This is a genomic window from Deinococcus budaensis (assembly GCF_014201885.1).
Classification (GTDB): Bacteria; Deinococcota; Deinococci; order Deinococcales; family Deinococcaceae; genus Deinococcus; species Deinococcus budaensis.
In genome coordinates this window covers 1-52,860 of sequence record NZ_JACHFN010000015.1, presented here as the reverse complement: position 1 = coordinate 52,860, position 52,860 = coordinate 1, and the positions used below count along the sequence as shown (strand labels likewise).

Sequence of the window (52,860 nt, the reverse complement as noted above, 5' to 3'; positions counted from 1 at the left end):
CCGGGGAGCTGTGCCCGGCCCGTCCGTTGCCGCGCGGGGTGCAGCCTCCGGTGCTCGCCTTCGGGGACGGCCACCACCGCTGCCCCGGCGCCTTTCTGGCCATCCGGGAAAGCGACGTGTTCCTGCGCCGCTTGCTGCTGTGGCGCGACCTGGAAGTCGTCTCGGAACCCCGCGTGAGCTACAACGAGGTCGTCAAGGGCTACGAGTTGCGCGGCTTCCGGGTGCGGCTGGGCGGGGGCGCAGCGCGGTAAAAGTCCCCATGAAAGGGGGGAAAGGCTGAGCACACGCCTTTCCCCCCTTTCGTGCCAGCCGGTCCTACATCTCCTGGTCGTCCCCGCCCGTTCCGAAGGTGGTCCCGGTATCGTCGAGGGCGCCGGAACCGGGAATATCGAGGGGGGCCGCCGGATTGCCCGTGAAGACGGACGTGTCGGTCATCCCGCTGCCGGACTCGTCGTACCAGCCCGAGCGGTCGGACATCCCGTTGCCCAGGTCGCCGGGCAGACCGCCCGGGTCGTCCGTCCCGCCCGCTGCGGGTGCGCTGTGCCTGTCGTCTGAGGTCATGCCTGCTCCTTTGCATCTCTGGTCATGGGTCTCTGGGCGGGAAGGCGTGGGGGAGGCCCGCAGCGCGCGGCGGCCCAGGCGGGGCCTCTCCCCGGCCCTCCGGCCGGGATCAGCGCTGCTCGCCGGAGCGGTCGGTGGTTTCCGCACCGCTTCCCAGCGACCCCATCGGGGTGCCGGCGGTGCTGCTGTAGCCGGTGCTGCCGGTACGGTCCACGCTGCTGGAACTGCCGCTGCCGCCGCCCATGCCGATGCCCCCGGCCTGGCTGCCCAGGCTCGACTGGCTGCTGCCCGCCTGACTCATGCCGGACTGGGTGCTGGCGCCCGATTGGCCCATGCCTGTCTGGCCCAGCTCGCCCCGCTGCACACGCAACTGGTTGTGCACGTCGCGCACGCCGCGCAGGTGCTCGACGGCTTCCTCGGCGCGGCGCTTTTGCTGGCGGTCGCCCACGGTGCCGGTCAGGGTGACCTCGCCGCCCTGCACCTGCACGTCGATGTCGCTGGCGTCCACGTGGTCGTCGTCTTCCAGGGCGTCGTTGACCATCTCGCGGATGCGGTCGTCGCTGCGCTGGTAGCCCTTGGGACCCCGGCCCCGGTGGCCGCCCATTCCCATCTGGCCCATGCCGGACTGGCCCATCCCGGACTGGCCGTACCCCTGACCATATCCCTGGCTCTGCCCGTACCCCGGGCCAGAGTCCACCATGCTGCCTCTGCCTGCCCCGTAGACCAGGGTGCCGCCGGACTGATCACTGTCCCTGTACTGGCCGCCCTGATATTGGCCGCCCCCGTATTGGCCCCCCTGCATGCCGCCCATCTGGCCACCCCCCATGCCGCCCGACATTCGTCCGCCCCCGTAGGAGGACTGGCCGGAGCCGTACCGGTCCTGGCCGTAGTCCTGGCCGGACCCCATGCCCTGCCCCATGCCGGAGCGGTCGCCGTAGCCCTGCTGTCCCATGCCCTGCTGACCCCTCCCCGAGCGGTCGGCGTAGAGGTAGCGCTCGCCGTAGCGGTCGCCCTCCCCCTGAAAAGTGTCCGAGATGCGGTCCATCATGCCCCGGCGGTCATCGCGGCCCTCGTTGTTGCGGTCGTCCCGGTCAAAGCGGCGGCCCATCATGCGGCGGTCGTCGTTGGTCAGGTCGCGGTCGTCGTAGCGGTCACGGTCATCACGGTAACGGGTCATGGAAACCTCCGGAACTCGGCGCGGCAGGGGGGCCGCCTGGACGGTCCAGACGTGCTCCACCTCCCGCACAATCAGCTCCCCTTCGTCATACCCGTCTAGACACCCGGGAGGATGACAGCCCCTTTAAGACCCCGGTCCATGACCCTTCATCAAGTCCCGGCGGCGGACCCGCGGAGGCGTTTTGTGCGCCGCGCCCCGCTGTGCCCAGGCGGGGAACAGCGAATGGGGGCCTGCGAACATGCCTGCCCAGGGCGGCGGGCGTATGCTGGAGGGCGTTATGACGCAGTCGCAGACCATCATGTCCGGCGCGAACGCGGCCTTCATCGAGGGGCTGTACGAGGCGTATCTCTCGGACCCGCAGAGTGTGGACCCCGAGTGGCGGCAGTATTTCGACGAGGTGCGTGCGGGCGCCCGCGAAACCGCGCACTCGGCGGTGCAGCAGGCCTTCTATGAACTCGGCACCCAGAAGCGGGGCGGGGTCACCCTGCCCGCGCCGCAGGGGGTCAGCGGAGCGCAGCAGGCGGCCGGCGCCCTGATCACCGCCTACCGGGTCTACGGCCACATCAGCGCCCGCACCAATCCCCTCAAGATGCGCGGCCTGCCGGTCGTGCCCGAGCTGACCCCCGGGTACTACGGCCTCTCGGAAGCCGACCTCAACGAACCCGTGCACGACGGCGTGTTCAGCGGCCCGCTGCGTGACGTGATCGGGCAACTTCAGGAGACGTACTGCGGGGCCATCGGCTTCGAGTTCAACTACCTCCCGGCCACCGAGCGCGCGTGGTTTCAGGAGCGCATCGAGGCCGGACGCGGGCGAGGACAGTACAGCCCGGAAGAACGCCGCCGCCTGATGACCAAGCTCAACGCCGCCGAGGGCCTGGAGCGCTACTTGCACGTCAAGTACGTGGGCCAGAAACGCTTCTCGCTGGAGGGCAGCGAGAGCTTTATCCCGCTGCTCGACCGCCTGATTCAGCAGGCCGGGAAGTACGGGGTCAAGGAAACCGTGATCGGCATGGCCCACCGCGGCCGCCTCAACGTGCTGGTCAACATCTTCGGCAAGAAGCCCTCGGACCTCTTCGCCGAATTCGAGGGCAAGAAAAAGATCAGCGACGATCCCGATGTGGCGGGCGACGTGAAGTACCACATGGGCTATTCCAGCGACGTGCGGACCCCCGGCGGGCCGATGCACCTCGCGCTGGCCTTCAACCCCTCGCACCTGGAGATCGTGTCGCCGGTCGTCCACGGCAGCGTGCGCGCCCGCCAGGACCGCCGGGGCGACCGCGAGCGCCAGCAGGTGCTGCCCGTGACCATCCACGGCGACGCCGCCGTGAGCGGGCAGGGCGTGGTCATGGAGACGCTCAACCTCTCGCGCCTGCGCGGCTTCACGACCGGCGGGGCCGTGCGCATCGTGATCAACAACCAGATCGGCTTCACGATCTCGGACCCGCGCGACACCCGCTCCAGCCGCTACTGCACCGATGTCGCCAAGATCGCCAACGCGCCCGTGCTGCACGTGAACGGCGACGACCCCGAGGCCGTGGCCTACTGCGGCGACCTCGCGCTGGAGTACCGCCAGACCTTCGGCAAGGACGTCTTTATCGACCTGATCTCCTTCCGGCGCCACGGTCACAACGAGGCCGACGACCCCACCATGACCCAGCCCATCATGTACCGCGAGATCAAGGCGCACCCCGGCACCCGCGCCCTGTACGCGCAGGCGCTGGAGGCGGCGGGCGTGCTCACGGCGGGCGAGGGCGACCAGCTTGTCGAGCGCTACCGTGACCAGCTCGACGCCGGGGACGCGGTGGTTGAGGAGATGGAGAACCTGGAGCAGAGCGCCCTGGCCGCCGACTGGAAAGGCTACCTGCAAACCCGCTGGACCGACGACACCGCGACCGCCGTGCCCCAGGAGCAGCTCACCGCACTGGGCCTGAAACTCAGCGAGATCCCGGAGGGCTTCCAGCCCCACCGGGGCGTGGGCCGGGTGCTGGAGGCGCGTAAAGCGATGGCGCGCGGCGAGCAGCCGCTCGACTGGGGCATGGGCGAGATGCTGGCCTACGCGACCCTGCTCGCGGGGGGCTACCACGTGAGGCTGGACGGCCAGGACTCGGGGCGCGGCACCTTCGTCCACCGCCACGCGGTGCTGCACGACCAGAATGCCCAGGACCCCATGAACGAGGAGTACCTCAGCCTCGCGCACCTCACGCCGGACCAGGGCCGGGTCGAGGTGATCGACTCGACGCTGTCCGAAGAAGCGGTGCTGGCCTTCGAGTACGGCTACTCCACCAGTGAACCCCGGGCGCTGGTCGCCTGGGAAGCGCAGTTCGGGGACTTCGCCAACGGGGCGCAGGCCGTGATCGACCAGTTCCTGTCGGCGGGCGAGAGCAAGTGGCAGCGCCTCAGCGGGCTGACCATGCTGCTGCCGCACGGCTACGAGGGCGCGGGTCCCGAGCACTCCAGCGCCCGGCTGGAGCGCTACTTGCAGCTGTGCGCCCAGAAGAACATGCAGGTCGTGGTGCCTTCCTCGGCCGCGCAGATCTTCCACCTGCTGCGCCGCCAGGTGCTGCGGCCCTACCGCAAGCCCCTCATCGTGATGACCCCCAAGAGCCTGCTGCGCAACAAGCTGGCGATGAGTCCGCTGTCCGAGCTGGCGCAGGGCCGCTTTCAGGAGGTCATCGGGGACGAGACGGTGCAACAAGCCCGCCGGGTCGTCGTCTCCTCCGGCAAGCTGCACTGGGAGCTGACCGAGGCGCGCGACGCGGACAAGGAAGGCTACGCGGGCACGGCGCTGGTGCGCCTGGAGCAGCTCTACCCCTTTCCGGCCGAGGCCCTGAAGGCCGAACTCGCCCGCCACCCCGGCGCCGAGGTCGTCTGGGCGCAGGAAGAACCCCAGAACCAGGGGGCCTGGCTGATGATCCGCGACGATCTGGAACGGGTGCTGGAGGGAGGCCAGCGCCTCACCCTCGCCAGCCGCCCGCGCGCCGCGAGCACCGCCGCCGGGTACGCCAGCGTCCACGCGCAGGAACAGGCGCGGGTGATCGCCGCCGCGCTGGGCGAGCCGGTCACGCGGGAGGACGTGGAGGCGCAGGTCGAGCTGACCGCGCAGGCCAGCGCGCAAAGCTAAAGACCGCGTCCGTCAATGCTCCATCCCCCTGGCGAACGGGCCGGGGGGAGTTTTCTTGCGTCACCGAGCCAGTCACGCCCCGAGGGGGGTATAAAGGAACACGTTATGGCCGAAATCAAGGTTCCTGTATTTTCCGAGTCGGTGAGCGAGGGCACGCTGCTGACCTGGCACAAGAAGCCCGGCGAGGCCGTCAAGCGCGGCGAGGTCCTGGCCGAGATCGAGACCGACAAGGTCGTGCTGGAAGTCACCGCCCAGCAAGACGGCGTGCTGACGAGCGTCGCCAAGGGGGAGGGCGACACCGTGCTCAGCGAGGAGGTGCTGGGGACCGTGGGCGAGGCGGGCAGCGCTGCGGCGGCTCCCGCCGCGTCGGCCTCCGCGCCCGATCAGGCCAGCGGGCCGGTCGCGGGGGAGAGCAGCGCGGGGGGCACCGCCACCCAGCCGGACAGCCAGGGTACCCCGGCCGCCGCCACGGCGGGCAACGAGGCCACCCGCCGCGACGACCTCTCCCCCGCCGTCCGCAAGATCGTGGCCGAGCGGGGCTTGGACCCCGCCCAGATTCCGGCGACCGGCCCGCGCGGCAACATCACCAAGGAGGACGCGGTGGTGGCGGCCCAGGGCGGCCTGACCTACCAGGGACCGCAGGAGGCCGCCGCGCCCCCCAGCCTGCGGGAAGCGGAGGGCAGCCAGCAGGCGCGGCAGACCCCGGCCCCCACGCCCACACCGCCCGCCGCTCCCGTTCCCCAGGGCGCCCGGCCCGAGCAGCGCGTGCCCATGACGCGCATCCGCCAGCGCATCGCCGAGCGCCTCAAGGACGTGCAAAATACCGCCGCGCTGCTGACGACCTTCAACGAGGTCAACATGCAGCCCGCGATGGATCTGCGCAAGAAGTACCAGGACCAGTTTGTCGCCAAGCACGGCACCAAGCTGGGCTTCATGAGCCTGTTTGTGCGCGCGGCCACCGAGGCGCTCAAGCAGTTCCCGGTCGTGAACGCCAGCGTGGACGGCAAGGACATCATCTACCACGGCTTTTACGACATCGGCATCGCGGTGGCGAGCGACCGCGGCCTGGTGGTGCCGATCCTGCGCGACACCGACCAGATGAGCCTGGCCGGAATCGAGAAGGAGATCGCGGGCTTTGCCCAGAAGGCCCGGGCGGGCAAGCTGACGATGGAGGACATGTCGGGCGGCACCTTTTCCATCACCAACGGCGGCACCTTCGGCTCCATGATGAGTACCCCGATCATCAATGCGCCCCAGAGCGCGATTTTGGGGATGCACAACATCATCGAGCGGCCGATTGCGCAGAATGGGCAGGTCGTGATCGCCCCGATGATGTACGTGGCCCTGAGCTACGACCACCGGATCATCGACGGCAAGGAAGCCGTGCAGTTCCTGGTCGCCATCAAGAACATCCTGGAAGACCCGGCGCGGATGCTGCTGGAGATCTGAAGCCCTGAACCTTTGAGCCGCCAGCGGTCAGCCCCCAGCGGGGTTGGCCGCTTTCGCGTGAGTGGGCTGGGCCAGTTGGCAGAGGCGCGGGCCGGGGAGGACTAGGTAGGGTCAGCCATGGCGAACGTGCTGCACCTGATGAACGCGGGCGGGCTGCTCCCCGACGCATTGGCCGACAAGGTGCGCGAGGTGGCCTGGGCCGCCCTCGCCCGGCACGCGGCGCGGCTGGAGGTGGACGGGGTGGACGTGGCCGTGCGGGTCGCGCCGTGGACCCTGCCCGAGACGGGCGTGCTGGGATACGCTCCCCTGCCGCACTTCGTGGACATCACGTTGACCCCGGACAATCCCCACTTTGCGGCAGGCTGGCGCACCGAGCTTCCCGCCACCCTGGCCCACGAACTGCACCACGCGCGGCGCTGGCGGGGGCCGGGTTATGGGCGGACGCTGCTGGAAGCCCTCGTCTCGGAGGGCCTGGCCCAGCATTACGAGGCCGAGGAACGGGGTGGGCCGCCGCCCTACGCGACCATTTCCGCCAATCTGGATGCCCTCTGGAAACGGGCGCAACCTCTACTGGATTCTCCCGACTACGGCCACCCCGCCTGGTTTTTCGGCTCGGAGGCCGAGGGCCTGCCCCGCTGGGCCGGGTACGCCCTCGGTTATGAACTGGTGCGCCGCTTTCTCGTCCGGCAGGGCGGGGACGCCGTGACCTGGGCCGACGCCCCCGCCGAAGGGTTCCGGGACGCCTGGAGCGGTTAAATCTCCTGGAGCGGCACCTGCGCCAACCACTCCGGCACCTCGCCGGGCGCGTAGGTGTCGAAAGTCAGGCGGGTCAGGCTGACCAGGGGATAACCCCCTAGCGGCCCCTCCTCGCTCCGGCGGTCCACGATGCAGGCGACGGCCACGCAGCGCCCGCCCAGGGCCTCGGCGGCCCGCACGGCCTTCAGGACGCTGCCCCCGGTGGTCAACACGTCCTCGACGGCGACGAAGGGTTCGTCCGGTTCGATGCGGAAAGCCTCGCGGACCTTCATCCCACCTTGCCCGTCCTTTTCCGCGAAGATCGCGCGGGTGCCCGGGAGGTGGCGGGCCACCTCGTAGGCGAGAACCACGCCGCCCATCGCGGGACCGACAACGAGGCGGGGGGACAGTCCGGCCTCCTCCACCCTGTGCGCGAGCGCCCGCCCGATTCTCTCGGTCAGGTGGGGGTGTTGCAGCACGGTGGTGGATTGCAGGAATTTCGGCGAGTGGCGGCCCGAGGCGAGCAGAAAATGCCCCTCGTGGTACGCGCCCGCTTCCCGGTACAGCGCCAGAACATCCATGCGGCGAGTATCGCATTGTGCCCTGCCCGGTCGGTGCATGATGAGGCGCAGACATGAACCACGCCTACGTGGACGCGAGCTGGCATGAAGAGGAGGGGCACGGCGTGGGCGGCTGGGGCCTGGTGCTGCTCGCGCCGGGCGAGCTGCCCGCCCGCTTCCAGGGCCAGCTCGCGGCGCCCGACAACAATGCCGCCGAGTTGCGCGCCGTGCTGGAGGCTGTGCGCCACGCGCCGCCCGGGGAAGCCCTGAATGTGCACACCGACAACGAGGCCGTGATCGCCTCGGTGGGGCAGGGACGCGGGCCGCACCTGCTCGCGGAGCTGGCGCGCGAGGTGCAGGAGGTGGTGGCCGCGCGGGGCGTCTCGCTGCGGGTGGCCTATGCCCCGCGCACCCGGCGGCACATGCTCGCGGCCCACGACCTCGCCAACGACGCCCGGCGCGGCCTGACCACCCCGGCCGCCGCTGGACCCCACGCCGACGTCTTGATCGAGCAGCGCCCCGCCGTGCCGGAAGCCCGCGTGAGCCTGCGCCGCCACGGCGAGCGGGTCACGGCGCACGTTCACCTCGATCCCCTTTCGGCGCTGCCGCCCAGCGCCCAGGCCCTGCTCGCCGCCGTCACGCTGGCGCGGCCCGGCGAGCTGCTGCTGGTGCGCCGCGCCTCCAAAGTCGCCCAGGCGCTGTGGCAACGGCCTGAGCGGGCGCTGCGCCCCGGCGCGCACACCGCGCTCGCTCAGGCCCGCGAAGAGGCCGACGGGCGGGGCGTGCAGGTGCAGTTTCAGGGGATGGGGTGAGGACAGCGCCTCTGCCCCACTACCAGTTCCGCTGGAGCATCATCACGAACCGCCTTGCAGGAACCAGCGAGAGCTGCGAGCGTCTGGCAGGGTTGGCCGACGAGCAGGCCGCCCGCCAAGAAGCTCGGACCCTACGGGACCGTCTCATGGCTGAGCAGGGCGCAGCGTGAGTCTGGCTGAAGCGGTTGGACCCACCTGAGCGGAAATGAGGGCTAGCAACCTACGTCCGCCCGCGGAGTGCTCTTGGCCCTTGGGGTGCAGGAGGTCAGGTGAGCCTGAGAGCACTCAAACCTCCGTCGTCTCCCCCGGCGCCAGCACCCGCACGTCCACGCCCCGTGCCTGGCCTTCCCGCGCGAACACCTGCGGGTCGCCCACCAGCGGCGGGAAGGTGCCGTAGTGCATGGGGACCGCCACACGGGGGCGCAGCAGGTCCAGCGCGCGGGCGGCCTCCTCCGGCCCCATCGTGAAGTGGTCGCCCACGGGCAGCAGCGCCGCGTCCAGCCTGGAGTCCCCGATCAGGCGCATGTCGGAGAAAAGGGACGTGTCGCCCGCGTGGTAGACCCGCACGCCGCCCAGCTCGACGACCAGTCCGGTGGGCATGCCGCCGTAGGTGCCGTCTGGAAAGGAGGAGGAGTGCCACGCCGGGGTCAGGGTCACGCTGCCCCACCCGGCGCGGAAGGTGCCGCCGATGTTCATGGCGACCGCGTTCGGGGCGCCGTGGGCCGCCGCGTAGCCGCCGATCTCGGCCGTGCCGATCACGGGAACCCCGGCCCGCCCGAAATCCAGGGCGTTGCCCCAGTGGTCGCCGTGCGCGTGGCTGATCAGCACGGCGCTGAGGTTCCAGCCCAGCGCCTCTTCCAGGCCCACCGGGCAGGTGGGATTGCCTTCGAGAAAGGGGTCGATCAGGACGCGGTGCTCGCCGCTGGTGAGCAGGAAGGTGCTGTGGCCCAGAAAGCGCAGATGCATGGGGCCAGTGTAGACACGCGCGCGGGCCGGGCGCGGCGGGGCGTTTCTTAAGGGCCGGGTACAGCCGTGGGGGGGGCGGGGGCGGGGCGCCGCACGAAAGCGGCCCGTATAGTGGGCGCGTGCCGCACGCTGCCACACGCGGCGGGAAGGAGCGCCGCGCATGTCCCTGTTCCCCGGTCCCCTGAACCTGCGGGACCTGCTGGACGTGCTGCTGGTCGCCTTTTTGATCTACCAGGGCTACCTGCTGGTGGTGGGCACCCGCGCCGCGAACGTGGTGCGCGGGATTCTGGTGTTCGCCGGGGTGTGGGTGGCCGCGCAGGTGCTGGGGCTGACCACCCTCAGTGAGCTGCTGGGACGGGCCGGGACGGTGGGACTGTTCGCGCTGGTGGTGTTGTTTCAGCCGGAGCTGCGCGCGGCGCTGGAGCGGGTGGGGCGGCCTCGTGGGCGCGAGACTGGACCGAGCGGCGCGGCCCTGCAAGACCTCGCCCGGGCGCTCGAACGCCTCGCCGAGCGCAAGACGGGGGCCTTGATCGCCATCGAGCGCCGCACCCCGCTGGGCGAGTACGCGGCGACCGGGGTGGCGCTCGACGCCGTGATCAGCGTGCCCTTTCTGGAAGCCCTGTTCGCCCGCAACGCCCCGCTGCACGACGGCGGCGTGATCGTGCAGGGGTCACGGGTGGTCGCGGCGGGGTGCCTCTTTCCGCTGCAATCGAGCGACGGCACCTACCGGCGCTACGGCACCCGCCACCGCGCCGCCATCGGGCTGTCGGAACTCACCGACGCGGTGGTGCTGGTCGCCAGCGAGGAGCGCGGCAGCATGCGGATCGCCCTGGCCGGGCGGCTGGGGCCGGACCTCAACGGCTCCGAGCTGCGCGAGCAGTTGCGTGCCCTGGTGTACGACCGCGCCGACCTGACGGGTGAGTTGCCGGTCGCGCCCGCGCCCAGGCCGGGGGGCCGGGAAGCGGAGCGCCGGGCGCCCGAGGCGGAGGGGCCAGCAGGCGGGCCGGGCCTGAGCACCCCGACCGAGCCTCCGGCGGGCACACCGCCCGGCAGCGGTCAGGCCGGCCCTCCGCCGGAACGGGGCGGCGCGTGACCCGCACGGGGCTGCGGCGCCTGACCGACCCGCGCTACCTGGGGCGGCGGCTGGGGCACAACCTCCCGGCCAAGCTGCTGGCGCTGGCGGTGTCGCTGACCCTGTGGTTCGTCTCGACCACCGACCGCCGGGCGAACGTCGAGCAGGGCTTCGACGTGCCGGTCACGGTCAGCGACACGACCGGCGAGCGCGGCACCGGCACCCGGGCGGTGCGCGACCTCACGCCGAGCACCATCCGGGTCTTTCTGAGCGGGCGGCCCGAGCGCCTGCGCGAGCTGCGCGGCGACGCGATTGAGGCGGTGGTGGACGTGACCGGCGTTCCGGAGGGGAGTTTTACCCGCCCGGTCACGGTGCAGGCCCCCACCGGCACCACCCTGGAGCGCCAGACACCCGAGCGGGTGCAGGGCTTTGTCGACACGCTGGTCACCCGGACCCTGCCCGTCACCCTCAGCGTCGCCGCGCCCCCCGAGACGAGCGTGCCGCGCTACAGCGTCTCGCCCGCCGAGGCGACCGTGAGCGGCCCGGGCCGGGTGGCCGCCACCGTGCGGCGGGTGGTCAACAGCCCCGTGAGCCTGGCCCCCGGCGAGGAGCGCGAGGCGCCGCTGGTCGCCCTGGACGCGGCGGGCCAGCCGGTCGAGGGCGTGACCACCGCGCCCGCCACCGTGACCGTTCGGCGCCTGGACACCGGCGAGCTGCCCATCAAGGCCGTGCGCGTGGTGCTGAACGACCCGCCGCCCGGCCTGCGGGTCACGGCCCTCAGCGTGCAACCGGCCAGCGTCCGGCTGGTGGCGGCTCCCGAACTGCTCGCCCTGCTGCGCGAGGTGCCCGGCACCGTGCCCTACCGCGAGGGCACCTACACCGCGCCCGTGACCCTGCGCGTGCCCGCAGGCGCCCAGGCGCTGGAGGAGGTCAGCGTGCGCCTGACGGTCGAGGCCGCTCCGCGCTCCCCGGCCTCGCCCCCAGCCCCCGCTGCGGAAGCGGACCGCACCCCCTGAACACCGCACCCCACCCGGCCACCGGGTCAGGCTGGGCCGACTGAAGCCGTCGTCAGGATTTTGCGGGCCTGCCCGGCGTATACTCCGGGCATGGTGTGGCGCATGACCCCCGCGGCCATATGATCGCTGAACGGCTGGCCCTCCGGCACCCGCTTGCCGAGCTGGCAGGCTGGGACGACCGGGTTCGCCTGATGGTCCGTCCCCGCCGCTACGAGCATGTGCTGCGGGTGGCCGAACTGGCCTGCCGCATCGCCTGCGCCAACGGCCTGGACGAGGCCCGCGCCTACGCGGCGGGCATCTTGCACGACATCGCCCGCGACCTGCCCGACGCCGAGCTGCTGCGGCTGGCTCCGCCCGAGTGCGACATCGACAGCGCGCACCCGCTGGCGCTGCATGGCCGCGCGGCCCGCACCCTGCTGGAGCGCTGGGGCTACCGCGACCGGGTGGTGCTGGAGGCGGTCGAGGACCACACCACCGGGCCGCGCGGCGGCAATCCGGTGGCGGCCTGCGTGTACATCGCGGACGTGTCCGAACCCGGGCGCGGGGTGAACGCCGACATCCGCGAGCTGGCGCTGTGCGACCTGAACGCGGCCCTCAACCGCGCCGTCGTGTCCAAGGTCACCTATCTCCAGGGGCGCGGCATTCAGGTGCATCCCCGCACCCTGCTCGCCTACCACGCGCTGACCTGCCCGGCCCTGCGGGTGGCCCCGGAGTCGTCCCCCGCGCGATGACGCCCCCGGTTCCGCCCGCCTTCAACTTCACGTTCGCACGCCCCCGCCCTCCCCGGCGCTGGCGGGCCATGCAGGCGTTCGGGCTGAGCCTGGCCGCGCTGACGCTGGGGGGCTTGGCAGTGCTGAGCGCGCCCGGCAACGCGGGGCAGGCGGCCCCGTCCCCGGACGGCCTGCCGCATTTCACGCTGCTGCTGGCGGGGCGCGACATCGTGTACTGCTACTACCGCACCCCCTGCCGCGACCAGGACCAGCGCAGCGGCCTCCTGCAACCCCCCAACACCGATACCCTGATGCTGATCCGGGTGGACGGCACCCGCGTGAATGTCCTGAACATCCCGCGCGACACCAACGTCGGGGACTTCGACCCGGCGCGCAAGTGGGCCGAGCAGAAGGTCAACGGCCGCTACTGGGCGGGCGGCCCGCAGGCGCTGACCCAGGCGGCCGAGACCATCACCGGCGAACGGGTGGACGCCTACATGGTCGTGCGGACCGACTACGTGGCGCGGGTGATCGACGCGCTGGGCGGCCTGGACGTGACGGTCCCGGAGGGCGGCATCGAGTGGGTGGACCAGGCGGCGGGGGTGGACCTGCGCCTGCCCGCCGGAAACCACCACCTGAATGGCGAGCAGGCCGTGCTGTACCTGCGCGTCCGCAAGGGCTTCGGGGACGACTACGGACGCATCGACCACCAGAAGCAGGCGCTGACCCAGCTTGCCGGGCGGCTCAGATCCGCCCAGGGCCTCGCCGCGCTGCCCACCATCCTGGGCGGCGTCGGCAACGGGGTGGAGACGAACGCCGATCCCGGGTGGCTGCCCGCGCTGTTGCCGCACCTGGGCGACCTCAAGCTCTCGTTTGCCACGCTGCCCACCACGCCGGTTCCCGGCACCTTCAACCTGGCCGTGGACCGCGAGGCCCTGGCGCGGGTGTGGGGCGCGGGCGGGGCCGCCGTGGGTGCGGCCGGGACCGGCAGCGCCCCCAGCCTCCCCAGCGTGACCGTGCGGGTGGTGGACGCCAGCGGCGCCCGCCTCGGCCCCGCGCTGGCGCGGGCGCTGCGGACGCTGGGCTACGCGCGGGTGGACGTGCGGGCGGCGCCCCAGAGCGGCGAGGCCAGCCAGGTCTTTACCGGCCAGGACGTGGAAGCGGCCAGTCAGCTGGCCGACACATTGGGCCTGCCCCGGCTGCAAGGCGAGCGTTTCCCTGTGGAGGCGGGCGAGGTGGGTATTCTGCTGGGAGCCGACGCGCGCCGGAGCCTGGCGGCCCTGAGCGCGCTGGACCCGACGCCGCCGAGTCCGGCTGCCCCCCCGGCCCCGGCGGCGGGCGCCGCTTCCCTCCCCGCTTCCCCTTCCCCCCTTCCGGAGACCCGATGAATCCCAAGACCCACCCCGATCCCATCCAGAACCAGCTGCGCGCCATCGTGGACGCCGCCCGCGAACGCCGCGCCGAGGACGTGGTCGTGCTCGACCTCACCGAGGTGTCCTCCACCCTGGAATACTTCGTGATCTGCACCGCCACGGCGGGATTGCAGCTCAACGCCGTGCAGGAGAACATCCGCGAGAAGGCGCAGGCGGCCGGACTCTCGCGCCCCAGCGTCGAGGGTCCCAGCGAGCGCTGGTTGCTGCTCGCCTTTGGCGGCGCCATCGTGGTTCACATCATGACCAAGGACGCCCGCGAGTACTACGACCTCGAAGGCCTGTGGAGCGACGCCCGCGTCCTCGACTTTCCCGAGCGGGCGACCGGCGGCGCGGCGTAGGCCCGGAGCGCCTGCCCCCGGCCAGCGGCCCCCCTGCCTGCGCGGTGGGCGGGGCCGCTGGCCCGTCAGGAGGGGCCAGACAGCCCGGCCCCTCCTGACACCCGGCTGACCTGGCGCCGCACAATGAGAGGCGATGAGCCATGTGGTCGTGATCGAGGACGAGGGCACCGTGCGGGAGGTGGTGCGCTTTCACCTGGAGCGCGCCGGGCTGCGGGTCAGCGCCTTCGAGACGGCCTCGGCGGCGCAAGGGGCGCTGGGCAGCGCCGACGCGCTGGTGCTCGACTGGATGCTGCCGGGCGAGAGCGGCCTGGCCTTTTTGCGGCGGCTGCGCGGCGATCCCGGGTCGCGCCGCCTCCCGGTGCTGATGCTGACCGCCCGCGCCGCCGAGGCCGAGCGGGTCGAGGGCCTGGAGTCGGGCGCCGACGACTACCTCACCAAACCCTTCAGCGCGGCCGAACTGGTCGCCCGGGTGCGCGCCCTGCTGCGCCGCTCGCTGCCCGAGGCGCCGCCGCAGCTTGCCAACGGTCCCCTCATGATGGACCTGGCTGCGGCCGACGCGCGGCTGGCGGGCGCGGCCCTGCACCTGACCCGCCGCGAGTTCGACCTGCTGGCCTTCCTGACCCAGAACGTGGGCCGGGTCTACGCGCGCGGCGAGCTGCTCGACCGCGTCTGGGGCGCGGACTTTCTGGGCGGCGAGCGCACGGTGGACCAGCACGTCACCCAGCTGCGTGCCCACCTGGGCGACGACCCGGCCCGCCCACGCTTTCTGGAGACGGTACGCGGCAAAGGCTACCGCATGCGCTCCTGGACCGAGGAGGGCTGATGGACTCCGCACCCGCCGACCTGACCGCCGACGCCTGGATGGACGCGCTGCCCCAGGCGGTGCTGCTGTTCGGGGGGACGGGGGGAGGCGGCGCCCCGGGCCTGACTGTGACCCGCCTGAACGCCGCCGCCGTGCGGCTGTGGGGGGTGCCGCAGGGCCGCGCCGCCGGGCGGCCGCTGCTGGAGGTCGTGCGCCGCCACACCCTGGAGGCGCTGGCCGAGCGCGGCGGCGAGCTGGAACTGGAAGCGGGCGGGCGCACCCTGCGCTGCACCGCCACGCACGCGGGGGAAGGCGGCGCCCTGATCGTGGAGGACATCACCGAGCACCGCCGCCGCGAGGCCGAATTGCGCGAGGCAACTGCCGTCCTCTCGCACGAGTTCCGCACGCCGGTCACGGGGCTGCGCGGGGTGCTCGAAGCGCTGGAATACGACATGCCCCCGGACCTCGCGCAGAACTTCGTGCGCCAGGGGCTTCAGGAGGTCGAGCGGCTGGCCCGGCTGGTCGAGGACCTGGCGGTCGGCTTCCGGCCCACCCGCGCCCGCACCCTGCCGCTGGCCGAGACCTTTGCCCGCGCCGAGCGCCTCTTGCAGCCCGAGCTGGGCACCCGCCGCGCCACCCTGACGTTCGGCGCCGACCATCTGGTGCGTGCCGACCCCGACAAGCTGTTGCAGGTGCTGCTCAACCTGATCGAGAACGCCCTGAGGTACGGCCCGCCCGGCGGCCCCATCGAGGTCCAGACGGCGGCGCGCGGCACCTGGATCGAGGTCGCCGTGCTCGACGAGGGCGGGCCGCTTCAGGGCAGCGAGGCCCTGTTCCGCGCCCACACGCGCGGCCCGCAGGCCCCCGGACAGGGCAGCGGCATGGGCCTGTATATCGTCCGCAGCATCGTGCAGGGCTGGGGCGGCCAGACCTGGACCGAACGCCGGGGGGAGCGCAACGCCTTTTGCTTCACGTTGCCGGGCGGCGCAGGCATCGGCTGACGCGGCGGCCAGTGGCCCCGGCATGAACACGCTCGCCGGGGTCGACAGGGAGGGGGAGGAGGCGCGGTGGCCTTCTCCCCCGGTGGGATGGTGAATTGACTTTAGCGGCGCGGGCCGTCGGTGGGGCCGCCCAGCTTGACCTCGCGCACCGGCTGGGGCGCGGGACGGCTGCGGCCCAGCAGGCCGAAGAGACCCGCGAGGCCCAGCAGGCCCCAGGGGAACTGGCGGGTGTCGGCCACGCCGTCGTTGTTGGCATCCACGACGCCGTCGTTGTTGGGGTCCAGGGCGTCGCTCGTCGCGGTGTCCGTCCCAGTGGTGTCCGTGCCGGTGGTATCGGTCGTCTCGGTGCCCGTCACGTCGGTCACGGCGGCGTCCGTCGTCTCGGTCCCGGTCAGGTCCGTGCCGGTGGTGTCGGTCCCGGTGGTGTCCGTGGCGTCGGTGCCCTGCACCTCGTCGCCCGGCTCACCGTTGCTCTCGGACTCGGTGGTGATCGCGTCGTTCTGCACGTCGGTCGACGCGTCAGGTCCGGCGCCCTGCACCTCGTCTCCCGCCTCGCCGTTGCTCTCGGACTCGGTGGTGATCGCGTCGTTCTGAACCTCGGGGTCAGTGGTGTTGGTGGTCGTCTCGGTGGTGGTGTCGGTCTGGGCCGTCGCCGCGACGGGCGCGGTGATCAGGGCCAGGGCCAGCATCAGCCGTTTCATGTTGGGGGTCATGGTGTACTCCTGTGGCAGAGGATGGAACAGGGGTCCCGGGCGGGGCGACGGGCGCCCTCGCCGGGACCGCGTCAGTTGCGGTTCTTGCGGTTGGCTTCGTCGGTGAGCAGTTCGACGTCGCCGGTCTGGTTCACGTCGAGCACCTCGCGGCCCACCGTCTCGGTCACCGTCTGCTGCTCGGTGACCGTGCGCTTGCCGACCTCGACCTCTTCGGTTACGTAAGCCTGCTTGGCCACCTGCGCGCGCTCGGCTTCGAGTTCGACCCGCACCGTCTCGCTGGCGGCGCCCAGCACGTCGCCCTGCACCGGGCGGGCGTCGGTCACGGCGTGGCGCTCGATCACGACCTCCTCGCGCTGAAGCGGCACATTGACCGTCTCCTGCCGGGTCTCGACATGCTTGCCGATCTCGACGCTTCCGGCGCGGTACTTCTCTTTGTTCACGCTCAGGCGCTCTTCGAGCAGCTGGAGCCGGGGCGATCCCTTGAACATCCGGTCGCTGGCGTCGTCGTCGCGGTAGTTGTAAGAAGCGGCGGCGCCCGTCGTGGCGGCCGTTCCGGCGGCGTGCAGCACCCGTTCGCCTCCCGCCTGGGTGTCCATCTGGCCGCGCAGCACGCGCTCGTCACTGCTCTGGAGGTCGAAGGTGTACTCCTCGTCGGCACTGTAGCGGTGCATGGCCGAGAGCTGCGCCGCCGTCAGGTCGTCGAAGTAGACGCCGTCGTCTTCCAGCCGGGCCAGGCCGATAGGAATCAGGCGGGCGCCTTGCAGGTCGCCGCCATCGGCGTCCACCATCAGGTAGCGGATGCGGCCGTAGGTGTCGTCTACCAGCGCGTCGCGCACGGTGCCGATGGCCTGCCGACCTGCCAGGTAAGCGGTCGAGCCGACCGGGTTGTACATGCCCGCGTCCTGAAAGTCTTCACTGTGGCGGCTGGAGATCTCGGACAATCTGTGTAGGTGCGGCATAGCTCCTCCTGGAATGCTTCCCTGTCGTGGCAGGTTGATGCAGGCCCATTGTGGGCGGCCCCTCCCCCCGCTTGCCTGAGAAAACTAAAAGACTTCCCCAGGACCAAAGCCTGGTAAATCCTCGCTCAAGGCCGGGTTCATTTTTTCAGCAGAGGGCATTCGGCGAGAAAGGCAGAGGGCGCGCCGTCAAGAGGTGATCCCCCTTGCACCTGAGCGGCCGAAAGTCACACGGGAAGGCGCTCCCGATGAAAGGAGAGACCTGGCAAGGCATGAGCGGGCGAATTCTTTTCTCGCCATTTGATGAGAAATGGCTCAGGCCCGGCACTTCCGGGGACCCGACCGCCTCAGCCGACACAACCCTGACCCGCCTGCTGGCGCGAGGTGCTAGGGTCCGGAGAGGAGTTCCCATGCGTGAAGCCCTCGAAACCGATCTGCGTACGGTGCTGAACGGCGCCCTGAACATGCTCGGCACGGTCGAGCGGATGCTGCCCATCGCGGGGGAGGTGTTGCTGCACGCCCGCCCCGAGCGGCTGGACGAGGTGCGGGCGCTCGACCGTGAGGTGGACGCGCTGGAGCAGAGAATCGAGGCCGAATGCCTGCGGATCATCGCGCTGCATCAGCCGGTGGCGCGCGACCTGCGGCTGGTCGCCCTGATTCTCAAGAGCCTCAGCGACATCGAGCGCATGGGCGACTACGCCGTTCACGTGGCCGAGGACGGGGCCGAACTCGCCCAGCAGCCCGCGCTGAAGCGCTACGTGAATCTCGCGCGGATGCTGGAGCGCCTGTCCGAGATGAGCCAGAACCTGCGAACCGCCATCGCCGACCGCGACGTGACCCGCGCCGAGGTCACGCTGGGCATGGACGACGAGGTGGACGACCTCTACGAGCAGACCCAGCGCGAACTCGTGACCTACATGCTCGAAGACCCCCGCCACATCTCCAAGGCCCTGACCCTGATGCGGGTGGGCCGCAGCCTGGAGCGCATCGGCGACCACATGGAAAACGTGGCCGAGCGGGTGCGCTACTGGGTGACCGGGCAGCGGGAGGGGTAGGGAGCGCAGCGGCTCACCCTGCCGTCTCAGTAAGGCGATACAGTAAGGCATGAGCGCCGAGCGCGTGCGTGTGCTGTATGCCACCCTGACCAGCAAGGGGCAACTGACGCTGCCCCGGACCCTGCAAGACGCGCTGAGACTGCGTCAGGGCGACCGGGTCGAGTTCCGGGTGAGCGGGGGTGAGGCGACCCTGCGCCCAGCCCCCGCCGCTGCACCAGACCTGCGGACTTTTGTGGGGGTGCTCCCGCTGGCGGGCGAGGCCGAGGCGCTGGTCAGCGGGGGCAGGCATACGCCGGAAGAACGGGCCGATCTTCAGCGCGGGCCGGGAGCGCGCCTTCTGCGGTTGGACGACCTTTGAGGGTGGCGCTGGACACCAACATCCTGCTCGCGCTCTGGAAGGGCGAGGAAGGTGCAGAGGCATTGGCAGCCAGGCTGCAACCCCACAGCCTGCTGGTCTGCGGTCCAGTGGTCGGAGAATTGCTGCCGTTTACGCCGGATGCCGAACCTCTGCTCACCGACATGGGCCTTGCGCTCGACTGGAGTTTTCCACGCGCGGCCTGGCTGCGGGCCGGGCAGGCTTACGCCGCTTACACCGCGAGAAGACGCACCAGCGGCGGCCCCCTTCCTCGGCGCGTCCTGACCGATCACCTGATCGGCGCACATGCCGTCACGCTGGGTCTGCCGCTGGTCACCCTCAACGGGAGTGACTACAGCGACTTCCCGGAGTTGACGGTGGTCGTGCCCTAGCCGGTCAAGCGGGCTGAGGCGCCTCAGCCCTGCACGTCCTCCGCCCACAGCGCCCGCATCTCCGCGCTGCTCTCCAGCAACTGCGCCAGCGTGCCTTCACCCGTCAGGCGGCCCCCCTCCAGCAGCAGGATGCGGTCGGCGCGGGTCAGGGCGGCGCGGCGGTGCGAGACGACCAGGCAGGTGGCGTCGGTCTCGCGGAAGAGGCCCTCCCACAACGTCGCTTCCGTGCGGGCGTCGAGCGCGCTGGACACGTCGTCGAAGACCAGCAGGTCGGCGTCGCGGGCGAGCATCCGGGCGACGGCCGTGCGCTGCACCTGTCCGCCCGAGAGCTTCACCCCGCGCGCCCCGACCGGCGTATCTAGCCCGGCGGACAGCGAGGCGAGGTCGGGGTCCAGCACCGCCAGCCGCACAGCGCGGTTCAGGCGCTCGGGGTCGCTGCCGCTCAGGACGTTCTCGCGCAGGGTGTCGGAAAAGAGGCTGGGAAGCTGCGCCGTGTACGCGCTGCGCGGCGGCACGAAGAAGGTCGCCGGGTCCACGACTTCCTCCGCGTTCCAGAGGATGCGCCCGCCCTCACGCGGCATCAGCCCCAGCAGCGCCCGCAGCAGCGTGGTCTTGCCGCTGCCGATGCGCCCGGTGACGACCACGAACTCGCCCCGCCGCAGGGTGAAGCTCACGTCCGTGACCCCCGGCCCGCCGGGGTGGTGGGCGGTCAGGCCCTCCACCCGCAACTCCTGCAAGGGGCGGGGGTCGGGGGCCTGAGGCCCGGCGGGCGGCTCACCCTGAAGGTAGACGGGGTGGTGCGCCACGATGGTCTGGGCGGGCGCGTCTTGCAGCAACCGGGTCATGCGGTCGTAGCTGACCCCGGTGCGGCGGTGGCGGGCGATGGCGTCCCCGAAAAAGCCCATGCTGCCGGTCAGGCGCGGCAGCAACCCGATAAACAGCACGAAGTCCGCCACGTCCATCTGGCTGCCGCGCACCTTGTTCGCCCCCAGCAGCAGCACCAGCCCCACGGCGAGGTTGACCATGTTGGTGTTCACGCCCCGGATCAGCTCGGTGAGCAGCACGTCGCGCAGGGCGGCGTGGCGGCGGGTCTCGCCCAGCGCGGTGAAGTGCGCGACCATCTGGCCTTCCCGCGCGGCCAGCTTCACGGCGCTGACGGCCCCGAAGGTCTCACCGATAAAGTCGGTCACCCGGCCGGTCGCCTCGCGCATCCGGCGGCGGTAGGCCCGGATACGCGGCGAGAGCCGCTGCACGAACAGGACCATCAGCCCCAGTGGCGCACACACGATCAATGTGATGACCGGGTCCACCTGCGCCATCAGGGCGACGGCGATCACCGAGTAGGCCACCAGGCCCCAGCCGTCCACCCAGACCTCGGTGTACCCGGCCACGTCGTCCACGTCGTCGCGGAAGCGGCTGACCGCCTCGGCGGGCGTGTCGGGCAGCCGCCGCGAGCCGCGCGCCGTGAGCAGGTACCCCAGCAGGTTGCGCCGCACCAGCGCGTCGAGGGTGTACCACAGCTCGATCCAGGCCCGGAAGGCCCCGTAGAAGATCCCGAAGCGGCTCACCCGCACGAACGCGAACCAGCCCACCGACACCCACGCGGCGGCGATCAGGGGGTCCACGTTGCCCCCCACGCCCAGCTTGTCCGCCTCCTCCAGGCGCCGGAACACGCTGCTCACCGCCACCGTGAGCAGCGCGGGTGAGGCGTGGACCAGGCCCCACATCAGCAGGTTGAACAAGAAGAGGCCGGGCCGGTAGACGAAGAGGCGTTTGGAAAGCGCGAAGGTGCGGTCGGGGCCGGAGGGAGTGGGGGCGGGGGTGGTGGTCATGGGAGAACTCCGGTGAGTGGGCTGTGGTGAGTGGGCCGTAGGAAAAACGCAGGAACGAGACTCTCGGGAAGAGCAGCGGTGGCCCTCCCTACTGACCACGAACCACTCTCCACTGCCCGCCTCACGCCAGCACCCCCTCGGCCTCGGCCAGCGTCCCGGCCCGCAGCAGCGCCGCGTAGTGGCTGCGGGGGTCGGCGGCGAGCAGCGCGCGGGCGCCGTCTTCGAGCACCCGGCCTTCTCCCAGCACCAGAATCCGGTCGGCGCGGGCCACCGTGTCGAGGCGGTGGGCGATCACGATGGCGGTGCGGCCCGAGAGCAGCCGGGTCATCGCCCGGGTGAGCTGCGCCTCGGTGGCCGGGTCCAGGCGGCTGCTGGGTTCGTCGAGGATGACCACGGCGGGGTCACGCAGCAGCACCCGCGCAAAGGCGAGCAGCTGCGCCTGCCCCGCGCTGAGGCTGCCGGTGGGCAGCGGGGTCCGCACGCCGTCCGGGAGCCGCGCCAGCCACTCGCCCAGGCCGACCTCGTGCAGCGCGGCCTCGACCTCGGCATCACTCACCGAGGGGTCGAAAAAGGAGAGGTTGTCGCGCACGCTGGCCTGAAACAGCTGCACGTCCTGGGTCACGACCGCCACCCGGGTGCGCAGGCCCTCCAGCCGCAGGTCCCGGGTGTCCACGCCGCCCAGGCGCACCTGGCCCGAGGTCGGGTCGTACAGCCGCGACACCAGCCGGGTGAGGGTGGTCTTGCCGCTGCCGGTGCGCCCCAGCAGCCCCAGGGTCTGTCCGGCGGGCAGGTGAAAGGACACGCCATGCAGGACGGCGCGGCCTTCTGGATCGCCGGGCGCGTAGCTGAAGCCGACCTGCTCGAAGCGCAGGTCGAGGGGACCGCCGGGCAACTCGCGCTCGCCTTCGGGCAGCCCCGAGCGCAGCGCGAGCAGTTCGCTCACCCGGCCCAGGGAAGCCCCGGCCTTTTGCAGGTCCTGAAGCTGCTGGGTGAGCTGGTCGATGGGTTCTTCCACCATGCTCATGTACTGGTAGAGCAAAAAGGCGGTGCCCAGCGTGATCGCGCCCGCCGCGTAGAGACCGACCGCCGCGCCCAGGACACCCACGTACCCGGCGGCAAAGAGCGCCATGCTGAGCTGCCAGACCACGCTGCGCCGCCGCCACGAGAAGGTGCTGCGCCGGAAGAATTCGCCCTGCACCCGCAGAAAGCCGCGCAGGTGGTGCTCGCCTGCCCCCAGCGAGCGCACGTCGTCCAGGCCCGCCAGGCGTTCTTCGACGTAGCCGAACAGCCGGGCGCTGCTCTCGCGCTCCAGGCGGGTGGGTTCCACCCCGTGTTTGCGGACCCGGTTCATGGCGACCAGGGTCACCGCCACGAAGAGGGTGATGCCGATTCCCACCCGCAGGTCGGTGAGGTAGAACATCACGACCGCGCCCGTCAGCAGCAGCGCCGCCCCGAACACCCGCACCGCGAACTGCGAGAAGAAGTTGCTCAGGGCCGTCACGTCGCCGTCGATGCGCTCGATCATCTCGCCGGGGGTGCGTTCCTTGTGCTCGTGCATGTCCAGCGAGAGCAGGTGCCGCAGCAGGTCGGCGCGCAGGCGGTTGGTGGCGGTCCAGCCCACCCGCGCCCCCACGTAGGTCGCCGAGGCGGTCAGCAGCTGCACCCCGATGGCCGCTGCGATGTACAGCCCCGCCAGGCGGGCCAGCAGCCCCACGTCGGCCCCCGCTTCCAGCCGGGCGTTGTCCACGAAACGCCGCAGCAGTTGCGGCAGCGTCAGGCTCAGGCCGGTGCCGGTCAGCAGCAGCGCGGCCAGGCCTGTCACCTGCCATTTCAGCGGCCCCAGGTAGGCGCGCAGCACACCCAGCGAGGCGGCACGCGGCGGAGAAGAAGCAGAGGGGGGAGGCGCGCCTGACATTTCTCCAGGCTATGCCGGGCAGGGGCGGGGAAGCATCCGCCGAGTGGCGCAGTGGGGGCGCTTACAGCTCGCGGAGCTTGGCCAGCACCACTTCCGGCCGCACCGTGTAGTCCCCGGTCTGCGCTTCCACATGCTCGTAGCGGACCACGCCACCTCGGTCGATCAGGAACACCGCCCGCCCGCTGATGCCGCGCTCGTCGATGGCGACGCCGTACTGGCGGGCGACCTCCAGGGTCAGGTCGGCCAGCAGCGGCACCTCGATGCCGTACTCGGCGGCCCAGGCCTGGTGGGCGTACACGCTGTCGCGGTTGATGCCCAGGACCACCGCGCCCGCCTCGGCAAAGTCGTCTTGCCGTCCGGAATACTCGGGCAGCTGCATGGAGCACACCGGGCTGAAGTCCAGCGGATAGAACACCAGGACCACGTGCTGCTGGCCCCGGTAGCTGCCCAGCGTCACGGCCTGGCCCAGGGTGGACGGCAGCGTGAAGTCCGGCGCGGGCTGGCCGAGAAGGCTCTGGCGGGAAGTCATGGGCAAAGTGTAGCGGCCCCCCCGGCGTCCCTCCCCTCCCCCGCCCGGACGATGGGCGTTTGATGGCCTTGCACCGCGTCCCAGTTCATGCGGCCGTCAGCGCGGGGGCACTAGCCTGAGCCTTATCGTCCCTCGCGTCTGACGCCCCCCGGTTCTGGTGTGCCCCCTGCCCCCCGGGCGGCCAGGCTGGACGACAAGGAGGCCTCCCCACGTGGCTGACATTCTTCCTCCCAACCTGCTTCAGGAGCGCCCGCGCACACCCGCCGGGCTGCTCAGCAACGCCGAAAAAGACCGCCTGATCGAACGCGGCTTCCTGGGGCTGTACCGCTGGTACACCGCCCGCAGCCAGGAGACCCGCAACTGGAACGCCGACCGCTCTTTTGACTGGCGCCACCTCCGCAAGGACCTGCCGCCCGAGGTCGTCACCGTGATGCAGGGCTTTTTCGCGGTCGAGCAGTACGCGCCGGACTTCACCAGCCAGCTTGTCCACCTCGTGCGCAGAAGCCACGGCCGCAGCCACTTCCAGCTCCGCTGGGGCAGCGAGGAGGAAAAGCACGCCGACGCCTGGGAAAACGCCGTGCTGTTTTCCGAGCAGCGCAGCCCCGAGTGGATCGCGGAGTACAAGGAGCGCCTGCGCTCGCAAACCTGGGAACTGCCCTTTCCGGACGCGATTCACAACCTGGTGTACACCGTGTTTCAGGAGCGCGCCACCCAGCTCAACTACCTGAACATGATGAAAATCGCCCAGGGCAAGAGCGAGAAGCCGCACCTCGCGGGCGTCAGCGACCCCGTGCTCGCCAAGGTCGCGCAGACCATCGCGGTGGACGAGGCGGCGCACTACAACTTCTTCCTCGAAGGCGTGCGGATGTACCTCTACTACTACCCCGAGCGCACGCTGGACGCGATCAAGAACGTGATCGGGCAGTTCTCGATGCCCGCCGCCAGCCTGGTGCCCGACTGGCAGGAGTTCTCCGAGACCGTCTACCGCGCCGGGATCTACGGCCCGCGCGACTTTCAGCGCGACGTGATGCAGGTGGCCTTCCGCAACCTCGGGATCGAGAGCCGCAAGGCGCTGGAAGAGGGCATCCGGAAAACCCGCGAGGTGCCCGACTTCGAGGGCCAGAACGCGCGGACGACCGCCATCTTCGACACCTTCGACTACGGCCAGATCGAGGGCGACGTGCGGCGGCTGCACGTCAAGATTCAGGACTACGAGCAGGAGATCGGCTTCGACAAGCTCGATCCCACCGAGTTCATCGAGAACCCGGAAGTGCCGAGACAAGGCGGTCAGGCCGCCGACGATTGAGCTGGAGCGGCCAGCTGCCAGCCCCAGCACGCTCCCCGCTTCGGCGGGGGGTTTTTGTTGGTGGGCCGACCCTTCGCCGTTAGGCTGGGCGGGTGCAAGTTCTGGAGGTCTTTCTGGTCTTCTTGCGCCTGGGGCTGACCAGTTTCGGCGGGCCGGTGGCGCATCTGGGGTACTTCCGCGCCGAGCTGGTCACCCGCCGGGGCTGGCTGGGCGAGGCCGCCTACGCGGACGTGGTGGCGCTCGCGCAGTTCCTGCCGGGTCCGGCGAGCAGCCAGGTCGGCATGGCGCTGGGGCTGCTGCGGGCCGGGTGGCCGGGCCTGTTGGCGGCCTGGCTGGGCTTTACCCTGCCCAGCGCCGCGCTGATGGTCGCCTTTGCCCTGGGCGTGACCCGGTTCGGAAACGTGGCCGACGCCGGATGGCTGGCCGGGCTGAAGGTCGCGGCGGTCGCGGTGGTCGCCCAGGCGGTGGCGGGCATGTGGAGCAGCTTGGTCACGGGCCGGGCGCGGGCCGGGCTGGCGCTCGGCGTGGCGGCGGCGCTGCTGCTGCGGCCGGGCGCCGGGGCGCAGGTCGCGGCGCTGGGGCTGTGCGCGCTGGTGGGGTGGCGGTTTCTGGAGGCGGGGGCGGCGGGACCGGGGCAGCTCCCGCGTGTGCCCGTCTCGCGGCGGGTGGGCGCGGGGCTGCTGCTGGTCTGCGGGACGGGGCTGCTGCTGCTGCCGCTGCTCGCGGGGCTGGCGCCGGGCTGGGCCTTGCTGGAGGCGACCTTCCGCGCCGGGGCGCTGGTGTTCGGGGGCGGGCACGTGGTCCTGCCGCTGCTGGAGACGGGCTTCGTGCCGCGCTTCTTGCCGCAGGGAACATTCCTGGCCGGGTACGGGGCCGCCAACGCCGTGCCGGGGCCGCTGTTTACCTTTGCCACGTACCTGGGCGCGGCGCAGACGGCCCTGCCCGCCGGGCTGGGGGCGCTGCTCGCCACGCTGGGCATCTTCCTGCCCGGCGCCCTGCTGATGGCGGGAGCGCTGCCCTTCTGGGCGGCCCTCTCGGCACGTCCGGCGGCCCGCGCGGCCCTGTCCGGCGTGAATGCGGGCGTGGTCGGATTGCTGCTCGCCGCGCTGTACGACCCGGTCTTCACGTCAGCGATTCGCGGCCCGCGCGAGGCGGCGCTGGCCCTGCTCGCCTACGCCGCGCTCACCGCCGGGCGCTGGCCTGCCTGGGCGGTGGTGGGCGGCTGCGCGCTGGCCGGAGCACTGACCTTCTAGCCCCCCGCCCCGCGCGCCTCGTCCTCCAGCCCGTAGATCTGGAGAAAGCGCGCCACCCGCGCTTGCAAGGTGGGCAGGGGCGCGACCTCGCCGCACACCCAGTCGGGCTGGTAGCCCCGGCACACGGCGGGCCGCGCCGCGTACACGCCGCACAGGCACTCCGGCCCCAGATGCACGCAGGGCACACCCAGCGGCTTGCCCAGGGCGTGAATGTCGGGCGCCGCGCAGCAGGCGCCGCAGGCCGTGCAGGCCCGCACCATGGCGCTGCGGGGCGGATACTCGGGAGGGGCAGTGAAAGTGTCCATGGCCGGTGGGGACCCCGCTCAGGCTGGCGCTTGGGCGGCTCCGCCCTCCCATTCTGCGCGCCGGGAGGGCGGGGAATCCGTGCCCGCGCCTCCTTCGGCGCGCCCGGCGGGGGGGCGGCCCCGGCTACCCCTCCCCGAAGGCCTGCGCCGCCGCGATCAGCGCGTCGTTCTCGGCGGGGGTGCCCACCGCCACCCGCAGGCAGCCTTCCAGCATGGGCAGGCTGTCCTGGCGGCGCACCACGATGCCGTGCGCGAGCAGGTGCCGGTAGGCGGCGCCCGCGTCGGGGGTGCGGATCAGGTAGAAGTTGCTGCGGCTGGGGAGCAGCTGCCAGCTCGGGTGGTGGGCCAGGGCGGCGAAGACGCGCTCCCGCTCGCGCACCACCTCGGCCGCGCGCTCCTGCACGTAGCCGGGATTTTCCAGCGCCACCTCCAGCACGCTGCTCGTCGGCACCCCGAGGTTGAAGGCGGGCACCAGCTTGCGCAGCTGGGTCGCCAGGTCAGGACTCGTCAGCGCGTAGCCGATGCGGGCGCCCGCCAGGCCCCAGGCCTTGCTGAAGGTCCGCAGGCTCAGGCGGCCCGCGCCCTCGCGCACCAGCGCCCGGTAGTCGGTGCCGCTGTACTGGTGGTAGGCCTCGTCGATCACGACCACCCAGTCGTCTCCGGCCGCCTCCACGACCTCGCGCACGGCGGCCTCGGTGTCGGCGTGACCGGTCGGCGCGTGCGGCTGGGTCACGTACAGCACGCCGGGGGGGTGCTCGCGCAGCGCGGCTTTCAAGCCTTCCACCGGCAGCGAGAAGTCCGCGTTCAGCGGCACGCTGACCAGCCGGGCGCCCAGCATCTGCGCCTCCAGGGTATAGACGCTGAAGGTCGGGCTGACCGTCAGCACCGTCTGCCCGATGCCCGCGAGTTCGGTGAGCAGCTTGATCAGCAGGTTGCTGCCGGGCGTCAGCACCACGCCCGCCGGGTCCCAGCCTTCCAAAGCCGCCACCCGGGCCGCCACGCCCTCGGCGTGCAGGTCGGGGTAGCGGTTCCAGGGCCGCGAGAGCATCCGCGCCGCCGCCTCGGCCTTGAGGTGAGCCGGGAAATCGTAGGCGCTCTCGTTCTGGTCGAGTTTGGTGGGCACCTGGGTGGGCGTGAAGGGGTAGGCGGGCACCGCGCGCACCGCGCCGCGCACGCCCGCCGGGTGCGCCGTGCCCAGCGGCGAGGCGGGTGCGCCCGGGGGGGTGGCTGGAGGCTGGGAGGTCATGCCGTCCGTTTTACCACCCGCCTGGGCCGGTCCCCCCGCCCAGCGACCCACCGGGAGAGACAGAGGCCCACCGGGAGCCGTCCATCCACGCCGGATGGCGGGAGAGGCGCGTGCTACCCTGCGTTCATACGCCTCTCCCAGGCCCCTTGTTCTCTCCATGACCGACCTTCCCGCCTCCCCTGACCCTGCTGAGCTGGCCGCGCCCCCCAAGTCGCGCCGCGAGCAGATTCACGAGGTCGCCAGCCGCCTGTTTTCCGAGCGCGGCTACCACGCCACGAGCATGCGCGACCTCGCCGGGGAACTGGGGATGCAGGGCGGCAGTCTCTACGCCCACATCAGCGGCAAGGAAGACCTCCTGATGGAGATCGTGGACCGCGCGGCCCGGCAGTTCGACGCGGCGCTCTTTACCCTGCGGGAAGACCCCCGGCCCGCCGACGCCAAGCTGCGCGAGGCGATGGAGCGGCACATCCGGGTGGTGGCCGACAACATGGACAGCGCCACCGTGTTCTTTCACGAGTGGAAGCACCTCTCGCCGGGAGCCTACGCCCGCGTGACCGGCTGGCGCGACACCATCGACCACTTCTACCGCGACCTGCTGCGCCAGGGCATCGCGGAGGGCCACTTCCGCGCTGACCTGGACGTGAAGATGGGCGCCAACCTGATTCTCTCGGCGGTGAACTGGGCCTACACCTGGTACCACCCCGGCGGCAACCTCACCCCGCGCGACGTGGCGGAGGGCTACGCCGAGATGCTGCTGGGCGGCCTGCGCGCCCCGGCCGCTGCCGAACCGGGAGCAAGCCCATGAGTCACCCCACCGTCACCGTGCGGGTGCGCGACGCGCTGCGGTACGCCCAGGGCCGCGCCGAGCGGCTGGAGCGCACCCAGCAGCTCGAACTCGGGCCCGACCTCTATATCCGGATCGCGCCGGGGGGCCGCCGTTTTCTGCTGTTTTGCCTGGACGGCGAACCCGACCACGCGGCGGCCCGCGCCATCGCAGAAACGCTGGGCCTGAAAGACCCCGAGTACGGCTGGCACCAGGGCGCGACCCTGCGCTCCCTGACCGTGATCGAGGCCGGGGCCGAGAACGTGCCCGAGGCGCCTGAGTCCGGCGCAGAAGATTCATGACGCTTGCCTTCACCCTCCTCTGAGCCGCCGGGGGCACCCACTGCCTAGGGTGAGGGCCATGAAAAGGCAGCTCGTATGGCTGGCGCTTGCGTTGTCCCTGGCTTCCTGCGGTGTCCTCGGCGTGCCCCGGGGCGACGTGACGGGCAGCATCACCGGCACGCAGCCGCAGGCGGGCGACGTGCGCCTCGCGCTGGTGGGGCTGAGCGGCTCGGGCTACGAGAACAATGCCGTGGACCAGCTGGACATCGGCACCTTCAACGCCCAGAAACGGGTGTACAGCATCTCGCTGCCCGGCAGCCCCAAGGCCGGGGTCTACGAGGTGCTGGCGTACGTGGACACCAACGGCGACAAGACCTACGACGTGGGCGAGCCGCGCACCGCCCGTCAGAACCGCTCCCTGGTCTTCGCGGCCCAGGACGCCGGGCTGTTCGGTTTCAACGTCAAGAAGGGCTGGAACCGGGTGGACGGCACCACGGTGTCCCAGACCCGGCCCTTTGCCAACTACGACCTGAACTGGTAACGCCAGCTGTCCCCACAGCATGGAAGCGGCTCCCCGAGAGGAAGCCGCTTCTTCTGGAGACTGGCTCAGTTTTGCGGGTTGGCGCCCTCGAAAGTCGCCTTGAACTTCTGGAGGTCCTCGGCGATCTGCTGGCTGGGTTCCTCGCCGAACAGCTTGGCGACGGCCGCGCCGAGCGCCCCGGCGGGCGGACGGTACGAGAGGGCCACGTGGATGCGGGTGCCGCCGTTGGGCAGGCTCTCGAACTGCACGCTGCCCGCGTTGTCCACCGTGGCGCCGGGGAGGCTGTGCCAGCCGATGCGCTCGCCGGGCTTGTCGTTGACGATCTCGGCTTCCCACTCGACGTGGGTGCCCAGCGGCGCCTTGGCGACCCAGCGGCTGCGGCGCTCGTCGAGAACCGTGACCGATTCCAGGTGGCTCATGATGCGCGGCAGGTTCTCCAGCTGGCGCCAGTAGGCGTACACCTGCTGGGCCGGGCGGTCGATCACCACGCTGTGCTCAACGAAGATCGGCTTGGACGCATTGGTGTTGCCGCTGAGGCCTGCCGCCGCCATCACCGGGTCGTTGCCGGTCGCCGCGCGGTAGGCGAGGTAGCCGCCGACCGCCGCCATGCCGAGGCCCAGCACCCCGCGCTTGCGCAGGCCCATCAGCAGCAGCGCGCCGCCCGCCGCGCCGCCGATCAGGCGACCCTGGTCCATGCCGCCCGCCTGCTCCTTGCTGTTCGTGTTGTCCATGTTCGCGCTCATCAGTCTTCCTCCGTAGCGGTCAGTCTAGGAACGCTCGCGCCTGGGCCGGGTGAATCCTTGCCCAAGCCACATTTAAGGACGGGGAACTCCCGGCCCCGGTCTCCCTTGGTGCGTCCGGTTGGGGGCCAGCTCAGCGGTCCCCATCGTTGCGGTCGTCGCCGCTCGCCCCGATGATGGCGGCGCCGTCGCCCTCGCCGGTGGGGCGCAGCATTCCGCTGTTGTCCATCTGTCTGGCGGGGTCGCTCTGCCCCTCCACGGCGCCGGGCAGGCCGCCGTCGGCGTGCTGCTCCTCGATGGTGTCGGTCGCCTGCCGGTCGGCGGGGGTCGCGGGACCCCCCGGCACGGCAGCGTCGAGGTTGGTGTTGGTGTCGGGGGCTTCGGGCGTGGCGCCCATGTAGGACGCGGGGTCGGCGGTCTGGGGAGACTTCGGGTCGGTCATCTGGAGACACCTCCGGAGGCGGGCTGAAACGGCGGATGATGGAACGTCCGGTTCATCGTCCGCCGCGCCTCCCGGGGGGCGGATGTGCGCGCCTTGACCACCCACTCACGCTCGGAACAGACCGAAAAAGGGACCTGCCTCCGCCCGTGCTCTAGGCTGGCGGACATGACTGCGCGAGCGCCCCAGGTGGGCCGCCTGGACCCCCTCTCGCTGGGGGCGATTCTGATCACGGTGGTGTTCTGGGCCTCGGCGTTCGCGGGCATCCGGGCGGGGCTGGACGCCTTTTCGCCGGGGCACCTCACGCTCTACCGCTTTCTGGTCGCTGCCGCCGCGCTGGGGCTGTATGCCGCCGCCGCGCGCATTCCGCTGCCGCCGCTGCCCGATCTGGCGCGCATCGCGGGGCTGAGCTTTCTGGGCATCACGCTGTACCACCTGTGCCTCAACTACGGCGAGGTCAGCGTGCCCGCCGGGACCGCCAGCCTGATCATCGCCGCCGGGCCGGTGATCACGGCGCTGCTCGCCACCCGCTTTGCCGGGGAACGGCTCAACGCCGTGGGGTGGGGCGGCACCGCGCTGAGCCTGGCCGGGGTGGCCCTGATCGTGCTGGGCAGCGGCGAGAGCCTGAGCTTCACGCGCGGAGCACTCCTGATCCTGGCAGCGGCGCTGTTCACCAGCCTGTACTTCGTGTTTCAGCGGCCCCTGCTGCGGCGGATGAACCCGCTGCACTTCACGGTCTGGAGCCTGCTGACGGGCACCGTGCCCTTGGTGCTGTTTCTGCCGGGCTTTGGGGCCGAGTTGAGCCGGGCGCCGCTGGAAGCGCACCTCGCGGTGATCTACATCGGCCTCTTTCCGGCGGCGCTGGCGTACCTGACCTGGACCTTCGCGCTCGCGCGGGTGGGGGCGGGCACCACGACCTCCTTTCTGTATGTCAGCCCGGTCTTCGCCATAGTGATCGCGTGGCTGTGGCTGGGCGAGTTGCCGACCCGCCTGTCGCTGGTGGGCGGCGCGGTGGCGCTGGCGGGCGTGGTGCTGGTGAATACCCGGGGAAGGCCCGCCGCGTGAGTGCCCCGCAGGGCAGTTCGCAGCCCGGCCCCATCGGCACGGGGGGCGGCCAGACGGCCATCCGGCTCTCCGGCGTGACGGTGCGGCTGGGCGGCCTGACCGTGCTCGACGACGTGACGCTGGAGGTACCGCACGGCGAATTCCTGGCGGTGATCGGCCCCAGCGGCGAGGGTAAAAGCACGCTGCTGCGGGTGCTGGCGGGCCTGCTGCGCCCGCAGGCCGGGACGGTCGAGATCGCCTCGCCCCCCGCGCTGATGTTTCAAGACGACCGCCTGCTGCCCTGGCGCACGGCGCTGCGCAACGTCGCCCTGCCGCGCGACCTGGGCGCGGGCGGGGGGCTGGAGCCGCGTGAGGCGCTGCATCTGGTGGGGCTGGACGGCTACGCCGACTACTTTCCGGCGCAGCTTTCGGGCGGAATGCAGGCGCGGGTGGCGCTGGCCCGCGCCCTGGCCCAGAGCAGCGACGTCTTGCTGCTGGACGAACCCTTCGCGGCGCTGGACGCGCTGGTCCGCGAGCGCTTCAACGCCGAGCTGCGCCACCTGCACGACAAGACCGGGCGCACGACCGTGCTGGTCACCCACTCCATCCGCGAGGCCGCGACCCTGGCCGACCGGGTGGCGGTGCTGCGCGGGGGCCGGGTCGTCGAGGTGCTCGACACCCGCGAGAAGACCCGCCTGCCCACCCCCGGCGCCACCGAGACGCGGCTGCGCGAGCTGCTGGGCGCGGGCAACAGCACCCGCCTTCAGGTGGCCCCCCCCGCGCGGGTGCGGCTGGGGTGGCTGGCCCCCACCGCCGCGCTGCTGGTGGGCCTGGGGGTGTGGGAACTCGGCGCGCGGGCGCTGGGCCAACCGCTGCTGCTGCCCACACCCGCCCAGGTCGGGGCGGAACTGCTGAGCACACCGGGCGAGTTCCTGGGCTTTGCCTGGGCGACCGCGCAGGTGGCGCTGCTGGGCGCGCTGCTCGGCTCGCTGGCGGGCGCCCTGATCGGCTACCCGCTGGGCAAGTCGCGTCCGCTGGAACGCTTCCTGAGTCCCTTTGTCGTCGCGTCGCAAAGCACGCCGGTGGTCGTGCTGGCCCCGCTGCTGATCACCTGGTTCGGCTTCGGGCGGGTGCCTGCCGTCCTGGTCAGTGCGCTGAGCGCCCTGTACCCGGTGATGGTCGCCACCATCGTCGGGGTGCGCGAGGTCAAGCGCACCGACCACGAGCTGTTCTCCACCCTGCGGGCGAGCGGCTGGCAGCGCCTCACGCGGCTGGAACTGCCCGCCGCCCTGCCGGTGATGCTGGGCGGGCTGCGGCTGGCGCTCTCGCTGGCCCTGATCGGGGCGGTGGTGTGGGAGTTCGTGAGCAACGCGCCGGGGCTGGGCTTCGCGGTCAACCAGGCCCGCGCGTACTACGACACGCCCCGGCAGTTCGCGGCCATCGTGCTGCTGGTGGGGCTGGGAGTGGTCCTCTATCTCGCCGTCACCACGCTGGAGCGGCGGGTGCTGCGGCACCGCCGGGCACGCTAGGAGGTCAGCGGTCGGGCACTGGCCGTTCGTCCGGCCCGGGGAGGATCAGGCGGCGTGCCCAGCCCCGCCCGAAACGGTTCCACAACCCCACGACCCCCGCGAACACGGGCAACAGCACCAGCAGGGTCAGGCCCGTGGGGAGGAAAAAGTCCAGCATCGCTGTCCCCCGCCCGTCAGGACGCAATAGCCCTAGGGCCAGCGTGACCGAAACGGGCAGCCATAACGCGGCCAGGGCGTAGAGTCCCCAGCGCTGCCCGACCGGCAGCACCCGCACCACGGGAAGCCCACGCAGCAGGCTGATCAGCAGGAAAAGGCCCCCACCGATCAAGCTGCCGTCCTGACTCTCCTGCAAGCCCGGCACGAGAGTCCACAGCGCCACCGCCCCGAAGGCCAACGCCAGCACGCCAGCCGCCAGCCGCCCCAGCACCTGCCACAGCGTCAGCTCCGGGCGCCGCTTCAACCTGCCCGAGGTCCAGAGCGAGAGGCCGATCACCACGGCGAAAGACAACGCTTCCAGCCAGAACATGCCCGTAGCCTACCCGCCTTTCGCGGGGCCGCCAGCGCCTTCCTTTTCTTCCTTCGCCGGAAGGACCCAGACCCGCTCCAGCACCTGCCACAGCGCCGCGAGAAGGGCCAACGCGGCAGCTAGGCCGACCGTCCACAGCAGAAGCCCAGTCAGAATGCCCAGCATGTGAGGCTGAACCAACGCCGCTCCAAACACCAACCCCAGGACGGGCAGGACGAGTCCCAGTCCAACCACGCCCCAGCGGGCGGGAAGGCGTAGAGCACGGACGGCAGACACCTCAGCCAGGTGGGGAACGAGGGCCATTGCGCCTATCAGCAGAGAGCTTATCGGCACTTCACTGGACTTGTCTTGCCGTCCGGACCCCAGGGTCCAGAGGAGGACCACCGCCAGTCCGGCCAGCAGGTACACCGCCGTCAACCCCAGCAGCAGCCTCCCGAGCGGGAGAGCGGGCCTGCGGGCCACCCAGCTGGACAACAGGGCGGCAAGCACCACCGATGCACCCGCCATAAGCCAGCCCAGCGCCCCCATGCCCCCACCCTAGCCCACACCGTACCCTGCTCTCTATGGACAGACCCGTCGTATGCGTGGGCGCGCTGGTGTGGGGACCGGGGGACCGGGTCTTGATCGTTCAGACGACCAAATGGCGCGGCGCCTGGGGCGTGCCGGGCGGCAAGGTGGACTGGGGCGAAACGCTCGCGGAGGCCGTCACCCGCGAGCTGCGCGAGGAAACCGGGCTGGAGATCTTCGGCGCCCGGTACGCCCAGACGCAGGAGGCGGTGCTCAGCGAGGAGTTCCACAAGCCTGCCCACATGCTGCTGGTGGACTTTTTCGCGCGGGCGGATTCGCTGACCGTGACCCCCAACGAGGAGATCGTGGACTGGTCGTGGGCCACGCTGGAAGAGGCGCTGACCCTGCCGCTGAACACCTACACCCGCACGCTGGTCGAGCTGGCCCGGGCGCGGGGCGAGGCGTGAGCCGGGGCACCGCCCTGGTCACCGGCGCGGCGCGCGGCATCGGGCGGGCGCTGGCGGTCGCGCTGGCGGGCGAGGGCTACGCGGTCGCCGTTCACTACCGAGGCAGCGAGGCAGAGGCGCGCGAGACGGCCCGGCGGTGCGCCGCGCAGGGCGTCCCCGCCACGGTCCTGCGGGCCGACCTGGCGGACCCCGCGCAGGCCCGGGCGCTGGTGGCGCAGGCCCACGCGGCCTTTGCGGGGTCGCCCCTCGCCGTGCTGGTGAACAACGTGGGCAACTACGTCCACAAGCCGCTGCTGGAAACCAGCGACGCCGAGTGGGCCGACATGCTGGCGAGCAACCTCACCGCCACCTTCGCCACCTGCCAGGCCGCCGCCCCGCTGATGCGGGAAGCGGGCTTCGGCCGCATCGTGAACCTGGGCTACGCGGGCGCCCGGCACCTGGTCGCCCGGCCCGGCATCGTGCCCTACGCCATCGCCAAGGCGGGCGTGCTGCACCTCTCGCACGCCCTGGGCAAGGTCTTGGCGGGCAGCGGCGTCAGCGTGAACGTCGTCTCTCCCGGCGTGATCGAGACCAGCGTGAGCCAGCCGCTGCGCGAGATTCCCGCCGGACGGGTCGGCACGGTGGACGAGCTGGTCGGCGCCGCGCTGTACTTCGTGCGCGCCAGCGACTACGTGACCGGGCAGGAGCTGGAGGTGGCGGGGGGCTGGAACCTGTAAACAGTTCAGCCGCCCGCTCCCGTGGGGAGGGGGCGACTCAGGACAACTCTCAAACCGGTTTACCGAACCGGCGTGACCCGCACGTCCATCACCGCGTTGCGGCCCGTGGGCAGCGCCTGCTGGGTGGTCGTGAGGTAGATCAGGCGGCCACTGGCGTCCTTGACCCGCGCGGTCACGGTGTAGACGCGGCGGGGGCTGAGGCGCACCGGATTGAACTGCATCTGGTAAGGCGCCGAGAGGCGGGTCGCGGGGAAGCTCACGTTCAGCACGGTGCGGCTGGGGGCGTCCAGCCGGGTCACGTCCTCGATGGCGACGCTGACCGTGCTCCCCGCAGGCAGCCGCACGTCACGGGGGGCGCGCACCCGGCCGCTCAGCACCCGCCACCCGGCCGGCACGTCGCCCAGATCGGCGGTGGAACTGGGCGCAGGGGTGGCCGCAGCGGGCGCGGTGGCCGCCGGGCGGGTGATGCGGATGCCCTGCGCCAGCGCGGCGGGCGCCAGGGCAGAGGCGGCAAGCAGGGCCGCGAGCAGCGGCGCCGGAAGAGGAGTGCGGGTCTTCATGCCCTGCACGCTAGGCGCGCGCCCGGTCAGGTGCGAGGGTGTCTCACCGGCACTTTCTTCATGTCCCCCTCACGCACCTTCATGCGCGGGGCGCCTGGCCTGCGCTTCAATGCGCCCCGTGGCTGACCCTGCGCTCCCGCCCCCCCCGGCGCCCGACCCGCACGCCCCAGCCCTGGCCTGGCTGGCCCGCGATCCCGTGCTGGCGGGGGTGCTGGCGGGCGCGCCGCCGCTGCCGCTGCTGACCCCCACCCCGGACCCTTTCGGCACGCTGGTGCGCAGCGTGGTGGGCCAGCAGCTCTCGGTGCGGGCGGCGGCGGCCATCCACGCGCGGGTCGAATCGGCGCTGGGCGAGGTCACGCCGGAGCGCCTGCTGAGCGCCGACCCCGCAGACCTGCGGGCGCTGGGCCTCTCCTGGGCCAAGGTGCGCACCGTGCAGGCGCTGGCGGGCGCGGCCAGGGAGGGCCGGGTGGACTTCGCCCACCTCGCGGCGCTGCCCGACGAGGTGGTGATCACGGCGCTGACGCCGCTCCCGGGCATCGGGCGCTGGACGGCCGAGATGTTCCTGATGTTCGGCCTCGCCCGGCCCGACGTGTTCAGCTTCGGCGACCTGATATTGAGGCAGGAGCTGGCGCGGCTGTATCCGGGACGTGACCACCCGGTGGTCGTGCAAGCCTGGTCCCCGCAGCGGACCCTGGCCGCGCGGGTGCTGTGGGCCGAGTCCGGACGGCGGCGCGCGGCCGCGAGAAGCGCCGCCCCGAAAGGGAGCCGCCCGCCTCCCAGCGACCCCCTCTAAGAAGAAGTCCGGTCGGCGTTCACAAGGTTTTTCCATCACGGCTGACCCGGAAGGGAGAGGAGGCCAGAGTCTCCCCGGCGCGGTCAGCCTTCCAGATAGTCCTTGAGGGCGTCGAGCCGCACGATGATGGGCGTGCGGGCGCGCACGATGGCGCCTTCTTGCTTGAGCTTGCCCAGCGAGTGGCTCACCGTCTCGCGGGTCGCGCCCACCATGCGGGCGATGTCTTCCTGGTTGAGCTTGAGCACCAGCTCGGTGCCCTGCGGGTGCGGGCGCCCGAACTCGCGCGCCAGGCGGTAGAGCAGGCTGGCGACCCGCTCGGGGGCGCTGTAGGCGCTCACCGCCGCCGACCACGACTGGGCCTCGAACAGCCGGGCGGCCATCAGCCGGATCAGCTTCATGGCGAGCGCGGGCTTGGTGTCCAGCAGCTTTTGCAGTTCACCGCGCGGCAACACGATCAAGGTGGTGCGCTCCAGCGCCTCGGCCTGGGTGGGGCGGCGCTCTTCGGGTTGCAGCAGCAGTTCGCCAAAGGTGTCGTGCTGGCCGATCACGCCCAGGATCGCTTCCTTGCCGTTGGGAAACAGCTTGCTGATCTTGACCAGGCCGCTGCGCACGAAATACAGGGCGTCGGCGGGGTCGTCCATGCGGTAGATCACCTCGCCCGGCCCGTAGGAACGGTAAGGCGTGGTGGCGGCCACGCGCTCGAGTTCGGTCAGCTCCAGATCAGCAAACAGTTCCGTTCGCTTGAGGTGCCAGACCAGGCTTGGGTAATTCATGTTGAGGTCAGAATACCTGAAAAGGTGCGGCCTGCTCCCCGCTTTGCCGCCGTCGCCGCCCGGTGGGGCCGCCTGCCCCGGCCGCCCCAGAGCGTGAGGCAGCCCACGTGACTTTTGGCCCCGCGAGATTTAGACTCGGTACAATCGACAATGCCGGGCGCCTTTCCTTGCGGGGAGCGGCCCCTGCGAGGAGGAGAGAGCATGCCCACGTACAAGGCCCCCCTGCGCGACATCAAGTTCCTGATGCACGAGCTGCTGCAAGCGCCCCAGGTGCTCGGCGCCATTCCCTTCTATACCCAGAACGAGACCGCCGACGGCGAGCTGATGAACCAGGTTCTGGACGAGGCCGCGCGCTTCGTGGAGACCGAACTCGCGCCCCTGAACCGCGTGGGCGACGAGGAGGGCTGCACCCGCTTTGAAGACGGCTCGGTGACCACCCCCACCGGCTTCAAGGCCGCCTACCGGAAGTACCGCGAGGCCGGCTGGACCGCGCTCGACGCCGACCCCGCCTACGGCGGCCAGGGGATGCCGCACCTCGTCAGCAACGTCCTCGTCGAGATGATGAACTCGGCCAACGTGGCCTGGAGCATGTACCCCGGCCTGTCGCATGGGGCGTACTCGGCCCTGCACGCGGTCGGCAGCCAGGACCTGAAGGACCTCTACCTGCCCAAGCTCGTCTCGGGCGAGTGGACGGGCACGATGTGCCTCACCGAGCCGCACGCGGGCACCGACCTGGGCATCATCCGCACCAAGGCCGTGGACAACGGCGACGGTTCCTACGCGATCAGCGGCACCAAGATCTTTATCAGCGCGGGCGAGCACGACCTCGCAGAGAACATCGTCCACCTCGTGCTGGCGCGGCTGGAGGGCAGCCCGCAGGGCACCAAGGGCATTTCCCTCTTTCTGGTGCCCAAGTTCCTGCCCACCCCCGACGGCTCCCTCGGCGAGCGTAACGGCGTGGTCTGCGGGTCCATCGAGCACAAGATGGGCATTCACGGCAACGCCACGGCCCTGCTGAACTTCGACGGCGCCAGAGGCTTCCTCGTCGGTGAGATCAACAAGGGCATGAACCACATGTTCATCATGATGAACGCCGCCCGGCTGGGCACCGGGTTGCAGGGCCTCGGCATCGGGGAAGTCGCGTACCAGAACGCGCTGGCCTATGCCAAAGACCGCCTCCAGATGCGCCACGAGCCGCGCGTGGCCCCGCAGGAGAGCGCCGACCCGATCCTGGTCCACCCCGACGTGCGCCGGATGCTGCTCACCGGCAAGGCGTACACGGAGGCGGGCCGCGCGATGGCGATGTGGCTGGCCCTGAGCATCGACATCGAGCACCACCACCCTGACGAGGCCCAGCGCAAGGAGGCCGCCGACCTGGTGGCGCTGCTGACCCCCATCGCCAAGGCCTTCATGACCGACAACGGCTTCAACATCGCCGTGCAAAGCCAGCAGGTCTTCGGCGGCCACGGGTACATCCGCGAGTGGGGCATGGAGCAGTTCGTGCGCGACGCCCGCATCGCCCAGATCTACGAAGGCACCAACGGCATCCAGGCGCTCGACCTGCTGGGCCGCAAGGTGCTGATGGACGGCGGCAAGAAGCTCCAGAAGCTCGCCGGAACCCTGCAACAGTTCGTCGAGGACAACGAGGGCGACGAGGACCTCGCCCCGTACCTCGACCAGCTCGGCAAGGCCGCCGGGCAGCTTGGCAGCCTGACCATGGTGATCGGCCAGAAGGCGATGGCGGGGCCCGAGGGCGCCGACGAGGTCAACGCCGCCGCCGTGGACTACCTGCGCTACTTCGGGCACGTCGTGTACGGCTACCTGTGGGCGCGCATGGCGAAAGTCGCCCACGAGCAGATCAGCGCCGGGCAGGACCGGGACGGCTTCTACCTCAGCAAGGTGCAGACGGCCCGCTTCTACTTCGCCAAGCTCTTTCCCGAGACCAAGATGCTCGCCGCGACCCTCAAGGCCGGCAACGAGACCCTGGCCGTGGACGACCGCGCGGTGTTCGGCTGGGAACACGCGCTGGTGGGCGTGTAAACGGGTCCGGACTTCTTGTGCGAGCCTCCGCCCCTTCCACGGGCGGAGGCTTTTTTCAATCCCGCCTGTCGGCGCGCCCCGCTTGACCCGCGTCGGCCACGGGCGTCGCCTCCGGGGCGCGGGGCCGGGAGGCCTGACCTCAGGGTGACCCAGTGTGCCTCTGCTGGTCAGAAAGGCGGCTGAAAAGGCAGCCCAATCGGCCTGTCCAGCGCCACCCTTCACGTTCCGCCTCCCGGGACGCTTCTCAGGGGCGGCCCTGCTAGATTGACGCTCGGAGACTTCTGGCAATGCCGACCTACGTGTACAAGAATATCGAGACCGGCGAGACCTACGAATTCAAGCAGAGCATGCGCGACGACGCGCTGACCGTTCATCCGGAGACCGGCGCCCCCATCAAGCGGGTGCTGTCGCAGCCGGGCATCGCCTTCCGGGGCAGCGGCTTTTACGTGACCGACTCGCGGCCCAGGGGCGCGGGCGAGGGCGGCGGCTCAGGCGGCGGCGGCGAGTGACCCGGGGCCTGCGCGCCGCTGGCCTGGCCCTGCTGCTGGCGGGGACCGGGGTCGGCGCGTACTGGACCGGCCAGCTCCAGGGCGTTCAGGCCCAGCGGGCGCTGGTGACCTCCGACGAGATCAACACGGTCGAGGTGGCCCAGCGGGCCATTCCGGCGGTCGTGCGGGTGGACGCCCGCATCCGCAAGGAAGAGTTGCAGGCCGGGGACGATCCGGTGGACACGGGCAGCGGGTTTTTCTACAAGTCCAACCTGATCGTGACCAACTACCACGTCATCCAGTACCAGGAGTCGGTCAGCGTGACGCTGCACAACGGGCGCCGGGTGACGGCGCGGGTGGAGGGCATCGACCCCGACATCGACCTGGCGATCTTGCGGGTGACCGGCGTCACCGCGCCCCGCACGCTGAGTTTCGGGCGCAGCGCCAGCCTGATTCCGGGGCAAAAGCTCATCACCATCGGCTCGCCGCTGCGGATTCAGAACTTCGTGGGGACGGGCGTCTTCAGCGTGATGGCGAGCGCCCAGGACGTGCCGCGCGACGACCAGCTGGGGCAGGAGATCGGGCAGTACCTGGTGATGACCAACAACATCCAGCCGGGCAACAGCGGCGGCCCGGTGCTCGACTCGCGCGGGGCGGTGGTCGGGGTGGCCGACGCCAACGCGGCCCCCAACAGCTTCGTGCCCGGCGTGATCGGCATCGCCATTCCCGGTGACCTGGTGCGCCAGAGCCTCGACGACCTCGAAAAGATCGGCGTCCCCCAGCGCGGCACCCTGGGCGTGACGCTGGTCGACCTGGACACCCTCGACCCGGCCCTGCGCCAGCTCGCGGGCCTCAGCAGTTCCGAGGGCGCGCTGGTGGACGAGGTGCCTGCCGGAACCGCCGGCGCGCGGGCCGGACTGCGCGGCAGCCTGCGCAACAGCCGGGGCCAGCTGCTCGCGCCGCTGGGCGACGTGATCGTGGCCGTGGACGGCGCGCGCGTGCGCGGCAGCTACGATGTGATTCGCCGCGTCGCCGCCAAGCGCCCCGGCCAGACCGTGACCCTGCGGCTGTGGCGCAACAAGCGCTCGGTGGACGTGCGGGTCACGCTGCAAAAGCGGACGTTGCAGTAGTCGCCAGCGTCCCGGCGACGAAGGCGCTTCCGCCTGTGCTGGAGCGCCTTTTTGCTGACCGCTGACCGCTGGTGGCCGGAAAAGCTCTATGATCTGCCCTGCTATGTACGTCGTCGTCGAAGGCCCCATCGGGGTGGGAAAAACGAGCCTGGCGGGGCGGCTCGCGGAGCGCTACGGCGCGGATCTCAACCTGGAGGTCGTAGAAGAAAACCCCTTCCTGGCGCGCTTTTACGAGTCGCCGGAGGTGTACGCCTTTCAGGTGCAGGTCTTCTTTTTGCTGTCGCGCTTCAAGCAGCTCTCGGCGCTCGCTCAACCGGGACTGTGGAGCGGCAACGTGGTCAGCGACTACCTCTTCGACAAGGACTTCATCTTCGCGGCGATGAACCTCAAAGACGCCGAGTTCGCGCTGTACGAGGACCTGTACGCGCACCTCTCGCCCCGGCTGCCCACCCCCGACCTGGTCGTGTACCTGCGCGCCGAGCCGGAGCTGCTGCTCTCGCGCATCGAGAAGCGCGGTCGGCCCTTCGAGCGCGATATGGAGGCCGCCTACCTCCGTGACCTGACCTCCCGCTACGACGAATATTTCCGCACCTACCCAGGCCGCCTGCTCACGGTAGACGCCAGCGGCTACGACTTCGTGCAGTGTCCCCGTGACGAGCAGGCCATCCTGGCGCGTGTCCACGCGGCGCTGCACGCGGACGGCGCTGCCGCCAACGAGGGGGCGGCGGACTGATGGGCGTCAGCAGGCGGGAGGCGCGAGGCGGGGCGCGGACCTGGTTCACCGCGTGCCGACCGCCGCGTACCATTCCCGCGAGCGGGGCGAGCTGACATGTACCTCGCCGTCTCCGGCAACATCGGCAGCGGCAAAAGCACGCTGACGCGGATGCTGGCCGACCGCTACGGCCTGCGCCCGGTGTACGAGCCGTACGCGGAAAATCCCTACCTGGAGGATTTCTACCGCGACATGCGGCGGTATTCCTTTCACTCGCAGGTGTATTTCCTGAGCCGCCGCCTGGAACAGCACCTGAATCTGGTCACGGGCGCGCGGTACGTGATTCAGGACCGCACGGTGTTCGAGGACGCCAACATCTTCGCGCGCAACCTCTTTGAAAGCGGGCAGATGGAGGCGCGCGACTGGGCCACCTACCGGGGCCTCTACGAGGGCATCCTCCCGGCGCTGCGGGTGCCCGACCTGCTGATCCATATCGACGCCAGCCTGCCCACCCTGCGGGGGCGCATCGCCCAGCGCGGGCGGGCCTACGAAAAGGACATTCCTGGCGAGTACCTGGGGGGCCTGAACCGGCTCTACGACGCCTGGATTCAGGCCTTCGACGCCTGCCCGGTCGTGCGGGTGCCGGGTGACCAGCTCGATTTCGTGGCGGACCCCGCCGCTTTTCAATGGGTGTGCGCCCGGGTGCAGGCCTACGGCTTCGGCTTGCCGCTGCTGCGCTGACTTTGGAGAGATGACAATCGCTGCGAAGTGCCGCAGGCTCGGGGCGTGAAGCGTCTTTGCCTGTGCTTCTGCATCGTGCTGACGGGTTGCGCCGACGACCGCGTGGAGGCCCGCTGGCGACCTCCGCCGGGCGTTCTGCCGGGGCTGGAACTGGTCGGGATTGACCGCTGGGGCGGCGACGGCATCAATGCCGGGGTAGCCGAACAGTTCCTGGAATTGCGCTGCACCCAGCACCCCAGCTGGCGCATTCGCAAAGCCTATTGGCCGGGGCCGGAGTGGCGGGGCACCGTCACCTGGGATGCGGAAGGAGTGACCTACCAGCCGCCCGAGGATTGGAAGGTTGGTGGAAAGCCCCTCGCGGTTCTGTCCATCACGGTGGCCGACGTGCGCTGGCATTCGTCCTGCCCTTCGCCGGGGAAGCCGTAGAAAAAGGCGGAACCTCGCAGGCTCCGCCCCCCCGTGATGCTCCCATTCAGGCGTTCATCGCCTCGACGTTGATCTGCCCGGCGATCTGGGTGAGCTGCTCGTCGGCCGTCTTCTCTTCCTGAAGGGTCTGTTCCAGCACCTGCACGGCGTCCTGGTCCCCCAGAAGCTGCGCGTAGGTGCGCGCGGTGCCGTATCCAGCCATCTCGTAGTGCTCCATGGCCTGCTGGCAGGCGATCAGGCCCGCCTCCAGCGCTTCGGGGCTGCCGCCCTGCCCCATCAGCTTCTGGGCCTCTTGTACCAGCCCCTGCATCGCCACGTTGGTCTCACCGCCGGGCTGCTGTCCCAACTTCTGGAACAGCCCTTCCAGGCGCTGAATCTGCTGCTGGGTCTGCTCGATGTGCATCTGCATCCCCTGCTTCAGCTCGGGCGTCTGGATCATCTCCAGGCTCTGCTGCATGGCTTGCAGGCCCTGCTGCTCGGCGCTGTAGATGCTCTGGAGCTTGTGAACGTAGAGATCCTGAAGGTCTTGCATTTGCATCGCCATATTGAGTTCACCTCTGAAAAGCATTCTGACCGGCGACTGACCGTTCCCATCTGGCAGAACACCCAAGAAAATGAAGGCTGAGCTTCCTGCGCCTCTTCATGAAGTCAAGCCTAGCTCGACAATAGAAGACTGCCGCAACTGTGCCGATGAGCTAGGGCGCGGTATGTCCCACATGCTCCAGTACGTTTCCCAGCACTCCTGCCACGTGATCGTCGGCCAGGCGGTAATAGACGACCCGACCTTCCTTGCGCGGCGCGACGAGTTGCTGACCGCGCAGCAGGCGCAACTGGTGGCTCACGGCGCTCTCGCTGGTGCCTGCCACGGCGGCGAGGTCGCACACGCATAGCTCTCCAGTCCCCAAGGCGGTCAGCAATCGCAGCCGGGTGGGGTCCGACACCGCCTTGAGCAGCGCGGCGGCGCGGGCCAGCGTGCCCTCGTCAGGCTGAGCGGCGCGGGCGCGGGCGACCGCCTGGGGATGAACGCAGGCGACCTCACAGCGGTCAGGGTCCTCCGGGGGAGACACGTTCAGGGGCGGGCGAGCGGTGGGCATACCGTCAGCATAGGAGCGGAGCGGGGGCGGCGGGAAGCGGGCTGCTAGTCTCGTCCCATGCGTCTGCCCGAGCTTGCCGCCGCCCTGAACGTGTCTCCCGCTGATCTCCCCGACGTGGAGGTGCGCGGGGTGACCCACCACGCGGCCTGGGTGCAGCCGGGCTTCGCGTTCGTGGCGATTCGCGGGGCGAGGTTCGACGGGCACAGCTTCGCCGGGGACGTGGCGGCGCGCGGCGCGGCCGCAGTGCTGGGCGAGGGCCTGCCGGAAGGGCTGACCTCTCCCCTGCCCTACCTGACGGTGCCGGACGCCCGGGCGGCGCTGGCCGACGCGGCGGCGGCGCTGGAGGGGCACCCCAGCCGGGCCTTGCAGGTGGTCGGCGTGACCGGCACCGACGGCAAGACCACGACGAGCTGGCTGCTGCGCCACCTGCTGCGGGCCTCGGGCCTGCGGACCGGCCTGCTCAGCACCGTGGGCTACGAATTGCCCGACGGCGTGCTGCGCCACTTCCCGGCCCACTTCACGACGCCGGAAGCACCCCAGGTCCAGGCCACCCTGCGCGAGATGCTGGACGCGGGCGCGCGGGCGGCGGTGCTGGAAGCCAGCAGCCACGCCCTGGCGCTCGACCGGGTGCGCGGGGTGGCCTGGGACGTGGCGGTGTGGACGCACCTCAGCCGCGAGCACCTGGACTTTCACGGCACGCTCGAGAACTACTTCGCGGACAAACGCAAGCTGGTCGAGCGTGCCCCATTCGCCGTGCTGAACGCCGACGATCCCTGGACGGAGCAGCTGACCGGCATTGCCCCCGCCGAGACCACCTACTCCGCCGAGGGCCGGGCCGCCGACTGGCAGGCGACCGACATCAAGGAGCGGGCGACCGGCCTGCACTTCCGGGTCCGCTCGCCGCTGGGCGAGTTCGCGGCGCAGTTGCCCATGATCGGGCGTTTCAACGTGGCGAACGCGCTGGCCGGGCTGGCGGCGGCGGCGCGGCTGGGCGCGGGCGTGCCCGAGCTGGTGGAGGGCCTGGCCTCCTTCCGGGGCGTCCCGGGCCGGATGGAACTCGTGCCGGGCGGTGAGGGCGCCCCGCGCGTGATCGTGGATTTCGCGCACACGCCGTCCAGCCTGGACAAGGCCCTGACCACCCTGCGCGCCACCACCCGCGGCAGGCTGTGGGTGCTGCTCGGCTCGGCGGGCGGGCCGCGCGACCCCGGCAAGCGGGCGCCACTGGGCGAGGTGGCGACCCGTCTGGGCGACCACGCCGTCTTTACCGAGGAAGACCACCGCGACACGCCGCTGGACGAGATTCTGGCCGAGATGGAGCGGGGAGCGCGGGAGGCGGGCCGCACCAACTTCGTCCGCATCGGGGACCGCCGCGAGGCGATCCGGCAGGTGATCCGGGAAGCGCAGCCGGGCGACACGGTGCTGCTGGCGGGCAAAGGTCCAGAAGACACCCTGGAGCGCGGCGCCGAGACGCTGCCCTGGAACGAGGTCGCGGAGGCGCGGGCGGCGCTCGAGGCGCGGCAGTGAACTTCACCCCGCAAGAGGAGCTGCGCCCCGCTCCCGTCAAGGTGCGCGAGCGGGCGCAGAGGCTGTGCGAAAAGGTCTGGCCCCGCTTGCGGTGCGAGACCTGTCAGGCGCGCGTGCAGGGCAGCCCCGCCCTTCGCCGTACCGGGTGCGGCTCGATCTGAAGACGGGGGAAGCGCTTGCCCGGACGACCACAACGCGGTCTGTAAGCACCCCTCCTTCGTGCCGGGCGGCTCCGCCAGACGGCCTGCCGGAGGCCTGCGCCACCCGGCCGATGCGGGGGGCCGACCCAGACAGGCACAGTGGCGGGCAGCGTGAAGAAAGAAAGGGGGCGAGCCATGCGGAGCAAGCGTCAGGATGGACACAGCAGCACCGAAACCGACGACCCAGGCGACCGAGACGGGGCCACGCGGCCCCCGGTCCTCACGACGACGGGACGCCGCTGAAGAGACGAGCGGGCGGCGTGGCCCACGGGGACGACACCCATGAACGGAAAACAGATCACGAAGCTGGGCTTCGAGAAACGGGCGGTGGCGCTCGCCCTCTCGGCCGCTGGCCTGCGCGAGCGCGCGGGCCTGAGCCGGGCCGAGATTCTGGCCGAGTTGCGCTCGGTGCAAGACAACCCGGGCGCCTACCTCTCGGGCGGGGTCTACTCGGACCTCGCGACCGAACTGACCTCGCAGCGGGCCAGGCTGGACGCGCGCCGGGGGGCGGACCTGCGCCCCGAGCCGCTCCCCTACCGGGTGTGGGGCGAGGACCTGATCGAGCCGGGCGCCCGCAGCCAGATGGACGTGGCGATGCAGCTGCCCATCAGCCGCGCGGGAGCGCTGATGCCCGACGCGCACGTGGGCTACGGCCTGCCCATCGGCGGGGTGCTGGCCGCCGAGGACGCCGTGATTCCCTACGGGGTGGGCGTGGACATCGGCTGCTCGATGCGCCTGAGCGTGCTGCCGCTGCCCCCCGGCGCGCTGGGCACCGACGAGGCGCGGGGGCTGCTGCTGAAGCACACCCGCTTCGGCGCGGGCGTGAGCTTTGAGAAAAAGGTCCGGGGCGACCACGCGGTGCTGCACGAGGGGGCCTGGCGCGAGCAGCCTCTCCTGCGGCACCTGCACGACAAGGCCGCCGAGCAGATCGGCACCTCGGGCAGCGGCAACCATTTCGTGGAGTTCGGCACCCTGACGCTGGAGGCTCCTGACCTGGGCCTGGAGGCGGGCGACTACCTGGCGATCCTGTCGCACAGCGGCTCGCGCGGCTTCGGGGCGCAGGTGGCCAACCACTACACCAAAGTCGCGCAGGCCCTGCATCCGAGTCTCGACCCCGCCGCCCGCAAGCTCGCCTGGCTTCCGCTGGGCACCGAGGAGGGCGAGGGCTACTGGCAGGCGATGAACCTCGCCGGACGCTACGCGCTCGCCAACCACGACCTGATCCACGCCCGGCTCGCCCGCGCGCTGGGCGTGGACCCGCTCGCCTCGGTGGGCAACAGCCACAACCTCGCCTGGCGCCAGCAGGTGGAGGGCCACGAGCTGATCGTCCACCGCAAGGGCGCCACCCCCGCCGAGCGCGGCCAACTGGGACTGATTCCCGGCAGCATGGCCGACCCCGGCTTCGTGGTGCGCGGCCGGGGCAACCCCGACGCCCTCGCCAGCGCCAGCCACGGCGCGGGCCGCCAGCTCGGGCGCAAGGCCGCCGCCAACACCCTGGTCAAGAAGGACGTGCAGGCCTACTTGCGTGAGCGCGGCGTCACCCTGATCGGCGGCGGCATCGACGAGGCGCCCCAGGCCTACAAACGCATCGAGGACGTGCTGGCCCGCCAGAGCGACCTCGTGGACGTGGTGGCCCGCTTCACCCCCCGGGTGGTCCGGATGGACACGGGCAGCGAGGACGTGTAGGGGGAGGGGGCAGCAGCCAGCAGAAACAGTCTGGGCCTGAATGCTTCCGCTGAGTTGGGGGGCTGGCCTGCTCCCGCCTCAAGGGGAAGGAGTAACGGTGCTCAAGCTTGGGCTTTCCCGAAAACGGGCACCGTGGACGCCGCACAGGAACGCGCCGACAGCGTCCGCACTGCCTTCCCCACGCCTCAATCGCGCAGCGAGACGGTGGCCGCAGGCGAGGCCGCACCAAGATCCAACATTCCATTCGACGACGACGCCATCCCAGCGCCGCCCGTGTGTCCTTGCCGAGCGCAGCGAAAAACTCCCCCTACCCCCTGGGGAGGGGGCTGGGGGGTGGGGAAGCTGTAATTCAACTCCCCCGCGAAAGCCGCTCCAGCAACGCCACCCCGAACGCCACCCCCTGCCCGAAGTGCTCCCGCACGATGTTCTCGTTCGGCGCGTGGACCCGCCCCCCGACATTCCCGATCCCCGCCGCCACACACGGCACCCCGACCGCCGCTCCAAAGGGGTGCATCGGCCCGCTGCCCCCGCTCGACGGCTGCACGACCGGCTCCTGCCCGTAGGCCTCGCGCGCGGCGGCGATGCACGCCTGCACGAACCCATGCCCGGCGTCTGCCCGTGCGGGCTTCTGGTGCGCCTCCAACTCGACGATCTCCACGTCGTCCAGGCCCTGCGCGTCCAGGTGCGCCCGCAGCAGCTCCAGCACCCGCGCCGGGTCCTGGTCGGGCACCAGCCGGAAGTCGAGCTTGACGAAGCCGTGGGCGGGCAGGACCGTCTTGCTTCCCTCACCCTGGTAGCCGCCGCCCCAGCCGTTCACGTTGACCACCGGATGCAGGTTGAGCCGCTCGTGGTACGCCGGCCCGGTCGCCAGCGGACGGGTCACGCCGTAGGTCTCGCGCACGGCCTGCCCGTCCCCGGGAATCTGCGTGAGGGCTGCCCGGTCTGCCGGGGACGCTTCCCGCACGTCGTCGGAAAAGCCGGGAATGGTCACGCGCCCGGCGCCGTCGCGCAGCGAGGCCACCGCGCGGGCGAGGCGGTACAGCGGATTGTCCACGACGGCGCCCAGGCTGCTGTGCAGGTCGGAGGCCGCCACCCGGCAGCGCAATTCGACGCACATCACCCCTTTGAGGCCGAGGGACAGGACCGGGCGTCCGTCCGGGTCGATGCCGCCGAACTCCCACCAGCAGCCGTCGGCGCGCAACTCGTCGGCGTGTTCCGTGACGAAGCGCTCCAGCGAGGGGCTGCCGACCTCCTCTTCGCCCTCGATCAGCCAGCGCACGCGCAGGGGCAAGGTGCCGCCGTGGCGTTCCTTCACCGCGCGGATGGCCGCCAGCCGCGAAGCGAACTCCCCCTTGTCGTCCGAAGCGCCGCGCCCGTAGAGCCGCCCGTCCCGCTCGGTCAGCGTGAAGGGCGGGGTCTCCCACAGCTCCAGCGGGTCCTCGGGCTGCACGTCATAGTGGTTGTAGATGAGCAGGGTCGCCGCGCCCGCGCCCGCCTCGGCCACCAGCACCGGGGCGACCTCGCCGGGGTACGCGCGCACCTCAAAGCCCTCGGCCTCCAGCAGCCGGGTCACGAAGGCCGCCGTCTCGGGCAGCATCCTGCCCTGCGCCGAGACGCTTTCCAGGGCGACGAGGTCACGCAGGTCCTCGATGCCGCGCTCGATGTGGGCGCTCAGGTCTGCCGAAGCCAGCTTGAGGGGAAGCATGGGACCCAGGGTAAAGGACGCGGAGCGGCCCTCGGCGACGGCCCCTTACTGCCCGAAGCCGTGCGGGTGCTTGCGGTGCCACTCCCAGGCGGTCCGCACGATCTCCTGAAGGTCGGTGAACTGCGGCTGGAAGCCCAGCTCGTCCACGATCCGCCGCGCGCCCGCCACCAGCCGGGGCGGATCGCCCGCGCGGCGGGGCGCGACCTCGCGCGTCAGCGGCTTGCCGGTCACCGCGTCCACCGCGTCGAGCACCTCGCGGACGGAAAAGCCGTGGCCCAGGCCCACGTTGTAGGTGGCGGCGTTCGCCTGGCCCCGTTGCAGCGCCTCGACCGCCAGCACGTGCGCGTCGGCCAGGTCCTGCACATGCACGTAGTCGCGGATGCAGGTGCCGTCGGGCGTGGGGTAGTCGTCTCCGAAAATCATCATCTTCTCGCGCTGCCCGAGGGCGGTCAGGCAGGCCAGTTCGATCAGGTGCGTCTTGTTGGGGTGCGCCTCACCGATGTCGCCGCCGGGCGCCGCGCCGCACACGTTGAAATACCGCAAGACGATGTACGGCAGCCCGTGCGCCACGTGAAAGGCGTGAATCATGTTCTCGGTCATCAGCTTGGTCTCGCCGTAGACGCTCTCGGGGTGCAGCGGCGCGTCCTCCGGGATCGGCACAGCGTCGGTCGTGCCGTACACGGCGGCTGTCGAGGAGAACACCAGTGGCACCTTGCGCGTTTCCACGATGGCCTGCAACAGGTTGAGGCTGCCGACCACGTTGTTGCGGTAGTAACGGCCCGGGGCGCGCATGCTCTCGCCCACCTCGATCAGCGCGGCGAAGTGGATCACCGCGTCGGGCTGGTGGGCTTCCAGGGCGGCTTTCACGCCCGCCGGATCGAGCAGGTCGGCCTGCACCAGCGGCACCCCTTCCGGCAGCGCCTGCGCGTGCCCGCTCGACAGGTTGTCCAGCACCACGGCCTCGTGACCCGCCGCGAGCAGCTGCCTCACCGTGTGCGACCCGATGTATCCCGCGCCTCCGACCACCATCAGTTTCATGAGGCACAGGGTACAGGGCGGGGCGGGGGTCAGACCCGGGGCGCGTGGGGGGCACGGGCGGCGGGCGCCGGGCCGCTGCTGCCGCGCACGACCAGCTGCGTGGGCAGCGTCACGCTGGGGGGCCGCTCTCCTCTCAACAGGGCCAGGATGGCGCGCCCGGCCTCCAGCCCCTTCTCGGCGGTGGGCTGCTGCACGGTCGTGAGGTCGAGCGCCGCGCTGCTGGGAATGTCGTCGTAGCCCACCACGCTGAGCTGGCCGGGCACCCCGCGCCCCGCCCCCGCCAGAACCTGCAAGGCGCCCTGCGCGAGCACGTCGCTCATGCACAGCAGGGCCGTGACCCCGGGGTGGGCCGCGAGCAGCTCACGGGCGAGGCGTTTCCCCGCCCCGGGCGAGGTGCCCAGGCTCCGGGTCACCTGGAGCCGGGCGGAGCTGCCGCGCAGTGCCCGGCGATAGCCGTCCAGACGGGCGCGGATGTGGGCGTGCGGAGCGGCGGACGTGCCCAGCGGCAACGCCAGCACCCCCAGGTCACGGTGCCCCAGCTCCAGCAGATGCCGGGCCGCCGCCTCCGCGCCCGCACCGTCCTTGATGCCGATCCGGCACAGGTCCTGCTGCGGCGCCTGATCCACCAGGACGGTGGGCAGGCCCCGCGCCCGCGCCGTTGCCAGGGCCGGGCTGTCCGGGGGGGTCGCGTAGAGGATCAGGCCGTCCACACTGGCGGCCCCGGCGGGGCTGAGGGCACCCGTTCCGGGCAGGTGGGGCAGCAGCAGCAGGTTCAGCCCTTCTTGCTGCACCGCCCGCGCCACGCCCCCCAGGAAAAGGCTGGCGGCAGGGTCCGCGAAGGCGAACTCCAGCGGGCTGCCGTAGACCACCCCGACCACCCCGCTGCGGCCCCGGCGCAGGCTGCGCGCCAGCGGATCGGGGCCGCTGTAGCCCAGTTCGCGCGCCGCCGCCAGCACCCGGTCGCGCAGCTCCGGCGAGAGCTGATCCGGCCGGTTGTAGGCGTTGCTGACCGTCGCTGCCGACACCCCCAGCCGCGCCGCCACGTCGCGCGAGGTCACGCGGCGGACCACCGGTCTGGCGGGTGACATGGGGGGATGCTAGCGTAAACCGCTTTTCCTCTGAACCGGTTCAGAGGTGATTTCGCCTTCCCCCAGAGGTTTCCGGCATGACCGACGCTCTCCCGCCCTCCGCCGCACCCCCGCCTCCCCGGGCCGAGCAAGCCCGCCGCGCTGTCAGCGCCATCTTTCTGACCAACGGGGCGCTGTTTGCGACCTGGGGCGTCCTGATTCCCAGCGTGCGTGACCGCCTGGACCTCAGCGAGGCGCAGATCGGCCTGGCCCTGCTGGCGATCGGCGGAGGGAGCCTGCTCAGCATGCCGCTGACAGGCCGCTGGACGGCCCGCTTCGGGAGCCACCGGGTCACACACGTCGCCGTGGTGACGTGCATGTTGACGTTGGCGCTGCCTTTTCTGACGCCCGGCTTGCCGGGTTTGCTGGCCGCCCTGCTGTTGCTCGGCGCGGTCAACGGCGCGCTGGACGTGGCCATGAATGCCCAGGGCGTGACGGTCGAGCGGGTCTTGCAGCGCCCTGTCATGAGCCGCCTGCACGCCTATTTCAGCCTGGGCGGCGTGGCGGGAGCCTTGCTCGGCGCCGCGCTGCTCGGACGGGTTCCGGTCCTGGCGCACGTGCTGACGGTCGCCGGCGTGACAGCGCTGGTGGGGTGGATCGCGGGGCGCCTGCTGCTGCCCGACCCTTCCCAGCGGCAGACCCAGCTTGGCCCTGCCACCCCGCGCACCTCCAGCCCCCTGCGTCCGGCGGTCTTGCTGCTGGGTGGGCTGTGTTTCCTGGGCATGCTGTCGGAGGGGGCCAATTACGACTGGGCGGCGCTGTATTTCCGGGACGTGCTGGCAGTGAGCGGCGGCGAGGCTGGGCTGGGCTACGCGGCCTTTGTGGCGGCCATGACCCTGGGCCGCTGGTTCGGTGACCGCGTCCGCACGCGCCTGGGAGACGAACAGACGGTGCGGGGCGGCGCCCTGCTGACCGCGCTGGGCCTCGGCCTGGCCCTGCTGGCCCGTGAGCCGCTGCCTGCCGCGCTGGGCTTTGCGCTCTCGGGCCTGGGCCTCAGCAACGTGGTCCCCGTGATGTACGGCATCGCCGGGCACGCCCTGGCCGGGCGCGGCATCGCGCAGGTCGCGACCATCGGCTACGCGGGATTTTTGCTGGGGCCGCCTGCCATCGGATTCCTGGCGGAGGCGGCCGGCTTGCCCGCCGCGCTTGGTGTCGCGCTGCTTGGCGCTGCCCTCATCACCCTGTTGGGCGGCTGGGTCTTCAGTCTGCTCCGGGAGAAGCGCCCTGTGGTTCCCCTGTAACCTCTCCCGCACCGACTTGAAGTCGCTGAGGTGGCCCTCGACCTGAACTGTGTCGGTCGCGGGGCATGCAAAAAAGCCCCCACCGGGGAGGTGGGGGCGGGGGGATGGAGCGGGAGACGAGATTCGAACTCGCGACATCTACCTTGGCAAGGTAGTGCTCTACCAGCTGAGCTACTCCCGCACGGGGACAGCGCCGCGTGCGGCGCCGACCCACACACAAGTTCGGGCCTCCGAACTTGACCGTGATAAGAAAAAACCCCCGCGCTGACCGACTTTTCCGGGACCCTGCGGTCCGAGTATCATTGGCGCGGCTGTGTTTCACGACCCAGTTCGGCATGGAGTGGGGTGGGTCCACAGCG

Annotated in this window: 56 protein-coding genes, 1 tRNA gene and 1 rRNA gene (1 of these 58 only partly in view); 34 read left to right on the top strand and 24 right to left on the bottom strand. The window is 71.1% G+C overall.

Annotated features, from left to right (window positions below; all coding sequences use genetic code 11):
• Positions 1-251, top strand: the 3' portion of a protein-coding gene (locus HNQ09_RS15795; protein WP_184031279.1) for a cytochrome P450. The gene continues 1,000 nt to the left of window position 1, outside the view; 251 of the gene's 1,251 nt are visible here — the last part of the coding sequence; the start codon falls outside the window, past its left edge; the stop codon is at positions 249-251.
• A gap of 64 nt (positions 252-315) precedes the next feature.
• On the opposite strand, the gene HNQ09_RS15790 is transcribed toward HNQ09_RS15795, so the two are convergent.
• Positions 316-561, bottom strand: a complete 246-nt coding sequence (locus tag HNQ09_RS15790) for a hypothetical protein (protein ID WP_184031278.1) — start codon at positions 559-561, stop codon at positions 316-318.
• A gap of 109 nt (positions 562-670) precedes the next feature.
• Complete coding sequence (locus HNQ09_RS15785; RefSeq protein WP_184031277.1) at positions 671-1,738, bottom strand: BON domain-containing protein; 1,068 nt, start codon at positions 1,736-1,738, stop codon at positions 671-673.
• Between the two features lie 277 nt (positions 1,739-2,015).
• On the opposite strand from HNQ09_RS15785, the gene HNQ09_RS15780 reads away from it, so the two are divergent.
• The 3 genes from HNQ09_RS15780 to HNQ09_RS15770 all read left to right on the top strand — a co-directional run bounded on the left by HNQ09_RS15780 (position 2,016) and on the right by HNQ09_RS15770 (position 7,064).
• On the top strand, positions 2,016-4,859 hold the full coding sequence (locus tag HNQ09_RS15780; RefSeq protein WP_184031275.1) for a 2-oxoglutarate dehydrogenase E1 component: 2,844 nt from the start codon (positions 2,016-2,018) through the stop codon (positions 4,857-4,859).
• 105 nt (positions 4,860-4,964) lie between these two features.
• Positions 4,965-6,308: a 2-oxoglutarate dehydrogenase complex dihydrolipoyllysine-residue succinyltransferase gene (gene odhB, locus HNQ09_RS15775; protein ID WP_184031273.1), complete on the top strand. Its 1,344-nt coding sequence runs from the start codon at positions 4,965-4,967 to the stop codon at positions 6,306-6,308.
• Between the two features lie 117 nt (positions 6,309-6,425).
• On the top strand, positions 6,426-7,064 hold the full coding sequence (locus HNQ09_RS15770) for a DUF2268 domain-containing putative Zn-dependent protease (RefSeq protein WP_246363420.1): 639 nt from the start codon (positions 6,426-6,428) through the stop codon (positions 7,062-7,064).
• Here HNQ09_RS15770 and pyrE read toward each other — a convergent pair.
• A complete protein-coding gene (pyrE, locus tag HNQ09_RS15765) occupies positions 7,061-7,624 on the bottom strand; it encodes an orotate phosphoribosyltransferase (RefSeq protein ID WP_184031271.1) in 564 nt (187 codons plus the stop codon). The two genes, HNQ09_RS15770 and pyrE, sit on opposite strands and share 4 nt — an antisense overlap.
• Positions 7,625-7,677: 53 nt before the next feature.
• Between pyrE and HNQ09_RS15760 the strand changes: the two genes are divergently transcribed.
• A complete protein-coding gene (locus HNQ09_RS15760; RefSeq protein WP_184031270.1) occupies positions 7,678-8,415 on the top strand; it encodes a ribonuclease HI in 738 nt (245 codons plus the stop codon).
• Between the two features lie 285 nt (positions 8,416-8,700).
• Here the strand turns inward: HNQ09_RS15760 and HNQ09_RS15755 are convergent, their stop codons facing one another.
• The gene (locus HNQ09_RS15755) at positions 8,701-9,381 is read right to left on the bottom strand and encodes a metal-dependent hydrolase (protein ID WP_184031268.1); all 681 of its coding nucleotides are present in this window, start codon (positions 9,379-9,381) and stop codon (positions 8,701-8,703) included.
• Positions 9,382-9,541: 160 nt separating this feature from the next.
• On the opposite strand from HNQ09_RS15755, the gene cdaA reads away from it, so the two are divergent.
• The 7 genes from cdaA (at position 9,542) to HNQ09_RS15720 (ending at position 15,753) form a co-directional block, all read left to right on the top strand.
• Complete coding sequence (cdaA, locus tag HNQ09_RS15750; protein ID WP_246363419.1) at positions 9,542-10,474, top strand: diadenylate cyclase CdaA; 933 nt, start codon at positions 9,542-9,544, stop codon at positions 10,472-10,474.
• Positions 10,471-11,469, top strand: a complete 999-nt coding sequence (locus HNQ09_RS15745; protein ID WP_184031266.1) for a CdaR family protein — start codon at positions 10,471-10,473, stop codon at positions 11,467-11,469. The genes cdaA and HNQ09_RS15745 overlap by 4 nt, the downstream gene beginning before the upstream one ends.
• Before the next feature lie 119 nt (positions 11,470-11,588).
• Positions 11,589-12,200, top strand: coding sequence for a bis(5'-nucleosyl)-tetraphosphatase (symmetrical) YqeK (yqeK, locus tag HNQ09_RS15740; RefSeq protein ID WP_184031346.1), 612 nt, complete (start codon positions 11,589-11,591; stop codon positions 12,198-12,200).
• Positions 12,197-13,567: an LCP family protein gene (locus tag HNQ09_RS15735; RefSeq protein ID WP_184031264.1), complete on the top strand. Its 1,371-nt coding sequence runs from the start codon at positions 12,197-12,199 to the stop codon at positions 13,565-13,567. The genes yqeK and HNQ09_RS15735 overlap by 4 nt, the downstream gene beginning before the upstream one ends.
• Positions 13,564-13,950 (top strand): ribosome silencing factor, encoded by a 387-nt coding sequence (gene rsfS, locus HNQ09_RS15730; protein WP_184031262.1) that lies wholly within the window; start codon positions 13,564-13,566, stop codon positions 13,948-13,950. The genes HNQ09_RS15735 and rsfS overlap by 4 nt, the downstream gene beginning before the upstream one ends.
• Positions 13,951-14,083: 133 nt before the next feature.
• The gene (locus tag HNQ09_RS15725; RefSeq protein ID WP_184031260.1) at positions 14,084-14,773 is read left to right on the top strand and encodes a winged helix-turn-helix domain-containing protein; all 690 of its coding nucleotides are present in this window, start codon (positions 14,084-14,086) and stop codon (positions 14,771-14,773) included.
• Positions 14,773-15,753 carry a sensor histidine kinase gene (locus HNQ09_RS15720; protein WP_184031259.1) on the top strand — a complete coding sequence of 327 codons (981 nt, stop codon included), beginning with the start codon at positions 14,773-14,775 and terminating at the stop codon, positions 15,751-15,753. Before HNQ09_RS15725 ends, HNQ09_RS15720 begins: the two co-directional genes overlap by 1 nt.
• A gap of 101 nt (positions 15,754-15,854) precedes the next feature.
• On the opposite strand, the gene HNQ09_RS19010 is transcribed toward HNQ09_RS15720, so the two are convergent.
• Positions 15,855-16,466 carry a hypothetical protein gene (locus tag HNQ09_RS19010; protein WP_246363418.1) on the bottom strand — a complete coding sequence of 204 codons (612 nt, stop codon included), beginning with the start codon at positions 16,464-16,466 and terminating at the stop codon, positions 15,855-15,857.
• 71 nt (positions 16,467-16,537) lie between these two features.
• Positions 16,538-17,425, bottom strand: a complete 888-nt coding sequence (locus HNQ09_RS15710) for a DUF2382 domain-containing protein (protein WP_184031258.1) — start codon at positions 17,423-17,425, stop codon at positions 16,538-16,540.
• 407 nt (positions 17,426-17,832) lie between these two features.
• On the opposite strand from HNQ09_RS15710, the gene phoU reads away from it, so the two are divergent.
• The 3 genes from phoU to HNQ09_RS15695 are packed head-to-tail and all read left to right on the top strand — an operon-like array spanning position 17,833 to position 19,224.
• A complete protein-coding gene (phoU, locus tag HNQ09_RS15705) occupies positions 17,833-18,477 on the top strand; it encodes a phosphate signaling complex protein PhoU (protein ID WP_184031257.1) in 645 nt (214 codons plus the stop codon).
• Between the two features lie 49 nt (positions 18,478-18,526).
• Positions 18,527-18,835: an AbrB/MazE/SpoVT family DNA-binding domain-containing protein gene (locus HNQ09_RS15700; protein ID WP_184031256.1), complete on the top strand. Its 309-nt coding sequence runs from the start codon at positions 18,527-18,529 to the stop codon at positions 18,833-18,835.
• A gap of 2 nt (positions 18,836-18,837) precedes the next feature.
• Positions 18,838-19,224 (top strand): type II toxin-antitoxin system VapC family toxin, encoded by a 387-nt coding sequence (locus tag HNQ09_RS15695; protein ID WP_184031254.1) that lies wholly within the window; start codon positions 18,838-18,840, stop codon positions 19,222-19,224.
• A 23-nt stretch (positions 19,225-19,247) separates the two neighbouring features.
• Here the strand turns inward: HNQ09_RS15695 and HNQ09_RS15690 are convergent, their stop codons facing one another.
• From HNQ09_RS15690 to HNQ09_RS15680, 3 genes are all read right to left on the bottom strand, one after another.
• Positions 19,248-21,056, bottom strand: coding sequence for an ABC transporter ATP-binding protein (locus HNQ09_RS15690; protein WP_184031252.1), 1,809 nt, complete (start codon positions 21,054-21,056; stop codon positions 19,248-19,250).
• 121 nt (positions 21,057-21,177) lie between these two features.
• Positions 21,178-22,971, bottom strand: a complete 1,794-nt coding sequence (locus HNQ09_RS15685; protein ID WP_184031251.1) for an ABC transporter ATP-binding protein — start codon at positions 22,969-22,971, stop codon at positions 21,178-21,180.
• A gap of 61 nt (positions 22,972-23,032) precedes the next feature.
• The gene (locus HNQ09_RS15680; RefSeq protein ID WP_184031249.1) at positions 23,033-23,500 is read right to left on the bottom strand and encodes a peroxiredoxin; all 468 of its coding nucleotides are present in this window, start codon (positions 23,498-23,500) and stop codon (positions 23,033-23,035) included.
• A gap of 211 nt (positions 23,501-23,711) precedes the next feature.
• Here HNQ09_RS15680 and HNQ09_RS15675 point away from each other — a divergent pair, with 211 nt between their 5' ends.
• Together HNQ09_RS15675 and chrA are read left to right on the top strand one after the other, a co-directional pair.
• Positions 23,712-24,806, top strand: coding sequence for an acyl-ACP desaturase (locus tag HNQ09_RS15675; RefSeq protein ID WP_184031247.1), 1,095 nt, complete (start codon positions 23,712-23,714; stop codon positions 24,804-24,806).
• A gap of 92 nt (positions 24,807-24,898) precedes the next feature.
• Positions 24,899-26,059: a chromate efflux transporter gene (gene chrA / locus HNQ09_RS15670; protein ID WP_184031245.1), complete on the top strand. Its 1,161-nt coding sequence runs from the start codon at positions 24,899-24,901 to the stop codon at positions 26,057-26,059.
• Here chrA and HNQ09_RS15665 read toward each other — a convergent pair.
• Together HNQ09_RS15665 and HNQ09_RS15660 are read right to left on the bottom strand one after the other, a co-directional pair.
• Positions 26,056-26,364 carry a YkgJ family cysteine cluster protein gene (locus HNQ09_RS15665; RefSeq protein ID WP_184031244.1) on the bottom strand — a complete coding sequence of 103 codons (309 nt, stop codon included), beginning with the start codon at positions 26,362-26,364 and terminating at the stop codon, positions 26,056-26,058. The genes chrA and HNQ09_RS15665 overlap by 4 nt on opposite strands.
• 124 nt (positions 26,365-26,488) lie before the next feature.
• Positions 26,489-27,610, bottom strand: a complete 1,122-nt coding sequence (locus HNQ09_RS15660; protein WP_184031243.1) for a pyridoxal phosphate-dependent aminotransferase — start codon at positions 27,608-27,610, stop codon at positions 26,489-26,491.
• 157 nt (positions 27,611-27,767) lie between these two features.
• On the opposite strand from HNQ09_RS15660, the gene HNQ09_RS15655 reads away from it, so the two are divergent.
• From HNQ09_RS15655 to HNQ09_RS15645, 3 genes are read left to right on the top strand one after another with little or no spacing between them, the layout of a single operon-like run.
• On the top strand, positions 27,768-28,415 hold the full coding sequence (locus HNQ09_RS15655) for a TetR/AcrR family transcriptional regulator (protein WP_184031242.1): 648 nt from the start codon (positions 27,768-27,770) through the stop codon (positions 28,413-28,415).
• Positions 28,412-28,735: a hypothetical protein gene (locus HNQ09_RS15650; protein WP_184031241.1), complete on the top strand. Its 324-nt coding sequence runs from the start codon at positions 28,412-28,414 to the stop codon at positions 28,733-28,735. The genes HNQ09_RS15655 and HNQ09_RS15650 overlap by 4 nt, the downstream gene beginning before the upstream one ends.
• Positions 28,736-28,793: 58 nt before the next feature.
• Entirely contained in the window at positions 28,794-29,255 is a 462-nt protein-coding gene (locus HNQ09_RS15645; protein ID WP_184031240.1) for a hypothetical protein, read from the top strand.
• A 65-nt stretch (positions 29,256-29,320) separates the two neighbouring features.
• Here the strand turns inward: HNQ09_RS15645 and HNQ09_RS15640 are convergent, their stop codons facing one another.
• The gene (locus HNQ09_RS15640) at positions 29,321-29,998 is read right to left on the bottom strand and encodes an SRPBCC family protein (RefSeq protein WP_184031239.1); all 678 of its coding nucleotides are present in this window, start codon (positions 29,996-29,998) and stop codon (positions 29,321-29,323) included.
• 130 nt (positions 29,999-30,128) lie between these two features.
• On the bottom strand, positions 30,129-30,437 hold the full coding sequence (locus tag HNQ09_RS15635; RefSeq protein WP_184031238.1) for a hypothetical protein: 309 nt from the start codon (positions 30,435-30,437) through the stop codon (positions 30,129-30,131).
• A 165-nt stretch (positions 30,438-30,602) separates the two neighbouring features.
• Between HNQ09_RS15635 and HNQ09_RS15630 the strand changes: the two genes are divergently transcribed.
• Entirely contained in the window at positions 30,603-31,499 is an 897-nt protein-coding gene (locus tag HNQ09_RS15630) for a DMT family transporter (RefSeq protein WP_184031236.1), read from the top strand.
• On the top strand, positions 31,496-33,007 hold the full coding sequence (locus HNQ09_RS15625) for an ABC transporter permease subunit (RefSeq protein ID WP_343057867.1): 1,512 nt from the start codon (positions 31,496-31,498) through the stop codon (positions 33,005-33,007). Before HNQ09_RS15630 ends, HNQ09_RS15625 begins: the two co-directional genes overlap by 4 nt.
• 4 nt (positions 33,008-33,011) lie before the next feature.
• Here the strand turns inward: HNQ09_RS15625 and HNQ09_RS15620 are convergent, their stop codons facing one another.
• Both HNQ09_RS15620 and HNQ09_RS15615 read right to left on the bottom strand, forming a co-directional pair.
• Positions 33,012-33,533 (bottom strand): hypothetical protein, encoded by a 522-nt coding sequence (locus HNQ09_RS15620; protein ID WP_184031234.1) that lies wholly within the window; start codon positions 33,531-33,533, stop codon positions 33,012-33,014.
• A 9-nt stretch (positions 33,534-33,542) separates the two neighbouring features.
• Positions 33,543-34,061 carry a hypothetical protein gene (locus HNQ09_RS15615; protein WP_184031232.1) on the bottom strand — a complete coding sequence of 173 codons (519 nt, stop codon included), beginning with the start codon at positions 34,059-34,061 and terminating at the stop codon, positions 33,543-33,545.
• Between the two features lie 35 nt (positions 34,062-34,096).
• Between HNQ09_RS15615 and HNQ09_RS15610 the strand changes: the two genes are divergently transcribed.
• Both HNQ09_RS15610 and tmpR read left to right on the top strand, forming a co-directional pair.
• A complete protein-coding gene (locus HNQ09_RS15610) occupies positions 34,097-34,507 on the top strand; it encodes an NUDIX domain-containing protein (protein ID WP_184031230.1) in 411 nt (136 codons plus the stop codon).
• Positions 34,504-35,223 (top strand): bifunctional dihydropteridine reductase/dihydrofolate reductase TmpR, encoded by a 720-nt coding sequence (gene tmpR, locus HNQ09_RS15605; protein ID WP_184031229.1) that lies wholly within the window; start codon positions 34,504-34,506, stop codon positions 35,221-35,223. Before HNQ09_RS15610 ends, tmpR begins: the two co-directional genes overlap by 4 nt.
• Before the next feature lie 59 nt (positions 35,224-35,282).
• Here the strand turns inward: tmpR and HNQ09_RS15600 are convergent, their stop codons facing one another.
• Positions 35,283-35,783 (bottom strand): YbaY family lipoprotein, encoded by a 501-nt coding sequence (locus HNQ09_RS15600; RefSeq protein ID WP_184031228.1) that lies wholly within the window; start codon positions 35,781-35,783, stop codon positions 35,283-35,285.
• A 118-nt stretch (positions 35,784-35,901) separates the two neighbouring features.
• Here HNQ09_RS15600 and HNQ09_RS15595 point away from each other — a divergent pair, with 118 nt between their 5' ends.
• A complete protein-coding gene (locus tag HNQ09_RS15595; RefSeq protein WP_343057863.1) occupies positions 35,902-36,576 on the top strand; it encodes a DNA-3-methyladenine glycosylase family protein in 675 nt (224 codons plus the stop codon).
• A gap of 83 nt (positions 36,577-36,659) precedes the next feature.
• Here the strand turns inward: HNQ09_RS15595 and HNQ09_RS15590 are convergent, their stop codons facing one another.
• On the bottom strand, positions 36,660-37,349 hold the full coding sequence (locus HNQ09_RS15590) for a Crp/Fnr family transcriptional regulator (RefSeq protein WP_184031226.1): 690 nt from the start codon (positions 37,347-37,349) through the stop codon (positions 36,660-36,662).
• 201 nt (positions 37,350-37,550) lie between these two features.
• On the opposite strand from HNQ09_RS15590, the gene HNQ09_RS15585 reads away from it, so the two are divergent.
• The 6 genes from HNQ09_RS15585 (at position 37,551) to HNQ09_RS15560 (ending at position 42,886) form a co-directional block, all read left to right on the top strand.
• On the top strand, positions 37,551-39,389 hold the full coding sequence (locus tag HNQ09_RS15585) for an acyl-CoA dehydrogenase C-terminal domain-containing protein (protein ID WP_184031224.1): 1,839 nt from the start codon (positions 37,551-37,553) through the stop codon (positions 39,387-39,389).
• A 287-nt stretch (positions 39,390-39,676) separates the two neighbouring features.
• Positions 39,677-39,898, top strand: coding sequence for an FmdB family zinc ribbon protein (locus HNQ09_RS15580; protein WP_184031222.1), 222 nt, complete (start codon positions 39,677-39,679; stop codon positions 39,896-39,898).
• A complete protein-coding gene (locus tag HNQ09_RS15575) occupies positions 39,895-41,007 on the top strand; it encodes a trypsin-like peptidase domain-containing protein (protein WP_184031219.1) in 1,113 nt (370 codons plus the stop codon). The genes HNQ09_RS15580 and HNQ09_RS15575 overlap by 4 nt, the downstream gene beginning before the upstream one ends.
• A gap of 103 nt (positions 41,008-41,110) precedes the next feature.
• Complete coding sequence (locus HNQ09_RS15570) at positions 41,111-41,740, top strand: deoxynucleoside kinase (RefSeq protein WP_184031343.1); 630 nt, start codon at positions 41,111-41,113, stop codon at positions 41,738-41,740.
• 96 nt (positions 41,741-41,836) lie between these two features.
• Complete coding sequence (locus HNQ09_RS15565; RefSeq protein WP_184031216.1) at positions 41,837-42,460, top strand: deoxynucleoside kinase; 624 nt, start codon at positions 41,837-41,839, stop codon at positions 42,458-42,460.
• 45 nt (positions 42,461-42,505) lie between these two features.
• Complete coding sequence (locus tag HNQ09_RS15560; RefSeq protein WP_184031213.1) at positions 42,506-42,886, top strand: hypothetical protein; 381 nt, start codon at positions 42,506-42,508, stop codon at positions 42,884-42,886.
• Between the two features lie 46 nt (positions 42,887-42,932).
• Here the strand turns inward: HNQ09_RS15560 and HNQ09_RS15555 are convergent, their stop codons facing one another.
• The gene (locus HNQ09_RS15555; RefSeq protein ID WP_184031211.1) at positions 42,933-43,430 is read right to left on the bottom strand and encodes a ferritin-like domain-containing protein; all 498 of its coding nucleotides are present in this window, start codon (positions 43,428-43,430) and stop codon (positions 42,933-42,935) included.
• 151 nt (positions 43,431-43,581) lie between these two features.
• Complete coding sequence (locus tag HNQ09_RS15550) at positions 43,582-43,980, bottom strand: ArsR/SmtB family transcription factor (protein ID WP_184031209.1); 399 nt, start codon at positions 43,978-43,980, stop codon at positions 43,582-43,584.
• Between the two features lie 57 nt (positions 43,981-44,037).
• On the opposite strand from HNQ09_RS15550, the gene HNQ09_RS15545 reads away from it, so the two are divergent.
• Positions 44,038-45,504, top strand: a complete 1,467-nt coding sequence (locus tag HNQ09_RS15545) for a UDP-N-acetylmuramoyl-L-alanyl-D-glutamate--2,6-diaminopimelate ligase (RefSeq protein ID WP_184031207.1) — start codon at positions 44,038-44,040, stop codon at positions 45,502-45,504.
• A 482-nt stretch (positions 45,505-45,986) separates the two neighbouring features.
• Positions 45,987-47,390: an RtcB family protein gene (locus HNQ09_RS15540; RefSeq protein WP_184031205.1), complete on the top strand. Its 1,404-nt coding sequence runs from the start codon at positions 45,987-45,989 to the stop codon at positions 47,388-47,390.
• A 349-nt stretch (positions 47,391-47,739) separates the two neighbouring features.
• On the opposite strand, the gene HNQ09_RS15535 is transcribed toward HNQ09_RS15540, so the two are convergent.
• Genes HNQ09_RS15535 through HNQ09_RS15525 form a run of 3 tightly spaced genes read right to left on the bottom strand, consistent with a single transcriptional unit; the run spans position 47,740 to position 51,221 of the window.
• Positions 47,740-49,095 carry a M20/M25/M40 family metallo-hydrolase gene (locus HNQ09_RS15535; RefSeq protein WP_246363417.1) on the bottom strand — a complete coding sequence of 452 codons (1,356 nt, stop codon included), beginning with the start codon at positions 49,093-49,095 and terminating at the stop codon, positions 47,740-47,742.
• A gap of 45 nt (positions 49,096-49,140) precedes the next feature.
• Positions 49,141-50,133: a UDP-glucose 4-epimerase GalE gene (gene galE / locus HNQ09_RS15530; protein WP_184031203.1), complete on the bottom strand. Its 993-nt coding sequence runs from the start codon at positions 50,131-50,133 to the stop codon at positions 49,141-49,143.
• A gap of 29 nt (positions 50,134-50,162) precedes the next feature.
• Positions 50,163-51,221 (bottom strand): LacI family DNA-binding transcriptional regulator, encoded by a 1,059-nt coding sequence (locus HNQ09_RS15525; RefSeq protein WP_184031201.1) that lies wholly within the window; start codon positions 51,219-51,221, stop codon positions 50,163-50,165.
• A gap of 77 nt (positions 51,222-51,298) precedes the next feature.
• Here HNQ09_RS15525 and HNQ09_RS15520 point away from each other — a divergent pair, with 77 nt between their 5' ends.
• Positions 51,299-52,501 carry an MFS transporter gene (locus HNQ09_RS15520; RefSeq protein WP_184031199.1) on the top strand — a complete coding sequence of 401 codons (1,203 nt, stop codon included), beginning with the start codon at positions 51,299-51,301 and terminating at the stop codon, positions 52,499-52,501.
• A gap of 105 nt (positions 52,502-52,606) precedes the next feature.
• Here the strand turns inward: HNQ09_RS15520 and HNQ09_RS15515 are convergent.
• Positions 52,607-52,682 (bottom strand) — tRNA-Gly (locus tag HNQ09_RS15515).
• 75 nt (positions 52,683-52,757) lie between these two features.
• Positions 52,758-52,860: ribosomal RNA gene (gene rrf / locus HNQ09_RS15510) — 5S ribosomal RNA — on the bottom strand; the annotation flags it as partial.

Excerpts from the sequence above, each read along its gene's own strand:
- HNQ09_RS15535 (WP_246363417.1), bottom strand. The coding sequence starts at position 49,095 with ATGCTTCCCCTCAAGCTGGCTTCGGCAGACCTGAGCGCCCACATCGAG.
- HNQ09_RS15785 (WP_184031277.1), bottom strand. The coding sequence starts at position 1,738 with ATGACCCGTTACCGTGATGACCGTGACCGCTACGACGACCGCGACCTG.
- galE (WP_184031203.1), bottom strand. The coding sequence starts at position 50,133 with ATGAAACTGATGGTGGTCGGAGGCGCGGGATACATCGGGTCGCACACG.
- HNQ09_RS15720 (WP_184031259.1), top strand. The coding sequence starts at position 14,773 with ATGGACTCCGCACCCGCCGACCTGACCGCCGACGCCTGGATGGACGCG.
- HNQ09_RS15665 (WP_184031244.1), bottom strand. The coding sequence starts at position 26,364 with ATGGACACTTTCACTGCCCCTCCCGAGTATCCGCCCCGCAGCGCCATG.
- HNQ09_RS15555 (WP_184031211.1), bottom strand. The coding sequence starts at position 43,430 with ATGGCGATGCAAATGCAAGACCTTCAGGATCTCTACGTTCACAAGCTC.
- HNQ09_RS15690 (WP_184031252.1), bottom strand. The coding sequence starts at position 21,056 with ATGACCACCACCCCCGCCCCCACTCCCTCCGGCCCCGACCGCACCTTC.
- HNQ09_RS15710 (WP_184031258.1), bottom strand. The coding sequence starts at position 17,425 with ATGCCGCACCTACACAGATTGTCCGAGATCTCCAGCCGCCACAGTGAA.
- phoU (WP_184031257.1), top strand. The coding sequence starts at position 17,833 with ATGCGTGAAGCCCTCGAAACCGATCTGCGTACGGTGCTGAACGGCGCC.
- HNQ09_RS15600 (WP_184031228.1), bottom strand. The coding sequence starts at position 35,783 with ATGAAGACCCGCACTCCTCTTCCGGCGCCGCTGCTCGCGGCCCTGCTT.
- HNQ09_RS15790 (WP_184031278.1), bottom strand. The coding sequence starts at position 561 with ATGACCTCAGACGACAGGCACAGCGCACCCGCAGCGGGCGGGACGGAC.
- HNQ09_RS15520 (WP_184031199.1), top strand. The coding sequence starts at position 51,299 with ATGACCGACGCTCTCCCGCCCTCCGCCGCACCCCCGCCTCCCCGGGCC.
- HNQ09_RS15545 (WP_184031207.1), top strand. The coding sequence starts at position 44,038 with ATGCGTCTGCCCGAGCTTGCCGCCGCCCTGAACGTGTCTCCCGCTGAT.
- cdaA (WP_246363419.1), top strand. The coding sequence starts at position 9,542 with ATGTCCCTGTTCCCCGGTCCCCTGAACCTGCGGGACCTGCTGGACGTG.
- HNQ09_RS15760 (WP_184031270.1), top strand. The coding sequence starts at position 7,678 with ATGAACCACGCCTACGTGGACGCGAGCTGGCATGAAGAGGAGGGGCAC.
- HNQ09_RS15635 (WP_184031238.1), bottom strand. The coding sequence starts at position 30,437 with ATGACCGACCCGAAGTCTCCCCAGACCGCCGACCCCGCGTCCTACATG.
- HNQ09_RS15590 (WP_184031226.1), bottom strand. The coding sequence starts at position 37,349 with ATGAATTACCCAAGCCTGGTCTGGCACCTCAAGCGAACGGAACTGTTT.
- HNQ09_RS15610 (WP_184031230.1), top strand. The coding sequence starts at position 34,097 with ATGGACAGACCCGTCGTATGCGTGGGCGCGCTGGTGTGGGGACCGGGG.
- HNQ09_RS15660 (WP_184031243.1), bottom strand. The coding sequence starts at position 27,610 with ATGACCTCCCAGCCTCCAGCCACCCCCCCGGGCGCACCCGCCTCGCCG.
- HNQ09_RS15685 (WP_184031251.1), bottom strand. The coding sequence starts at position 22,971 with ATGTCAGGCGCGCCTCCCCCCTCTGCTTCTTCTCCGCCGCGTGCCGCC.
- HNQ09_RS15630 (WP_184031236.1), top strand. The coding sequence starts at position 30,603 with ATGACTGCGCGAGCGCCCCAGGTGGGCCGCCTGGACCCCCTCTCGCTG.
- HNQ09_RS15540 (WP_184031205.1), top strand. The coding sequence starts at position 45,987 with ATGAACGGAAAACAGATCACGAAGCTGGGCTTCGAGAAACGGGCGGTG.
- HNQ09_RS15755 (WP_184031268.1), bottom strand. The coding sequence starts at position 9,381 with ATGCATCTGCGCTTTCTGGGCCACAGCACCTTCCTGCTCACCAGCGGC.
- HNQ09_RS15655 (WP_184031242.1), top strand. The coding sequence starts at position 27,768 with ATGACCGACCTTCCCGCCTCCCCTGACCCTGCTGAGCTGGCCGCGCCC.
- HNQ09_RS15700 (WP_184031256.1), top strand. The coding sequence starts at position 18,527 with ATGAGCGCCGAGCGCGTGCGTGTGCTGTATGCCACCCTGACCAGCAAG.
- HNQ09_RS15565 (WP_184031216.1), top strand. The coding sequence starts at position 41,837 with ATGTACCTCGCCGTCTCCGGCAACATCGGCAGCGGCAAAAGCACGCTG.
- HNQ09_RS15780 (WP_184031275.1), top strand. The coding sequence starts at position 2,016 with ATGACGCAGTCGCAGACCATCATGTCCGGCGCGAACGCGGCCTTCATC.
- HNQ09_RS15580 (WP_184031222.1), top strand. The coding sequence starts at position 39,677 with ATGCCGACCTACGTGTACAAGAATATCGAGACCGGCGAGACCTACGAA.
- HNQ09_RS15735 (WP_184031264.1), top strand. The coding sequence starts at position 12,197 with ATGACGCCCCCGGTTCCGCCCGCCTTCAACTTCACGTTCGCACGCCCC.
- HNQ09_RS15650 (WP_184031241.1), top strand. The coding sequence starts at position 28,412 with ATGAGTCACCCCACCGTCACCGTGCGGGTGCGCGACGCGCTGCGGTAC.
- HNQ09_RS15525 (WP_184031201.1), bottom strand. The coding sequence starts at position 51,221 with ATGTCACCCGCCAGACCGGTGGTCCGCCGCGTGACCTCGCGCGACGTG.
- HNQ09_RS15570 (WP_184031343.1), top strand. The coding sequence starts at position 41,111 with ATGTACGTCGTCGTCGAAGGCCCCATCGGGGTGGGAAAAACGAGCCTG.
- HNQ09_RS15680 (WP_184031249.1), bottom strand. The coding sequence starts at position 23,500 with ATGACTTCCCGCCAGAGCCTTCTCGGCCAGCCCGCGCCGGACTTCACG.
- pyrE (WP_184031271.1), bottom strand. The coding sequence starts at position 7,624 with ATGGATGTTCTGGCGCTGTACCGGGAAGCGGGCGCGTACCACGAGGGG.
- HNQ09_RS15550 (WP_184031209.1), bottom strand. The coding sequence starts at position 43,980 with ATGCCCACCGCTCGCCCGCCCCTGAACGTGTCTCCCCCGGAGGACCCT.
- odhB (WP_184031273.1), top strand. The coding sequence starts at position 4,965 with ATGGCCGAAATCAAGGTTCCTGTATTTTCCGAGTCGGTGAGCGAGGGC.
- HNQ09_RS15640 (WP_184031239.1), bottom strand. The coding sequence starts at position 29,998 with ATGAGCGCGAACATGGACAACACGAACAGCAAGGAGCAGGCGGGCGGC.
- HNQ09_RS15585 (WP_184031224.1), top strand. The coding sequence starts at position 37,551 with ATGCCCACGTACAAGGCCCCCCTGCGCGACATCAAGTTCCTGATGCAC.
- HNQ09_RS15620 (WP_184031234.1), bottom strand. The coding sequence starts at position 33,533 with ATGTTCTGGCTGGAAGCGTTGTCTTTCGCCGTGGTGATCGGCCTCTCG.
- HNQ09_RS19010 (WP_246363418.1), bottom strand. The coding sequence starts at position 16,466 with ATGACCCCCAACATGAAACGGCTGATGCTGGCCCTGGCCCTGATCACC.
- HNQ09_RS15725 (WP_184031260.1), top strand. The coding sequence starts at position 14,084 with ATGAGCCATGTGGTCGTGATCGAGGACGAGGGCACCGTGCGGGAGGTG.
- HNQ09_RS15645 (WP_184031240.1), top strand. The coding sequence starts at position 28,794 with ATGAAAAGGCAGCTCGTATGGCTGGCGCTTGCGTTGTCCCTGGCTTCC.
- HNQ09_RS15770 (WP_246363420.1), top strand. The coding sequence starts at position 6,426 with ATGGCGAACGTGCTGCACCTGATGAACGCGGGCGGGCTGCTCCCCGAC.
- HNQ09_RS15615 (WP_184031232.1), bottom strand. The coding sequence starts at position 34,061 with ATGGGGGCGCTGGGCTGGCTTATGGCGGGTGCATCGGTGGTGCTTGCC.
- yqeK (WP_184031346.1), top strand. The coding sequence starts at position 11,589 with ATGATCGCTGAACGGCTGGCCCTCCGGCACCCGCTTGCCGAGCTGGCA.
- rsfS (WP_184031262.1), top strand. The coding sequence starts at position 13,564 with ATGAATCCCAAGACCCACCCCGATCCCATCCAGAACCAGCTGCGCGCC.